Annotated in this window: 69 protein-coding genes and 1 pseudogene (1 of these 70 running past the window's edge); 64 read left to right on the forward strand and 6 right to left on the reverse strand. The window is 35.9% G+C overall.

All coding sequences use genetic code 11. The features are described 5' to 3' along the window. Positions 1-34: 34 nt before the first annotated feature. Together glyA and I4N53_RS03690 are read right to left on the reverse strand one after the other, a co-directional pair. Positions 35-1,276: a serine hydroxymethyltransferase gene (gene glyA, locus I4N53_RS03685; protein WP_003866547.1), complete on the reverse strand. Its 1,242-nt coding sequence runs from the start codon at positions 1,274-1,276 to the stop codon at positions 35-37. 329 nt (positions 1,277-1,605) lie between these two features. Next, positions 1,606-2,541, reverse strand: coding sequence for a dipeptidase (locus I4N53_RS03690; protein ID WP_214495607.1), 936 nt, complete (start codon positions 2,539-2,541; stop codon positions 1,606-1,608). Positions 2,542-2,678: 137 nt separating this feature from the next. On the opposite strand from I4N53_RS03690, the gene I4N53_RS03695 reads away from it, so the two are divergent. Then, on the forward strand, positions 2,679-4,088 hold the full coding sequence (locus tag I4N53_RS03695) for a PIG-L deacetylase family protein (RefSeq protein WP_214495608.1): 1,410 nt from the start codon (positions 2,679-2,681) through the stop codon (positions 4,086-4,088). 140 nt (positions 4,089-4,228) lie between these two features. Here the strand turns inward: I4N53_RS03695 and I4N53_RS03700 are convergent, their stop codons facing one another. From I4N53_RS03700 to I4N53_RS03710, 3 genes are read right to left on the reverse strand one after another with little or no spacing between them, the layout of a single operon-like run. Then, positions 4,229-5,404 (reverse strand): site-specific integrase, encoded by a 1,176-nt coding sequence (locus tag I4N53_RS03700; protein ID WP_011026230.1) that lies wholly within the window; start codon positions 5,402-5,404, stop codon positions 4,229-4,231. Positions 5,405-5,430: 26 nt separating this feature from the next. After that, on the reverse strand, positions 5,431-5,886 hold the full coding sequence (locus I4N53_RS03705; protein WP_132039313.1) for an ImmA/IrrE family metallo-endopeptidase: 456 nt from the start codon (positions 5,884-5,886) through the stop codon (positions 5,431-5,433). A 13-nt stretch (positions 5,887-5,899) separates the two neighbouring features. Further along, positions 5,900-6,322, reverse strand: coding sequence for a helix-turn-helix domain-containing protein (locus I4N53_RS03710; RefSeq protein ID WP_132039311.1), 423 nt, complete (start codon positions 6,320-6,322; stop codon positions 5,900-5,902). Positions 6,323-6,501: 179 nt separating this feature from the next. On the opposite strand from I4N53_RS03710, the gene I4N53_RS03715 reads away from it, so the two are divergent. From I4N53_RS03715 to I4N53_RS03735, 5 genes are all read left to right on the forward strand, one after another. After that, a complete protein-coding gene (locus tag I4N53_RS03715; protein WP_132039309.1) occupies positions 6,502-6,726 on the forward strand; it encodes a helix-turn-helix domain-containing protein in 225 nt (74 codons plus the stop codon). A gap of 48 nt (positions 6,727-6,774) precedes the next feature. Then, positions 6,775-7,047: an excisionase gene (locus tag I4N53_RS03720; protein ID WP_132039308.1), complete on the forward strand. Its 273-nt coding sequence runs from the start codon at positions 6,775-6,777 to the stop codon at positions 7,045-7,047. 125 nt (positions 7,048-7,172) lie between these two features. Further along, positions 7,173-7,721 (forward strand): helix-turn-helix domain-containing protein, encoded by a 549-nt coding sequence (locus I4N53_RS03725; protein ID WP_214495609.1) that lies wholly within the window; start codon positions 7,173-7,175, stop codon positions 7,719-7,721. Between the two features lie 289 nt (positions 7,722-8,010). Continuing rightward, the gene (locus tag I4N53_RS03730) at positions 8,011-8,304 is read left to right on the forward strand and encodes a hypothetical protein (protein ID WP_011026224.1); all 294 of its coding nucleotides are present in this window, start codon (positions 8,011-8,013) and stop codon (positions 8,302-8,304) included. Between the two features lie 971 nt (positions 8,305-9,275). After that, the gene (locus I4N53_RS03735; protein ID WP_214495610.1) at positions 9,276-9,689 is read left to right on the forward strand and encodes a hypothetical protein; all 414 of its coding nucleotides are present in this window, start codon (positions 9,276-9,278) and stop codon (positions 9,687-9,689) included. Positions 9,690-9,718: 29 nt separating this feature from the next. Here the strand turns inward: I4N53_RS03735 and I4N53_RS03740 are convergent, their stop codons facing one another. Then, on the reverse strand, positions 9,719-10,297 hold the full coding sequence (locus I4N53_RS03740) for a hypothetical protein (protein WP_011026221.1): 579 nt from the start codon (positions 10,295-10,297) through the stop codon (positions 9,719-9,721). 70 nt (positions 10,298-10,367) lie between these two features. Between I4N53_RS03740 and I4N53_RS03745 the strand changes: the two genes are divergently transcribed. From I4N53_RS03745 to I4N53_RS04025, 58 genes and pseudogenes are all read left to right on the forward strand, one after another. Beyond that, positions 10,368-10,922: a metal-dependent hydrolase gene (locus tag I4N53_RS03745; protein ID WP_011026220.1), complete on the forward strand. Its 555-nt coding sequence runs from the start codon at positions 10,368-10,370 to the stop codon at positions 10,920-10,922. A gap of 382 nt (positions 10,923-11,304) precedes the next feature. Next, positions 11,305-12,504 (forward strand): hypothetical protein, encoded by a 1,200-nt coding sequence (locus tag I4N53_RS03750; RefSeq protein ID WP_214495669.1) that lies wholly within the window; start codon positions 11,305-11,307, stop codon positions 12,502-12,504. An 80-nt stretch (positions 12,505-12,584) separates the two neighbouring features. Then, a complete protein-coding gene (locus I4N53_RS03755) occupies positions 12,585-12,803 on the forward strand; it encodes a hypothetical protein (RefSeq protein ID WP_214495611.1) in 219 nt (72 codons plus the stop codon). Positions 12,804-12,877: 74 nt separating this feature from the next. Continuing rightward, positions 12,878-13,417, forward strand: a complete 540-nt coding sequence (locus I4N53_RS03760; RefSeq protein WP_214495612.1) for a transcription termination/antitermination protein NusG — start codon at positions 12,878-12,880, stop codon at positions 13,415-13,417. 17 nt (positions 13,418-13,434) lie between these two features. Continuing rightward, positions 13,435-15,606 (forward strand): ATP-dependent RecD-like DNA helicase, encoded by a 2,172-nt coding sequence (locus I4N53_RS03765; RefSeq protein WP_214495613.1) that lies wholly within the window; start codon positions 13,435-13,437, stop codon positions 15,604-15,606. Then, the gene (locus I4N53_RS03770; RefSeq protein ID WP_214495614.1) at positions 15,590-17,065 is read left to right on the forward strand and encodes a DHH family phosphoesterase; all 1,476 of its coding nucleotides are present in this window, start codon (positions 15,590-15,592) and stop codon (positions 17,063-17,065) included. Before I4N53_RS03765 ends, I4N53_RS03770 begins: the two co-directional genes overlap by 17 nt. A 50-nt stretch (positions 17,066-17,115) precedes the next feature. Next, a complete protein-coding gene (locus I4N53_RS03775) occupies positions 17,116-17,550 on the forward strand; it encodes a Holliday junction resolvase RecU (RefSeq protein WP_214495615.1) in 435 nt (144 codons plus the stop codon). A gap of 77 nt (positions 17,551-17,627) precedes the next feature. Then, positions 17,628-18,149, forward strand: coding sequence for a hypothetical protein (locus I4N53_RS03780; protein ID WP_214495616.1), 522 nt, complete (start codon positions 17,628-17,630; stop codon positions 18,147-18,149). Positions 18,150-18,205: 56 nt separating this feature from the next. Continuing rightward, positions 18,206-18,424 carry a hypothetical protein gene (locus tag I4N53_RS03785; RefSeq protein WP_132040662.1) on the forward strand — a complete coding sequence of 73 codons (219 nt, stop codon included), beginning with the start codon at positions 18,206-18,208 and terminating at the stop codon, positions 18,422-18,424. 328 nt (positions 18,425-18,752) lie between these two features. Then, entirely contained in the window at positions 18,753-19,547 is a 795-nt protein-coding gene (locus I4N53_RS03790; protein WP_214495617.1) for a sigma-70 family RNA polymerase sigma factor, read from the forward strand. Positions 19,548-19,572: 25 nt separating this feature from the next. After that, complete coding sequence (locus I4N53_RS12300) at positions 19,573-19,695, forward strand: hypothetical protein (RefSeq protein ID WP_255549682.1); 123 nt, start codon at positions 19,573-19,575, stop codon at positions 19,693-19,695. 51 nt (positions 19,696-19,746) lie between these two features. Beyond that, a complete protein-coding gene (locus tag I4N53_RS03795; RefSeq protein ID WP_214495618.1) occupies positions 19,747-20,031 on the forward strand; it encodes a hypothetical protein in 285 nt (94 codons plus the stop codon). Between the two features lie 29 nt (positions 20,032-20,060). Further along, a complete protein-coding gene (locus I4N53_RS03800; RefSeq protein WP_255549683.1) occupies positions 20,061-20,393 on the forward strand; it encodes a pilin in 333 nt (110 codons plus the stop codon). A gap of 195 nt (positions 20,394-20,588) precedes the next feature. Beyond that, entirely contained in the window at positions 20,589-20,846 is a 258-nt protein-coding gene (locus I4N53_RS03805) for a type II toxin-antitoxin system HicA family toxin (RefSeq protein WP_214495619.1), read from the forward strand. Next, the gene (locus tag I4N53_RS03810) at positions 20,846-21,358 is read left to right on the forward strand and encodes a type II toxin-antitoxin system HicB family antitoxin (protein ID WP_214495620.1); all 513 of its coding nucleotides are present in this window, start codon (positions 20,846-20,848) and stop codon (positions 21,356-21,358) included. Before I4N53_RS03805 ends, I4N53_RS03810 begins: the two co-directional genes overlap by 1 nt. Positions 21,359-21,408: 50 nt before the next feature. Continuing rightward, the gene (locus I4N53_RS03815; RefSeq protein ID WP_214495621.1) at positions 21,409-21,822 is read left to right on the forward strand and encodes a hypothetical protein; all 414 of its coding nucleotides are present in this window, start codon (positions 21,409-21,411) and stop codon (positions 21,820-21,822) included. Positions 21,823-21,897: 75 nt separating this feature from the next. Next, complete coding sequence (locus I4N53_RS03820; RefSeq protein WP_214495622.1) at positions 21,898-22,269, forward strand: PrgI family protein; 372 nt, start codon at positions 21,898-21,900, stop codon at positions 22,267-22,269. Continuing rightward, the gene (locus tag I4N53_RS03825) at positions 22,199-22,801 is read left to right on the forward strand and encodes a hypothetical protein (protein ID WP_214495623.1); all 603 of its coding nucleotides are present in this window, start codon (positions 22,199-22,201) and stop codon (positions 22,799-22,801) included. Before I4N53_RS03820 ends, I4N53_RS03825 begins: the two co-directional genes overlap by 71 nt. Next, positions 22,779-24,668, forward strand: a complete 1,890-nt coding sequence (locus I4N53_RS03830; RefSeq protein WP_255549684.1) for a VirB4 family type IV secretion system protein — start codon at positions 22,779-22,781, stop codon at positions 24,666-24,668. The genes I4N53_RS03825 and I4N53_RS03830 overlap by 23 nt, the downstream gene beginning before the upstream one ends. Continuing rightward, a complete protein-coding gene (locus I4N53_RS03835) occupies positions 24,625-26,595 on the forward strand; it encodes a hypothetical protein (RefSeq protein WP_214495624.1) in 1,971 nt (656 codons plus the stop codon). The genes I4N53_RS03830 and I4N53_RS03835 overlap by 44 nt, the downstream gene beginning before the upstream one ends. Before the next feature lie 50 nt (positions 26,596-26,645). Then, on the forward strand, positions 26,646-28,334 hold the full coding sequence (locus I4N53_RS03840; RefSeq protein WP_214495625.1) for a M23 family metallopeptidase: 1,689 nt from the start codon (positions 26,646-26,648) through the stop codon (positions 28,332-28,334). Between the two features lie 98 nt (positions 28,335-28,432). Then, positions 28,433-29,023, forward strand: a complete 591-nt coding sequence (locus I4N53_RS03845) for a hypothetical protein (RefSeq protein WP_214495626.1) — start codon at positions 28,433-28,435, stop codon at positions 29,021-29,023. 146 nt (positions 29,024-29,169) lie between these two features. After that, positions 29,170-29,388, forward strand: a pseudogene (locus I4N53_RS12630) (HNH endonuclease); the annotation flags it as partial. Positions 29,389-29,605: 217 nt separating this feature from the next. Then, positions 29,606-30,217 carry a hypothetical protein gene (locus I4N53_RS03855; protein WP_214495628.1) on the forward strand — a complete coding sequence of 204 codons (612 nt, stop codon included), beginning with the start codon at positions 29,606-29,608 and terminating at the stop codon, positions 30,215-30,217. 39 nt (positions 30,218-30,256) lie between these two features. Continuing rightward, complete coding sequence (locus I4N53_RS03860) at positions 30,257-31,672, forward strand: S-layer homology domain-containing protein (protein ID WP_214495629.1); 1,416 nt, start codon at positions 30,257-30,259, stop codon at positions 31,670-31,672. A 50-nt stretch (positions 31,673-31,722) separates the two neighbouring features. Further along, on the forward strand, positions 31,723-32,565 hold the full coding sequence (locus tag I4N53_RS03865) for an Rpn family recombination-promoting nuclease/putative transposase (protein WP_218623507.1): 843 nt from the start codon (positions 31,723-31,725) through the stop codon (positions 32,563-32,565). Positions 32,566-32,645: 80 nt separating this feature from the next. Further along, positions 32,646-34,448, forward strand: a complete 1,803-nt coding sequence (locus I4N53_RS03870; protein WP_214495630.1) for a hypothetical protein — start codon at positions 32,646-32,648, stop codon at positions 34,446-34,448. A 214-nt stretch (positions 34,449-34,662) separates the two neighbouring features. Then, positions 34,663-35,601 (forward strand): hypothetical protein, encoded by a 939-nt coding sequence (locus I4N53_RS03875; protein WP_214495631.1) that lies wholly within the window; start codon positions 34,663-34,665, stop codon positions 35,599-35,601. A 138-nt stretch (positions 35,602-35,739) separates the two neighbouring features. Beyond that, the gene (locus tag I4N53_RS03880; protein WP_214495632.1) at positions 35,740-36,141 is read left to right on the forward strand and encodes a hypothetical protein; all 402 of its coding nucleotides are present in this window, start codon (positions 35,740-35,742) and stop codon (positions 36,139-36,141) included. Between the two features lie 99 nt (positions 36,142-36,240). Next, positions 36,241-37,035, forward strand: a complete 795-nt coding sequence (locus tag I4N53_RS03885; protein WP_214495633.1) for a peptidyl-prolyl cis-trans isomerase — start codon at positions 36,241-36,243, stop codon at positions 37,033-37,035. Beyond that, entirely contained in the window at positions 37,032-37,595 is a 564-nt protein-coding gene (locus tag I4N53_RS03890; protein WP_214495634.1) for an SAF domain-containing protein, read from the forward strand. Before I4N53_RS03885 ends, I4N53_RS03890 begins: the two co-directional genes overlap by 4 nt. 7 nt (positions 37,596-37,602) lie before the next feature. Next, on the forward strand, positions 37,603-39,156 hold the full coding sequence (locus tag I4N53_RS03895; protein ID WP_214495635.1) for an AAA family ATPase: 1,554 nt from the start codon (positions 37,603-37,605) through the stop codon (positions 39,154-39,156). A 14-nt stretch (positions 39,157-39,170) separates the two neighbouring features. Next, positions 39,171-40,400 carry a CpaF family protein gene (locus I4N53_RS03900; RefSeq protein WP_214495636.1) on the forward strand — a complete coding sequence of 410 codons (1,230 nt, stop codon included), beginning with the start codon at positions 39,171-39,173 and terminating at the stop codon, positions 40,398-40,400. A 65-nt stretch (positions 40,401-40,465) separates the two neighbouring features. Then, positions 40,466-40,699, forward strand: coding sequence for a hypothetical protein (locus I4N53_RS03905; protein WP_011026185.1), 234 nt, complete (start codon positions 40,466-40,468; stop codon positions 40,697-40,699). 1,215 nt (positions 40,700-41,914) lie between these two features. Further along, positions 41,915-42,088: a hypothetical protein gene (locus I4N53_RS03910; protein WP_167353624.1), complete on the forward strand. Its 174-nt coding sequence runs from the start codon at positions 41,915-41,917 to the stop codon at positions 42,086-42,088. 29 nt (positions 42,089-42,117) lie between these two features. Continuing rightward, a complete protein-coding gene (locus I4N53_RS03915; RefSeq protein ID WP_214495637.1) occupies positions 42,118-43,413 on the forward strand; it encodes a ParB N-terminal domain-containing protein in 1,296 nt (431 codons plus the stop codon). Continuing rightward, complete coding sequence (locus I4N53_RS03920; RefSeq protein ID WP_214495638.1) at positions 43,379-44,230, forward strand: hypothetical protein; 852 nt, start codon at positions 43,379-43,381, stop codon at positions 44,228-44,230. Before I4N53_RS03915 ends, I4N53_RS03920 begins: the two co-directional genes overlap by 35 nt. Further along, positions 44,218-45,147, forward strand: coding sequence for a type II secretion system F family protein (locus tag I4N53_RS03925; protein ID WP_214495639.1), 930 nt, complete (start codon positions 44,218-44,220; stop codon positions 45,145-45,147). Before I4N53_RS03920 ends, I4N53_RS03925 begins: the two co-directional genes overlap by 13 nt. Before the next feature lie 15 nt (positions 45,148-45,162). Further along, positions 45,163-45,909, forward strand: a complete 747-nt coding sequence (locus I4N53_RS03930; RefSeq protein WP_214495640.1) for a type II secretion system F family protein — start codon at positions 45,163-45,165, stop codon at positions 45,907-45,909. Positions 45,910-45,973: 64 nt separating this feature from the next. Continuing rightward, on the forward strand, positions 45,974-46,573 hold the full coding sequence (locus I4N53_RS03935) for a hypothetical protein (RefSeq protein ID WP_214495641.1): 600 nt from the start codon (positions 45,974-45,976) through the stop codon (positions 46,571-46,573). Positions 46,574-46,944: 371 nt separating this feature from the next. Further along, positions 46,945-47,172, forward strand: coding sequence for a hypothetical protein (locus tag I4N53_RS03940; RefSeq protein ID WP_214495642.1), 228 nt, complete (start codon positions 46,945-46,947; stop codon positions 47,170-47,172). 60 nt (positions 47,173-47,232) lie between these two features. Then, positions 47,233-47,640 (forward strand): hypothetical protein, encoded by a 408-nt coding sequence (locus I4N53_RS03945; RefSeq protein ID WP_011026176.1) that lies wholly within the window; start codon positions 47,233-47,235, stop codon positions 47,638-47,640. Beyond that, entirely contained in the window at positions 47,637-48,683 is a 1,047-nt protein-coding gene (locus tag I4N53_RS03950) for a hypothetical protein (protein WP_214495643.1), read from the forward strand. The genes I4N53_RS03945 and I4N53_RS03950 overlap by 4 nt, the downstream gene beginning before the upstream one ends. A 20-nt stretch (positions 48,684-48,703) precedes the next feature. Continuing rightward, positions 48,704-49,198: a hypothetical protein gene (locus I4N53_RS03955; protein ID WP_214495644.1), complete on the forward strand. Its 495-nt coding sequence runs from the start codon at positions 48,704-48,706 to the stop codon at positions 49,196-49,198. Positions 49,199-49,240: 42 nt separating this feature from the next. Then, complete coding sequence (locus I4N53_RS03960; protein WP_214495645.1) at positions 49,241-50,293, forward strand: hypothetical protein; 1,053 nt, start codon at positions 49,241-49,243, stop codon at positions 50,291-50,293. 116 nt (positions 50,294-50,409) lie between these two features. Continuing rightward, positions 50,410-50,784 carry a hypothetical protein gene (locus I4N53_RS03965; RefSeq protein ID WP_214495646.1) on the forward strand — a complete coding sequence of 125 codons (375 nt, stop codon included), beginning with the start codon at positions 50,410-50,412 and terminating at the stop codon, positions 50,782-50,784. A 126-nt stretch (positions 50,785-50,910) separates the two neighbouring features. After that, positions 50,911-51,714: a CpaE family protein gene (locus tag I4N53_RS03970; RefSeq protein ID WP_370623299.1), complete on the forward strand. Its 804-nt coding sequence runs from the start codon at positions 50,911-50,913 to the stop codon at positions 51,712-51,714. A gap of 10 nt (positions 51,715-51,724) precedes the next feature. After that, entirely contained in the window at positions 51,725-52,156 is a 432-nt protein-coding gene (locus I4N53_RS03975; protein WP_214495647.1) for a prepilin peptidase, read from the forward strand. A gap of 26 nt (positions 52,157-52,182) precedes the next feature. After that, positions 52,183-52,431 (forward strand): SpoVG family protein, encoded by a 249-nt coding sequence (locus I4N53_RS03980; RefSeq protein WP_214495648.1) that lies wholly within the window; start codon positions 52,183-52,185, stop codon positions 52,429-52,431. Between the two features lie 42 nt (positions 52,432-52,473). Then, positions 52,474-52,656: a hypothetical protein gene (locus I4N53_RS03985; protein ID WP_214495649.1), complete on the forward strand. Its 183-nt coding sequence runs from the start codon at positions 52,474-52,476 to the stop codon at positions 52,654-52,656. Between the two features lie 71 nt (positions 52,657-52,727). Further along, entirely contained in the window at positions 52,728-53,189 is a 462-nt protein-coding gene (locus I4N53_RS03990; RefSeq protein WP_214495650.1) for a hypothetical protein, read from the forward strand. 65 nt (positions 53,190-53,254) lie between these two features. Beyond that, positions 53,255-53,806 carry an HD-GYP domain-containing protein gene (locus I4N53_RS03995; RefSeq protein WP_214495651.1) on the forward strand — a complete coding sequence of 184 codons (552 nt, stop codon included), beginning with the start codon at positions 53,255-53,257 and terminating at the stop codon, positions 53,804-53,806. Between the two features lie 41 nt (positions 53,807-53,847). Further along, entirely contained in the window at positions 53,848-54,618 is a 771-nt protein-coding gene (locus I4N53_RS04000; protein WP_214495652.1) for a helix-turn-helix domain-containing protein, read from the forward strand. An 81-nt stretch (positions 54,619-54,699) separates the two neighbouring features. Next, complete coding sequence (locus tag I4N53_RS04005; RefSeq protein ID WP_214495653.1) at positions 54,700-55,167, forward strand: single-stranded DNA-binding protein; 468 nt, start codon at positions 54,700-54,702, stop codon at positions 55,165-55,167. A 20-nt stretch (positions 55,168-55,187) separates the two neighbouring features. Then, entirely contained in the window at positions 55,188-56,192 is a 1,005-nt protein-coding gene (locus tag I4N53_RS04010; protein WP_214495654.1) for a ParM/StbA family protein, read from the forward strand. Positions 56,193-56,491: 299 nt separating this feature from the next. Continuing rightward, the gene (locus I4N53_RS04015; protein WP_214495655.1) at positions 56,492-56,839 is read left to right on the forward strand and encodes a hypothetical protein; all 348 of its coding nucleotides are present in this window, start codon (positions 56,492-56,494) and stop codon (positions 56,837-56,839) included. An 89-nt stretch (positions 56,840-56,928) separates the two neighbouring features. Next, a complete protein-coding gene (locus I4N53_RS04020) occupies positions 56,929-57,153 on the forward strand; it encodes a hypothetical protein (protein WP_214495656.1) in 225 nt (74 codons plus the stop codon). After that, positions 57,131-57,671 carry the 5' portion of a hypothetical protein gene (locus tag I4N53_RS04025; RefSeq protein ID WP_214495657.1) on the forward strand. The gene runs 8 nt beyond the window's last position, so the window shows 541 of its 549 coding nt (coding positions 1-541); it begins with the start codon at positions 57,131-57,133; the stop codon falls past the right edge of the window. Before I4N53_RS04020 ends, I4N53_RS04025 begins: the two co-directional genes overlap by 23 nt.

A 57,671-nucleotide genomic window follows, 5' to 3' on the forward strand; every position in this document is an offset into this window, starting at 1 on the left:
AGGGAAAGTCAGTAAAAGACTTTCCCTATCTTCTTTATATGAGGTCCTCATAAAGAGGGTATTTTTTGAGAAGATTTGCTACTCTTTCTTTTGCTTTTTCTTTATAGTTTTCATCCCTTATTACATTGACTATAATGTCCGCTATTTCTACCATATCTTCAGGTTTCATACCTCTTGTTGTAACAGCTGGAGTTCCCAGTCTCACACCAGAAGTTACATTTGGCCCTAATGGGTCAAAAGGTATAGCATTTTTGTTGCAAGTTATGTTTACTTCATCTAATCTTGTTTCTAACTCTTTGCCTGTTATTCCTGTGTTTCTTAAATCCAACAACATCAAGTGGTTATCAGTTCCACCTGACACTAAATTTATTCCTCTTTCCATTAATGCATTTGCTAAAGCTTTTGCATTTTCGACAATTCTTTTTTGATATTCTTTGAATTCATCGGTGAGAGCTTCTTTAAAACAAACGGCTTTTGCTGCTATTATATGCATTAAAGGGCCACCTTGTGTGCCCGGGAAGAGTGCTTTGTCTATTGCTTTTGCGTATTCTTCTTTGCAAAGAATAGCTCCTCCTCTTGGGCCTCTTAAAGTCTTATGGGTGGTAGTCGTAACGACATCTGCATAAGGAACAGGATTAGGATGAAGACCTGCTGCTACAAGACCAGCTATATGAGCCATATCTACCATTAGGTAAGCTCCAACCTTGTCTGCAATTTCTCTAAATCTCTTAAAATCGATTATCCTTGGGTAAGCGCTAGCACCTGCGACAATCAATTTGGGTTTGTGCTTTTTTGCGACTCTTTCTACTTCATCGTAATCTATATATCCTGTATCTTCTCTTACTCCGTAAGATACGAAATTATAGATTTGGCCTGAAAAATTGACTTTGCTTCCATGAGTGAGGTGCCCTCCATGGGCTAAATCCATTCCCAGCACAGTATCTCCTGGCTTTATAAGAGCAAAATAAGCAGCCATGTTTGCCTGTGCTCCTGAATGAGGTTGTACATTTGCGTGTTCAGCACCAAAAAGTTTTTTGAGCCTTTCTCTTGCTAATTCTTCAGCTATATCCACATATTCGCAACCGCCGTAATACCTTTTATTTGGATACCCTTCTGCGTATTTATTAGTAAGAGGGGACCCCATTGCTTCCATTACGGCTCTACTTACAAAATTTTCAGAAGCTATGAGCTCTATTTTATTTCTCTGCCTTATAAGCTCCTTTTCAATTGCGTCTGCGATTTCTGGATCAGTTTTTCTTATTATTTCAATATCCATGACTTTACCCCCTATGTTTCATTATCTACCTCTATTATAAATCTTTTGTATACTATATTCAACAGCACTTCTTTTTGAAGAAAATAACGCCAATTAACAAAAATTTAACATAAACTTAACAAAATTAACGAGATTTTAATTTTAAAACTCACAAATTTGGTTATAATATAAGATGAGCTCCCTTAAAAATACCCCCTATCCCTCAAAAAAATTTTTTATGAGGTCTTGATTTTTTTGAAAAAGGACTGTATAATGTATACTTGGTCAAAACAATGACTCCCCCTTTAACATATGCAAGCCCTTGGAGTATTCCAGGGCTCTTTTTGTTTTTATATTAGAATTTTTTTGATAAGATTTTCAAAATTTCTGTGAGAAATCTTATCAATCTGTTCTTGGGTGTATCCTCTTTTTCTTAGTCCTTCTAAAATTGCGGGGAAATAAGATATGTCCTTTAATCCTTCAGGAGTACTGCTAATCCCGTCAAAGTCAGAACCAAAACCTATATAATCTTCTCCTACTAATTCGCATATATAATCTATATGATTTAAAACATCTTCTAATGTAGCTTGACCTTCATCTCTTAAAAATTGTGGAGCAAAATTTATTCCAATTACACCGCCTTTTTGAGCTATCGCTTTTATTTGCTTATCTGTTAAATTTCTTCTGTGGGAGCATAGGGTTTTAGCATTAGAATGAGAAGCTATAATTGGTTTCTCACTAAGTTCTACTACATCCCAAATTCCTTTTTCATTAAGATGAGATACATCTACAATCATTCCTAAGCGATTCATTTCTTTTACAACTTCTCTGCCAAAGGAAGTAAGCCCCGCTTCTTTAACACTGTCTACTCCGTCCCCTAAATCGTTTCTCAAACTCCAAGTTAAAGTGAGAGCTCTTACCCCTAATTTATAAAACATCCTAAGAAGAGAAATTTCACCTTCTAAAGCTTCGCCACCCTCTATAGAAAGCAATGCTCCAATTTTTTCTTCTTCTTTTGCTTTGTCTATATCTTCTCCTTTTAATATTAATCTAAATTCTTTTGTTTCTTCGATTACTTCATGCATTTTGTCAATCATTTTTAAAGCCATTGTGGCAGCATTTTTTCTCATTTGTTTTGGGTCTACAAATACAGCAAAAACCTGCAGATGGACTTTGCCTTCTTTCATCCTTTGTAAATCCACATGACCTTCTTTTGACCTTTCAGCGAAATCTATTTTTTTGTCCACTAAACGATAAAGAGTATCACAATGAAAATCTACAAACATATCAATCCTTCCCCCTTTTTATTTTTTCTTCATAGTATGATTGTAGCACAACAAAATATTTTTCAAAATTTGATATCATGTAATAATTTGTTCATAAATGTATAGTAAAATAATAGCATGAATGGAGGCAGAGTAACATGATAAATAAACGGACTATTTACTTTTCTTTGTTTATTGCTTTATTAATAGGAATATCATATATAATGAATTGGGGAGTGGCTATTGCAAACTTCACAGAAAAAGGTACACTGCCAACTTTTGATGATCCTGGGCAAAGAATTCTCATTGTAGTTCCTCATCCTGATGATGAGACTTTAGGAATGGCAGGAATTATTCAAAGGGCTGTAGCACTTAAAAGGCCTATTAAAGTAGTAATTGTCACCAGTGGAGAAAGTTACAAAAAAGCTGCAACGGCGTTTTGTGGTAAAACAAACCCTACTCCTCAAGATTTTTATCGCCTTGGACTGGCAAGGCAGCAAGAGAGTATTACAGCTATGAGAGTTTTGGGATTACCGCGAAAAGATTTAGTTTTTTTAGGGTTTGCTGATGGGAGCACCAGATTTTTGTGGAGCCAATATTGGGATAATGATCGTCCAAGAGTGAGTGGCGGAACTCGTGTGGCATATGCTCCTTATGATACGGTATATAAACCGGGAATCCCTTATACAGGTCAAAACTTAGTAGATGAGTTGACAGAAATAATTAAGAACTTTAAACCGACAGATATATACTATCCTTTGGCAGACGACATACATCCCGACCATTGGGCAGTAAGCAATTTTGTTAGATATACCATAACAGCCATGAATATAAATGTGCGAGAGCATATGTTTTTAGTTCACCATCCTCAGTGGCCAGTGCCATGGATGGCAGAGGAAAATAGACCCATGTTACCTCCTGTAGATATGAAAGATAGTAACACAGAATGGCAATCTTTTGATTTAACTCCAAAGGAAGTAGATTTAAAGAGGACTGCTATAAAACAATATAGAACTCAAACAGAAGTTATAAAACCCTTTTTGATGGCTTTTGTAAGAAAAACCGAATTATTTGCTACAAAACCTGTCATAAGTATTCCTGTAGTTGATTCAAAGCCAGATTTACAAACCAGAACTTTGCCCCATACTCTTTTAAAAGTGTACACTGGGGGCATATTAAATGGAAAAATATACAGAAGTGCAGTTTTAACGCGACTAGGAGCTTTTTACTACGATAATAAATTGTATATTGGATTAGAATCGGCAAGACCAATATCTAAAAAAGTAATTTACCATATTGAAATGAGGCTATTTTATAAAGATCAAAATGATATAAAACGTATTGATTTAGGAGTTGTAGATGAAAAATTGTATCAGTATAAAAGGGCGGAAAATTCTTTGACAGATGTCATAGCAGCAAAACCTATAATCCATGGAAATAAAATTTGGGTTGAAGTAAAAATACCACAGGTGAATAATTTAAGATATATATTTATGGGAGCAGATTCTATTTATAAGAATCGTCTTATAGATAAATTACCTTGGAATATGTATGTCATTTCCAAGTAATTTATAATTCCCTATATTGCCCCGTAACTCGCATAAATACTGCTTTTTTGTACTTTAACGTACTAAAACATTCTATAACTTTCTAAAACTTTTGTGGGAAAAGTGTGGGAATAAAACAAAGCCTTTAAAAAGCTGTTTTTCTAAATAAAAAGGTCATTTAGTGTTTCTACTGCGTTAGTTTTTTGTTTAGGTATTACATGAGTATAAATATTTGCTGTGATAGAGATGTTGGAGTGCCCTAATAATTCTGATACTGTTTTGAGTGGTACGCCCCTTTCAAATAGTTTTGTTGCATACGTGTGTCGTATGGCATGAAATTTTCTATAAGGTACTCCTGCTCTATTTAAAATTTTTTTATATGTCTTTAAAAGGTTACTTGCATCTATAGTATTGCCCAATTCTGTTGTAAACACATATCCTTTTTCAACATCATTGAGGTAGACTGAGCCTGCCTTTAATTTTTCTTCCCTTTGCCTATTTCTGTGCTCCTTTAGCATTGGTATAAGTGATGATGGAATTGGAACTGTCCTTATGCTGTTTTTTGTTTTTGGTATTTGTTCAATAGTTTTATATTTTCTATTTCCTTTTTCATCAATAATAGTAACTTGTTTAATCATACGCTGAACCCTTAATTCCTTTTTTTCAAAGTCAATATCTGTCCATTTCAATCCCAACAATTCTCCCTGCCTTAGACCTGTTCCAAAAGCCAGCAAAAACAGTGCCTTCAGACGATGCCCTTTTAATGCTTCTTTAATTTTCTTTATTTCCTCATCAGAAAAAGTTTCAATTTCTGTTTCAATTTTTTCTTCTGGAGTACCGGGTATAACTATTTTCTTCCCTGTGCATGGATTTTTAGCTAAATATCCTTCATCTACTGCATAATTAAAAAACGTCTTCAAAAAATTGTTCAAAGCTTTTATTGTTTTACTGCTTTTCCCTTGCTGATATAGCTTGTTGTAATACCTCTGTATTTGTATCGACTTTATGATACTGATTTTCATTCCATATAGTTCACTATTTTTTATGTAATTTCTATAATGTCCTTCATATTTCACAAACGTAGCAGGCTTTCTTGACATTCTCACTACTTCAAAAAGCCATGTATGCATTAAATCTCCCAAAGTAACATCTTGAAAATCAACATTCAATCCGTTTCTTATTCCGTTTAAATATTCTTCTTTCTTTGCTTCAGCTTCCTTTTTTGTTTTTCCATAAAATTCTTTACGTATTAGCTTTCCATTTTCATCTCTCCCAATAGTAACTGTTACACGGTAATACTCTTTTCCGTTTTTAACATAATTCGTCTTCTTAGCCATAACATCTCCTCCTGCGTAAAATTTTTTTATAAAAACTTTAAAAGTTTATATTTTACAAGTCCTTCACTAACACCCAGAACAGCAGCAATGTGGGATACTGAAAGATACTTTAACTCTTCTATATCACTATCATCAATCAATAATTCCGCAGCAAATATATTTGCTTCTTCTTCATACGTTCCAACTGGGAAAAGTGTATACTCTCTGATGAAAGAAATAGGCTTAGCAGAATGAAGCACGGCATGTCCCAGCTCATGTGCCAGGACGATTTTCTTTTCGTTTTCATCCAGCTCATCATTAACAATAATAAATTTATTCCGCAGGGTTTTTATAAAATAACCTTTTGTATATAGAGAATAGCTTTTGTATACTACATGAATTCCTAAATACTCCGCAAGTTTTTTAGGGTCTCTTGTTTCATGTTCTCGTACAAGGTGCTTCACTTTTTTATAAATTTTTTTAATACACCTATTCTCATACATGTGAAGCACCTCTCTAATCAGCTTTTTTCTTTTTCCTTCCATATTTTTGTTTGTTTATTTCTTTGGCCTTCCAGAAAAGTTCGGATATGTCTTTAAAAAGTTTTTCTTTATCTTCATCTGCAACTTTATCATCCATAAAAAAAGCATTAACATGCTTTACGAAGTCCTCATATTGTGCTAAATCTCGTTTAGTAACTTCATGCTTTTGAGAATAACTTTCGGGTATATGAATATTAGGAATATCTGTTTTGCCAAGAAGATAATCAATAGATACATTTAAAACATCCGCTATTGCTTTAAGCATTTCAGGATCTGGTTTCCTTATACCTTTTTCATATCTATTAACAGTTGCGTCTGTTATATTTAACATTTCCGCTAATTGTTTTTGTGTCAAACCTTTTGCTAACCTTGCTTTCCTAATTCTCTCTCCTAACAACTTTTTATCCCCCTTTTTGTTTTTACCATTTTGGTAATATAATTATACCGCAACGGAAATTTTTTTTAAAGTGAAACTACCAAATCGGAAAATTAAGTATTGACATTTCCAATTCGGTAGTTTATAATATATTTAGGCTACCAGTACGGTAACAAACTACCAATTTGGAGGGTTTACTTATGCAAGTAAATTTAGAAAAAATCAGAGCTTTACGCAAAGCAAAAAGAATGTCACAAAAAGAACTTGCACAAAAAATAGGATATAAAAGCGGAACAGGTTACCATTACATAGAAAGTGGGAAAAGAAATATAAAAGCGGAAACTTTAGCAGAAATAGCAAAAATCTTGGAAGTGCCTATAGAAGAATTATACAACGATAAAGCAAATAAACCGGAAATTGCATAAAGAAAATAGAATATTCAAAATTTACTACCTAAAAGGGGGTATCACAATATGCCTTCAAAGGTAGCAGTAGAAGAGAATATCCTTGAACAGCTACAAGAAACCATAAAAGAAGCAGTTAAGGAAGCCATGAATCCTAAATTAACACTAACAATAGAGGAAGCAGCAAGATACACCGGAATCGGCAGAGATAAATTGCTAGAACTGGCCCACAACCCAGAATCGGGCTTCCCAGCCTTTCGGGTTGGTACAAAGTTTTTAATAAACCGAGAACTGCTCAAAGAATGGCTAAAAAGGGTTGCAGAAGAAAGAAAAGTCCTATAACAAAGCTTTTTGCAAAAGGGCACATAGCCTTATATAGTCTTTTTGTACCCAAAAACAGGAGACAAAAAAGGTTGAAAACACCAGTATTTCCCAAGAAACTAGTATATTTTAAGGGGGAAAACAAGGTGAGTTACCCAGCAATTTTTATAAAAGAAATACAGAAACTACATAGAGAGGGAATGACACAGAAAGAAATTGCCAAAATACTCAACTGCAGCCTTTTTACAGTAAAAAAAGCCATTAAAGAAGATCCGGAATATGAAAAAATAAAACAAAGAAAAAAAGAAAAAAGTCTAGAAAACCATAAATTAGCAAAATTTAAATTCAAAAAAATAGAAAAAGAAAAACAGGAAGAGGAAGAAAGGCTTTGGTGGGGTATGATGGAACAGCAGGAAATCCATGCCCGTATAAGTTCAAAAAAGAGAAAAATAACTAATGCACAGCTAGTAGAATTTTCATTAAGTCAATACATAGAAATAAAAGGAAAACTCAGGTACATAAACCCCTCACAAAAACCTGCTGACCTCCCCAAAACATACGATCCTCATAAAATTATACTGTCACAATTTAAAGAGTACAAAGACAAAATAGAATCAGAAAAATGGACATCAAATACAGAAAAAGAAACACTGTCCAGGGTAGAAAAAGAAAATAAAAAAGAAACGGAGCACTGAAATAAACAGTGCAATTTTTTCTGTCGGGCAGCGGTGTGGTGGGAACACACCGGATACTGCGTGTCGGATAGAGGCGTTACCTCGTGGCTGCCGAGGGTGAACCCAGCCGGCAGGCACGCAGTTGCGCAGCAAAGCAGGTTCAAATCCTGCCTGCCCGTGTAAAGAATTAAGCTCACCTACCGTAGGTAGAAGGAGCAGAGGGGCGGTGACTTCGCCTCTCTAGGCATTGATAGGCGTTAGGGCGCCTTTTGTTTTTTTTTAAAATAAATTGAAATTGGAGTGAGTAAATATGAATAACGGGAAGAAGATGAGTGGGGTATTTTTTGTAGTGACATTTGCTATTTATTGGCTTAACACTATTTCAATTTTATCTTTGGCAAATGTAAAAAATGAACTAATAAATTATCACATATATATTGCACCAGAAAATAATTTGCAAAGCTATATAGGATGGTCAGCGTTTCTTCTTTTTACAAATATTTTATTAACAGCCTATGCAATAAGCAAAGAAAGCGAAAATGTGTTAACTAAAATTTTTTGGTATATATTACCTACTATTGTCATACTAAGTATTGCTATTTGAACAATTTAAAAACTTTTAATATAACGCCGAAAATAGATGCCAAATTAATTATAACAATAGATAACCAAAAAACAACTTTATGTATGGAAATTTCTTTATTGGTTAAGTATGTAAAGGTTATGCAGATATTAATAAACCAGGATATGATTAGTAAAATAACGGAAAATATATAATTTATACTCTGAGGTAGATTAGTTAGAAAGGTACTGTTATATTTTTCAGTTGTGAAAAAATAGAAGCTTTGCGGTAGATATATTTGGTTATAATGTTTAAGTAATATAATAAATAAAACAAACCATATAAAAGATACAAAAAAAATCACTAAATCCAACTATCTGCTTTAAGAAGAATTTTTTAGTAGTATTTAACAGTACCACCATTATAACCACTAAAGACGATATTGCTATTAAATTAAAAATATAAAAATATGCTTTTAGTAAAGAAAAATATACTGCGTAAATAATAGCAATCATTATTATAATAAAAGCAATGGGATTGTTAGATAGGTCTACAAAAAACGAATCTATTGCTTTTAAAACTTCTTCAGCTATACTTGTGAATATATTATTTTTAGATAATTTGCTAGTTTGTGTAATATTGTGAACGACATTAGTTGATGTGTGTTTTTTACTTTTTTGAGATAAAAAACTTATGATTGTAATTAGCGAAGAAATTATCGATAATAAATTGCCTAAAAGAGTAACAATATACATTGTATATTCACCTGCACTTGAATAAGATTTTCTAACATAATAATCGTTAATTTTTAATATTTATTTTAGTTAACATAGACGCTACTACTAACCTGGTCCCTGCAATTCTATTTTTTCAATAATTTCACTTAGGTAGAGATAACTTATCTACAGTATTACCTGCCTGCATCAAAGCAGACACTGATAGGCGTTAGGACGCTTTTTATTTTTCTTAGCAAACCTGTTGTAAAGTCTAAGAATAGAAAGGATGTGAGTATAATGACAAGTAACATTTCTATAACAACAGCAAGCATATTTAACAATCTGATACATGCCATAACATATTTTTCAATTCTTTTTGCTGAGTTTATTATAATAGCAGGGAGTTTTGTTATAGTTATAATTATTATCTTAGGTCTTCCGTCCATAACAGACAAAGAAAAAGAACTTGAAAATTTATCTGAAAAAGAAAAAGAAGTTGTAATTGAAAAAGTTAAGACTAGATGGGCTTTTTCAGTTTTTTTTGGAGCAATACTATCTAATGCCTTATTCTTATACACAAAAAACCTATTATGCTGCACGCTGACTAGCATAGCAATAAGCGCCTTGACTTTTTTGTGCTGGTTATACATGAACTTTAAGGATTATAAAAAAATACATTTTTTATTAAGTAGAGTTTTTATTAAGGAATAATTGTAAATAAAAATATTTTGTTACTCATGTTAAGGCAAGAAAAAAGATTTTATAAAGTAAGGTATATACCCTACCAAAAACATAACAACAGAAATAGGTATAAAAACCCATGTAAAAAGAAAAGACATTTTAAATGTAATTATGTTGAAAAATTCTTTTATCAAGTCAACATAATTATTGTTTAATAACAAAATATATCCAAAACCAATCCAAGCACAACTGTATGCAAAAGTAAGCTTATCTACTGCAATTGTGATATATGAATCTTTTATAAGGTCATCCCAACATTCTTTGTATGTATTATAATGGTTAAATCTGTTAACATAATAAAATAGGGCTTTTAAAGATACTACCAAAACATAAAAAAGCAGAAAAACAGTTTCAATATTACCATATGTAAAAAACGCTAATGTAAGAAATTTTATGAACAATACTATCGTTTTTTTGTACTCCTTAAATTGATTTAAAAATAGAAAAAATATATTAGGATAAAAATACTTAAAAGTAAATGATATTATCAGAATTGTGAAAAACCTATATGTTGTTTTGTAAGAATTTCTTGAAATATTTTTGAATAAGGAAAAAATGGCAGATAATAACGTATCCATAATTCACTCTCCTTTACAAAAAAGTTACAAAATATTTCTCTATAAATACTATCGGATGGAGTTGATTAAAATGTTAGGGCGCACACACATGGCAGTAGCACTTGCAGCAACAGCTCTCCTCACAAAAGATCCTTCACAGCTGCCGATTAATTTAGCTGTTGCTGCTGCAAGCTCACTTTTACCTGACATAGATACACCGGGTAGCATGTTGAGACACAAGTTAAACAAATATACAGGAGCATTAACTTTCCCTGCACTGATAGCTGCAGGGTATTTTTTATTTAAATACAAATACTTTTTACTGCTAAGTCTAATATTGTACTTAACCTATATAGGGCTTGCTTTTATAGGCCCTCACAGAGGTTTTACACACTCTCTTGCAGGCTTTTTATTTTTTACATTTATTTTATTTATGTCAGATAGGACTATTCTACCGCCTGCACTAATAGGTTATACTACACACCTTGCAACAGATCTGTTCACTCCATCAGGTATTCCTGTGCTTTATCCCTATAACAAAAGTTTTAAAATACCTCTGGTACGTACAGGTTCAATACTAGACATTTTAATTGGACTTGCGTTCGGCCTTATGTTTATAGCTGTACTTTTTCAAAAGTTCATATAAGACTTTTCAGGGGCGTAACAAAACGTCCCTTTTTTATTGAGGGAGGGCGCACTGCACGGGCTGTTCGTCCCCCTTGGGCCTGTGTATTCGTCCTTCTGCGGGTCAAAAAATTCCCCCTAGCCTTTATTTGTTTTTGCAGCCAGCTGGCTGCCTTTTTTGTTTTTTAAGGGCCTTCTTACGCACTACATAACTTTTCTCCCTTAAGAAGGAACTATGACTTTATGAGGCATCAAATTAACCCTCCGAAACGTCATTTTGTCCCTTCGAAGGGACAAAATGTTAACTCTCCGAAACGTCAAATTGTCTTTTCATGTTAGACGTTGTTTTTTTTAGTCAATTTTAAGTTTTTGCTGAAAAATTTTTAAGTTTAGGAGGTTATTTTATGGAAAATATAAGAAATAATAACTATATTAACCCGGAAGTAAAGAAAATGATGGAATTAAATTTTGAAGGGAATATTATTCCTGCACAGTGGTATAAAAAAATAACCTATCCGTCCGGAAAACCAAATCTCAATGCAATTATTATTTTATCAGAAATTGTTTATTGGTACAGACCCAAAATTGAGAGAAACCCTTATACAGGAGAAGTTATTGGATACAAACAAAAATTTAATGGCGACAAACTTCAGCGTTCGTATCAAAGTTTTGCAGATCAATTTGGCTTAACCAAAAGACAAGTTCAAGAAGCAATAAAATATCTTCAAAAACTAGGTCTTATTAAAGTAGAATTTCGCAATTTGAAGACGGACAAGGGATTAACTTTAACAAATATAATGTTTATTGAACCGGTAACTGAGAAAATAAAAGAAATCACATATAGCGACTTGAATCCGGTTACAGAAACTACGGAAACTACGAAAAAAGAAGACAATGAATTATATTTTTCTCAACCAAAAAATATTCAGCAAGGTCATACTCAAACCTCCCACATTAGAATGGGGGACCTCCCACATTCTAATGTAATACCTCCTACATCTGTGATACCTCCTACATTTGAATGTAGGACCTCCCACATTAAAACGGGGGACCTCCCACATTCTAATGTAGGAGGTCCTACATCTGAACGGGGGACGTATACAGAGATTACTACAGAGAATACTACAAAGATTACAACAGAGATTATTACAAACAATACCCCACCTGACGGTGGGGTAAATTCCCAGCCTTCGGCTGGTGCTGCTGCTGAAATAAATAAACAATATCAAAAAATCACTGGAAGAGATAAACTGTCCTTTTTTGCTACTCTTTTAAAGAAATATCCTGAAGAGAGAATAACAAATGCTGTAGCTTATTTAGAAAAAGCAGCACTGCAGGAAGAAATTATCAATCCTGAAGGTTTTCTTGTTTCTACACTGAAAAATAACTGGGACATGCAGTCTTTTAACTGCAAGACGCAAAAAGAATTTACTCCGCCCAGAAACTACTTTAACAGCTATACTCAGAGAAGTTACAACGTGGAAGAACTGGAAAAGAAGCTGCTTGAGTACAGCTACAGGAAAGGCAGAGAAGAAAGAAATTTACCTGGTGTTGTAGATAAAAGCATAGAAGAACTGGAAAGAAGACTGCTCGGATACCCTTGATATGCTGCAATAGTAAGTGATAAACATTTTCCCTTCAGAGATGGCCTGGTGAATTTAAGTGAGAAAGGAGTGCTGCTGAAATGCAGGAAGTGCATAAAATTGCTCTTTCGAGGTCTCCAAAGGAGTGGGACAGGCTTGCAAAAAGCACATCTGACCTGGACAGAGCTTTTTATTACAATGCTTTGAAAAGGCTTGCAGAAGCTCTGCAGAAGGGGAATAAAAGCGAAATAGAGACATGGACTTTTAATGCAGAGGAGTTAAAAAAACACCTCGAAACAAAGGGCTTATTTACGCTTTAAGCACAGCGAAAAGTATATTTAAATATTGACACAGTTAATTAATAGGTGTATAATTAAGCTGAGGAGTGATAAAAATGAGTGAAGTGCAGGAATTAACAAAAACAAAAGAAAAACCAATGTGGTATGTGATTTTCACGTACCACAATGCTGAGAAAAGAGTAAAAGAGCATATTAACAGTCTAGCTAAAACAGAAAAATATAACGGATTAATTATAAAGGCGGAAGTCCCAACGCAGAAAAAGACTGTCTCCAGAAAAGGCAAAATAAAGCAAATCGAAGAAAAAATATTTCCCGGATATGTATTTGTCAAGGCAGTTATGACTGATGAGGTTATGGCAGCGTTAAGGAGAGTGAACGGCGTAGCACACTTTGTCGGTGGAGGGAATATGCCAGAGCCTATAACTCCGGCGGAAACAAAAAGGGCAGGGCTGACAGACAGTGCAAATGACGAATTCAAAGCGGGTGATACTGTAACAATCATAGACGGGCCTTTTGAAAACTTTATTGGAGAAATCATAGAAGTTAACAGTAGTAATATAAAAGTTTGCCTAAAAATGTTCGGCAGGGACTTAGGAATAGATTTTTCACCTGAGCAGATCATGAAGATACAATAACTGCGGGAAGTGGTTGCATGAATACAAACCTGGAAGAAATAAAAAACTGCACAATTGAAAAAATTATTTTTTCCTCTGAGGATGGCTATACGGTTGCAGCCGTCCGAACAGAGGACAACAACTTTGTTGCAACCTTCCAGGGCAGTTACAAACAGGGCCAGAAGCTGGATTTGATAGGAGAATGGTACGTCCACTCAAAATACGGCAGGCAGTTTAAAGTTGTGTTCGCAGAAATGTCCAGAGAAGTTGAAGAAAGCGACATAGAAATTTTCCTGCAGAACATAAAAGGGATAGGCCCGGTAAGGGCAAGAAAAATAGTTGCAGCATTTGGAAGGGACGCTTTGCAGGTTATTGAAGAAAACCCCGAAAGGCTCAGAGAAATTGGAATACCACAGAGTGTAGTTGATTCAGTAAGTGCAGAAATTACACAGAATAAAGAATTCAACGAAATAAAGCTTGAGCTTCTGCCTCTGGGTTTTTCACTTAACATGATAAAAAAACTTTATGACCGTTACGGCAGTAATACACTGGTTCAGGTAAAAGCAAACCCTTACAAAATCGCAGAAGAAGTCGATGGGATAGGCTTTATCAAAGCCGATGAAATAGCAGTAAAATTTGGAATAGAGAAAGATAACACGTACAGGATTCAGTCAGGCTTAAAATATACGCTGTACCTTGCAGAAACAGAAGGACACTTATACCTGCCGATTACAACACTATGCAAAGCAGCTTCGGAGAAGATTTTAAAAGTAGGGTACACAAAAGTTTTAGATCAAGCTCTATATCTAACAGCTGTACAGGAACTTTATGACGATAAAGGGAAAGTGTACCTGCCCAAAAACTTTTACAGTGAAAAGTACATTGCTGAGAAAATTGTTAAGATGCTCAATGAAGAGCCCTGGAGAATAAGCAGTATTGATGAGCTTATCAAAGAAGCAGGGGCTGCAAAAAATATCAGGTACAGTCCAAAACAGAAAGAAGCCATAAAAAAGGCGGTAGAAAACAACATATCCATCATAACAGGAGGCCCCGGTACGGGAAAGACGACGATTGTCAGCGCTCTTCTGTATATTTTTCAAAAACAAGATAAGCTTGTGGCTTTAGCATCTCCTACAGGCAAGGCAGCAAAAAGGCTGGAAGAAGTAACAGGCTACCCAGCTAAAACAATTCATAGATTGCTAGAAGCAAGATTTGATAAAGAATTTAGAAGCGTGAGATTTTTCAGAAATGAGCTTAATCCTCTTGATGAAGATGTTGTCATAGTAGACGAATTCTCAATGGTTGACAATGAACTTGCTGCAAGCCTGTTAAAAGCCTTGAGAGAAGATGCCAAGCTCATCATAATAGGAGACATGGATCAGCTTCCATCAGTAGGCGCAGGAAACGTCTTAAGAGACTTAATTGAGTCAGGTGTAATACCTGTAACAAAACTTGATGTTATTTTCAGGCAGGAAGAAACGTCAGGAATAATCATCAATTCAAAACTCATAAAAGAAGGCAAAATGGTGCGCTTCAATAACAAAGATTTTATCTTCCATGAACTTGTAAGTCCGGAACAGGTTGTAGAAGAGTTTGTAAAAGAACTTGAAAAAGGCAAAACACTTGATGACGTTCAGATTTTAACACCAATGAAAAAGACGGATATAGGCACTCTGGAATTGAACAGGCTGATACAGGAACGAATAAATCCGCCGCATCCTCAAAAAGAAGAAATAACATATGGCAGCAAAATATTTAGAGTCGGGGACAAAGTCATGCAGACTCAAAACAACTACGAAAAAGAAATTTTTAATGGAGACACGGGCTATGTAAAAAGGGCTTATAGAGACGAAGAGGGTCTAAGGCATGTTGTAATAGATTTTGACGGGCGAATAGTCGATCTGGTAGAAGAGGAGCTAAAAGAAATTATTCCTGCTTATGCGATTACGATACATAAATCTCAGGGCAGTGAGTATGATACGGTAATCGTAGTAATTGCAATGAATCACTACATCATGCTGAAGAGAAACCTTCTGTACACTGCTGTTACAAGAGCAAGAAACATAGTAAAAATCTTTGGAGACATGCAGGCCCTTAAAATAGCAATAAATACAATTGACAGCTCAAAAAGGTACACGGCCTTGAAGGAGAGGCTTAAAGAACAAAAAGAACAAATGGAAAGGGGGATTTTATATGCTCTGGAGATATAATCCAAATACAAAAATTGAACTTCAAAGGAAATATCCTGTAACATCCAGCGACTTCCCCCTTTCTGACATTGTCAAAGCTATCTTAACCAGCAAAAGAGTTGCTATATTTGGAGATTATGATGTTGATGGAATTGCCTCTTCACTTATACTCAAAAATGCTTTGGATGTTTTAGGAATCCAGAACAAGATATTTTTGCCGGAAAGAAAAGAAGGATACGGCATAAAACCTCTTCATTTAAAGCGTATAAAGGAAGAGGGTTTTGAAACAGTTGTTACTGTAGATAATGGCATAACTGCTGTTGATGCAGCAAAAGCAGCTAAAGAGCTGGGCATTAAACTAATCATAACAGACCATCACGAACCACAGTACCCTCTTCCCGATGCGTACAAAATTTTTAATCCCAAGCTTTACAAGGACAAATATCAGGACTATGCAGGAGCAGGAGTGGCATATCTAGTGGCAAGAGAACTTTTAAGGCAGAGAAATCTTTCAGTAACTCCTGCAATGATACAGCTTGCAGGCCTTGCAACTGTCGCCGACGTCGTTCCTCTGGACGGAAACAACTGGTATCTTGCAAGAAAAGGCCTTGAGCTTATGAGAAAGCAGCCCATAAAAGGCATAAAAGAAATCCTGAGAGTTGCAGGAAGAAACCATGAAAATCTTACAGGTTTCGACATAGGATGGATTATAGCTCCCAGAATCAATGCTACAGGACGTTTGAAAAGCCCGCAGATGGGCTTAGAACTTCTTCTCAATGGCACAAATGCTGAGGAAGTTGAAGAGCTGAACAGAAAGCGTTTAGAGCTTGTAAATCAGTATTTAAGCCGTATAGAAGACAGTGAAAACAAATTTTTAATATATGCCTTTAAAAACTGCCCCAGAGGTATAATGGGACTTATTGCAGGACGGGCTGCCGAGAAGTTTCAGAAACCTGTAATGGTAAGCAGTATAGACGAAAACGGAAAAGCAGTATCTTCAGTAAGAACTTACGGAGATTTTGATTTAATGGAAGCTTTTAAGTACGTATCTGAACATGTAGATATAACTTTTGGAGGACATAAATCAGCAGCAGGTGTTTCATACAGCATTAGAGATTTAAAAACAATCCGGAACTTATTAAATAAATACACGGAAGAAAATCCTCCCAAAGAAGAAATAAGGGACCTGGACGGTGTTTTAACAAAAGTCCCGGATTTGGAAGAAGTTAAAGCTTTTGACAGCTTTGAACCCTTCGGCTACAAAAATCCGGAACCTGCTTTTCTGTTAAAAGGAACGGTTACAGACGTAAGAATAGATCAGGACTGGCAGCTAGTAATTGTCAACGAAGAATTTGGATTCTTTTTAGATGGTACTTACAGAAAAGGCGATGAAGTAAAATTCGTTGTAAGCCCGTATATAAAAAACGGTTATGTGAAGCTGTGGGTACTTGATGCAAAGCCCACTATTTTGAAAGAATAAACAAAAAAAGGTTTAAGAAAGGATGTAAATACATGCAGAAAGGCGGTGCATTGGAAGAATTCATAGAAAACCTTGCTGTGCAGTTAAGGCTGTCCGGTCAGGGAGTCCTTTTGAAGCAGAACGTTTTATGGATTAATTATGGAGGCAAAGTTTTCCCCAAAAAAGGTGCTCCGGTAGATTTTCTGGGCGTTGTAAAAGGCATTCCTGTTGCACTGGAGTGTAAGGAAACCACTTCAGATAGAATACAGCTTACCGAATCCCATTTCTCTGAAAAAGAAAAGACCTTTCTTAAAGACTTTGAAAAAGCCGGTGGGAAGGCTTTTTTAATTTTTGCTTTCTGGAAATACAATGCTGTTTATCTTGTTAGATATAAAAAATTTTTATTATTTAATAAAAAAAGCATAACAAACGAGGAGGCCGGAAAGTTTGGTGAAAAAATTGATTTAAACTCTAAAAATTTTTATTCTAAGATTTTAAGAGTGTGAAAAATACGAGCATTGAAATTTTTCCAACCAAAGAATCTTTTGAAACTTAAAAAATAAAACAAAGGAGTTGAATAAAAGTGATTCTGGGGGCCATCCTTTTAATATTTTCCCTAATTATAGCATTTAGTGACAAGGACTGGGATGGTACTTTTTCAATGGCTTTGGCAACAGTAGGTCTCCTTGTAATGTTTTTCATGCCTCTTGCTGGTATAAACGAATCAGATGCGTACGTTTATCAAGAAAAAGTAATTTCACAAGAACCTATTTATAGTTTAGAAACAACCACTGCAGTAAATGGAGGTTTTATATTAGGAATCGGAGAAATTGGGTCATCTGCAAAATATTACTTTTATGTAAAAGATGAATACGGCGGATTGAGGCTGAGAAGCATTTACAGTGATAACTGCACAATCATAGAAACATCAGAAGTGCAACCTTCTATAAAAACAGTACAAAAGATACCATCATTCAAAAGTACGCTGGATACAATTATGTTTTGGCCGAATTTGAGAGTCCAGTTTTTTCCTGAGCAGTACTACATTTTATATGTTCCACCTGATACTGTTAAAAAAGTCTACTCAGGAAATTTTAATCATTAATAAAAAATGTTTAAAATTTTGTCTTAAAAATTTCAAAAAATAAAAGGAGAATTTTTATGGAAGACATAGTAAGAGAATTAAGTATAAGTAAGCTGGAAAATTGTTTGTTTTACCTTAATGAGGCTCTAATACAGCTGGAAATTGGAATCAAATTGTTAAAAGATGATATAGATGATGAGAATTTGTGTTATTTATCGCACATCGGTGATGATTTAAGAGAGAAAGATAAGACAATCAAGGAAATACTTCATTTTCTTAAAGGAAGGAGATATTAAAACATAGATAAAAGTAAACCCTTTTTTAATAGAGCCTGGGACAGGACTTTTTATAGGTCTAATATTTTTTTTTAATTATGCTCCTTAATTTTCTTTTGAAGGGAGAAGAAAAATGAGAAAAAGTGCATTATATATAGCTCTGTTGCTAACATATTTTGCTATACAGTTTGGTACCAAAACTTACTATTCAGAACACATACCCCACAGACTGGTTCTTGTTTTAATTTATGTCTGGGTAGTTATTGCTGCTTGGGCATTTTATTTTTTTATAATCAACCAGAAAGGACAATGACAGTTATTGCAAAACGTTTTGTGGAGGTGCTAGGATGTGAGTGTTCCTGTGATGGAAAAAAGTAAAGAAATTGAACTTTTTGAGAGATTAAAAAGGGGAGAGAAAAAGGCAAAAGATGAAATAGTTGAAAGAAATAGGGGCCTTGTTATAAGCATTGCTGTTAATTTTTCAAAAACTTACGGAGTAGAATTAGATGACTTAATACAGGAAGGATTTATAGGATTGCTTACAGCAATAGAAAAATTTGATTACACAAAAGGTTATAAATTTTCCACTTATGCAGTTCCTTACATAAGACAGAAAATCCAGCGCTATATATGGGAACGTTCAAAGATAATACATTTTCCTATAAAAACTTATCAAAAGCTTAATCAAATATTATCTGCTCAATTAAGACTTGAACAGATTAGGGGCGAAGTGCCTTTGGAGGAAATTGTTAAAGAAACAGGAATAAAAATAGAAGAAGTCGTAAGTCTTTTAAACTTAAAAAATTCTGGAGTGAGTTTAAATCAGCAGTTAAATGAAGATTATAACACGGAGCTGTTGGACATTATTTCAGATGAACAAATCGAAAATGAAATTGATAGAAGTTACTCATTAAAAGAATTAAGAAAAATCTTAAAAGAATGTTTAAAAGCTTTGCCCGATAGAGAGCGTAGTGTTCTAGAAATGCGGTACGGATTGAATGGAGAGCCTATGACACTAAAAGAAGCAGCAAAAAAATTAAATATTTCCAAACAACGTGTAGGACAAATTGAAAAAAGAGCGCTACAAAGATTGAGAGATAACAAAAAAGTTAAAAATGCCTTGCTGGACTTTTTACATAAATAAAATTCAAAAAAAGGAGATGATAAAGATGATAAATACATACCAGTTTGCAGCAGGACTTGGAACGGGCCTTTTTATTGGTTTAATATTTGGAATAGGTTTTATGTGGTATTTCAACTATTGCAGTAATTTTAAAGAAAAACAAAACTGAGTTTTAAACAGGCTAAATGCCTGTATTTTTTTTGTTTTAGGGGGTGGTTTTATGCCACATAATGTACAGCCTGTAACTCCAGAACAATTTGCGCAGAAAACTGCACAAGCGCTTACAACACTCACTCAGGTCATTGGCAGCATCATCATGCCTCTTGCGGGATTTATTTTCACTGTATCCATCATAATGTTTATTCTCGGCAGTCTTTTTCACACATCAACCTTGAGGCGTACAGGTGCAGGTGGAATGATAGGTGTTGCGATTGGGGTAATTCTCTACTATGCAATTCCAACAATACTGGGAGTATTACAGGTAGTAAGTCAGGCTTTTAAGTAAAAATTTAATTTTTGAGGAAGGGGTTGTATATGAAAGATAAAATCAAAAAAATGCTTCTTTATACTGTGTCTCTTTTGTATGTTTTTACTGGCAGAGTTTATGCAGGCCCTGATGTAACTCCGGTAGACACAAGCGGGGTAAAAAGCTTTATCTGGAACATTGTCAATGCTCTTATGGACGTTGCAGTAGTTGTCGCAGTAGGCTTTATCGCATGGAACGGCTACAAAATCATGGCAAGTTCCACAAACCCTGCGAAACGTTCAGATGCCATGACAGGGTTATTGTGGTCTATCCTTGGAGCTATTGTTGCTCTTGGGGCGAAGTGGTTTGTGGGGATTGCACTTGGATTTAAACCGCAATAAACTGTATGTTTTTAATACAAAGGGCTGTTTTTTATGGCAGCCCTGTTTTTTTATAAAAGAAAAATGAAAATATTACAATTCTTATGAAAAGAGAGCAGGATAGTTGAAATAAATTTTAAAAAATGATATCATATATAGTATCAAAACGAATAAAACACTGCTTTATTGATAATACTTATATGTAGGAGGCTTTTGATGTCACAGACCAGGAAGCTATTTCAAAAAATAAAGGAAAACCCAAAAAACGTTAGGTTTGAAGATATTAATAAGCTTTTGGGATATTATGGATTTGTGATAAGAGAACCACGAAGTGGTTCCAGTCATGTAACTTATTATCATCCTAAATTAGCAGAAATATTAACTATTCCAAAACACAGGCCCCACATTAAGCCTGTTTATATAAAGCGAGCTTTAAGGTTAATTGAAATGCTTGAAAAAAGGGGGGAAGAATAGTGACGAACAAATTAGATTATAAAGTAGAAATTATAAAGATTTCAGAAGAAGATGGAGGAGGATATTTGGCTTTTGTTCCCAAATTGCCAGGATGTATGAGTGATGGAGAAACTCCTGAGGAGGCTTTAAAGAATGTACAGGATGCTATTAAGTGCTGGATTGAGACAGCGAAAGAAAAAGGAAGACCAATTCCATTGCCTGAAGAATATAGAGAGGAAAATGAATACAGTGGGAAAATCCTTTTAAGAATTCCCAAAAGCATGCATAAGATGCTTCATGAAATGGCTCAAGAAGAAGGAGTTAGTTTAAATAATTTAATTCAAAACTTGCTCTCTTTTGCTGTTGGATATAAAAAGAGTAGTAGAGAATCTTTCAGAAGTTTTACATCCCTCTTGGTGGGTAAAACTGCAGAAGTGAATATGAATAAACTAAATAGAAGCATATGGAATCCAGTTCCACTGAAAAGATTAGGTTTTATTGAAAAAGGACAACAATACACATTAAAAATGTAGTTAAAAATATATTTTTATCTTTAAACATATTATAGTTATGAGGTGATTGTATGGCAAAAAAGAAAGAAAAAGATATTATTGAAAATATTGTAAATACAAATATTAGGCTTAATAAAGTTAACGCTGAAAAATTCCCAGATGTTTCAGCAGATACTGATATAAATGTTAGAACAAAAGAAATTTTTAAATATGAAATTGTTTCTGTTGAAAATAATATTGCTGTAATAAAATTGATAAGTCAAATAGGATTTGATCCGCAGATTTTTTTTAATATTGAACTTGAGTTGATTGGTGAGTTCTATTTTAAAGAAGCAATTACTAAAGAAAAAGTTGAAAAAAATATAAAAAGTATCTTAAACTTTATGGCAAATAGAGTAAGTTTTATTGTAAGTTTTATTACCAGAGAAATATTAGATCAGCCGTATATTATTCCTCCAATAGTTGAAAAAGTTTCTAATGAATGACTTTTAAAAACCGTAAAATTACTCAGGTGAGGGCTATCGTTTATGATAGTCCTTATTTTTTTAGGGGTGATTCAAATGAGAGTATATCCTATACCACTAGACTTAATGAAAGAAGATAAAATATTTGGCGGAAAGTTTTCTCTTAGGCAGTTTATCATTCTTCTTATTGGGATAGGACTGGGAATTGCAGCTTTTATATGGGCTTATAAATACTTCAATATCAGAATTGCAGCAATCCCAGGGGTTTTATTTCTGTTATTGGGACTCTGGGGTGCAAACTTTGATAGAGATGGAATGGCACTGGACAGGTATATTGCCTATGCTGTCCAGTTCTATCTGCAGGAAAAAGAATACGCATGGAAAGGGAGTGTTGAAATTGAGGAAAACAACAGAATTTCTAGATATAGAAGATATAAGAGAAGGAGTAATAATTCTGAAAGGAAGTAGATACAGGGCTCTTATTACCGCTGACCCTATAAACTTTGCACTTCTTACGCCTGCTGAACAGAATGCTTTGGAAGATGCATTCGCTTCTTTGCTTTTAGGAATAACTTTCCCTATACAGATACTTTCTTTAACACAGAGGGTTAACTTAAGAGATTCTATTGAGGCTTTCAGGGCAAACAGGAACAGAATTCCAAGAACAATGCTGGAATATGAACAGCATCTGGAAAAGTTTTTATCATATCATGCAGAAAACACAATGATAAACAGAAATTACATCGTGATAACCTATGATGACACAGAAAATAACTACGCAAAAGCAAGAGGAGAAATGTCCAGAAGAATTCAGTTGGTTATGGAGGGTTTAATAAAATGTGGTTTGAATCCACGCCTTCTTGATACCAATGAGCTAATTGACCTAATACATGAAATGCTGAATCCATCTACCAGAATTTACGCATCTACTCTGATTGAAAACGGCGCATTAAGCTTCATGAAGGAGGGGATAGAACTTGAAGTTCAGCCTGTTCAATAGAAACGGTAAGCTTAAAGAGAACAAAAAACAAAAACTAGCAAAGAAAGTAAAAGAAAATGACTTTCACGATCCTTTTAATCATGTATCTGACATAAAGCAGATAATATCTCCCGACGGGATATATATAGATAGAAATTATATGCAAATTAATGATAAATACGTTAGAGTGTATTATTTTACTGACTATCCTGCTTCCGTGGGGATTGGCTGGCTTGACAGCCTGAAACTTTTCTCAAATGCAAACATATCCGTTCATATTTATCCTGAAAACAGCGGGGCAGCGATAAAAAAATTGACACACAAAATTGTACAGCTCCAGTCCCAGCTTATGCTTGATGAAGAAGAAGGGAACATTGCAGAGCTGGGAATACTTCAAAGGGCATCTGAAAGCCTTGAAACACTGCGTGAAAATATACAGATGAACAGAGATAAGCTTTTTTATGTAACAATTGTAATAGCAATATACGCAGACAGCCTGCAGGAGCTTGAAAGGAATTCAAGGACTCTCGAAGAAGTTTTAGCGGGCAAATCGATAAAAGCAAGAAACGCAATGTTCAGGCAGGAACAGGGTTTTAAAACACTGCTCCCTCTAGCCGAAAACTATTTGGCCGATGCATCTCGAAATTTCAATGTAGGAGCAGCTATTTCTCTTTTCCCGTTTGCATCACCGGAGTACTCCCACAAGCAGGGTATTCCTATCGGGATAAACCTTTTTACAGGCTCTCCAGTTGTGTTTGATCCGTTTATAGGGCCTCCGATACTGCCCAATGCAAATATAGCTGTATTTGCACAGTCAGGCGCAGGAAAATCTTTTATGATGAAGTTAATCGCTCTGAGAAGCGCCCTTTTAGGAGTCAGAACGGTCTTTATAGATCCTGATGGAGAATACAAAAACGTTGTTAACAGAGTAGGAGGCGTTCATATAAAACTGGAGCCCAACTGCAAGTACGTTATAAATCCCTTCGATATAGAAGCCGATGTTGATGATGAAGGTATAGAGTTTATAGATCTTCTGCAGAAAGCAAATGAGATAAAGGGACTTGTGAGCATGATAATAGAAAAAATCAGCAAAACTCCTATTACTGCCTATGAACTTTCACTAATAGAAGAATCAGTACTGGAAGAGTACAGATCCTGTGGAATAACAAGAAACCCGGAAAGCCTGTACGAACAGAGCTCGCAGGAAGTGGACGGGAAATATTATATAGGACTTCGTCCAAAACAGATGCCGACACTTTCATCTTTTACGGAAAGGCTCAGCAAAAAGCCTGGAGGAGAAAAACTTGCACAAATTTTAAAGCCCTATTTAAGAGGCGGTACAATGGGACTGTTCGACGGGCAGTCCAATGTTGATTTAAAAGATGCTTTATTAATTTCTTTTGACGTTTCGGGAATTGTGGATGAATTTCTAAAAACATATGCTCTTTATGTGGTAACAAACTGGGTATGGGAGAAGTTTGTAAAGAAAAATATAAAGCAGAAAAAGTTTGTCATAGTTGATGAGGCATGGATGTTCATGAAATATGAGCATACTGCAAATTTTTTAGAAAACCTCGCAAGAAGGGCAAGAAAGAGAAATACGTCTCTTACAATTGCTTCACAGAGCTTTATAGAATTTGCAAATTCCCCTCAGGGAAAAGCCGTTTTAACAAACGCAGCAACAGTTTTTCTTTTAAGGCAGTCCCCAACAGACATAGATGCAGTACAGGAAGTATTTCATCTCTCAAAAGGAGAGAGGGAATTCCTTTTGTCTTCAGGCATAGGTGAGGCTTTGCTGAAAGCAGGCAGAAATTCTACAGTTGTAAGGGTGGTGGCATCCGAATATGAAAGAGAATTTATTACAACAAATCCTAACGAACAGACGTAAAATTTTTGTTTTGATTTTCCTGTTTGTACTGCTGTTTCCTACTTTTGTATATGCAGATACATTTATAGAAAGAGTGCTTGCCTGGCCTATAGATGGCCTTGTAAATGGAATAAGGACACTTGGCTTTAAAACAATAGATGAGCTTGTTTTTAACCTGCCAAATACAGAAACTGCTCCATTTACAAAAGATGAGTGGGATATAGCAATGAAATGGTATAACACTATAGAAATTGCAACAGGTGGCCTTGCAGTAATAGCAATGATAATCAATGGGTTCAGGCTCATGTCAGCAGGTTCAAACCCTTCAAAGAGAGCGGATGCAATGCAGAAGATGTGGCTTGTTGTTTTAGCCTATGCCATAATATGGTTTCTACCAACATATTCAAAACTTATATTCATGGCCAATGCCTACCTGACGGAAGTTTTCAAAAACCTTATGCAGGTATACGCAGGAGGAAAATTCATTCAGGGCGGATGGAACTTTATTGATGCCATACAGACAAATAATATTCTTACGACAGCTTTAGTAAAACTAGCCTTTGTAGGATTGATGGTGTATTTTAATTTTCTTTACACAATACGAAAATTTGTACTTATTGCTATGCTGGTAGTTGTGCCAATTGTGGTGTGGAGCTGGAGCATCACGGGCTACAGCAGGGGAATAGGACTTGTGGCCGGTGAAATAGTATCAAATGCTTTTATGCAGTCTTCACACGCACTTGTCCTATCTCTGTACGCCGTGCTTGTTTCCCCCGGTGTTTCTTCAGATTTTTCTGACTGGTGGGCGCAGCTCTTTGGGCTGATTGCCCTTATCCCAACATCAAAGGTTTTAAGAGAAGTGTTCATGGGGTTTCTGAAATTCCTGGGAGTAAACGAAGAATTTTATGCTGGTCTTGCTATGGCAGGTTTTTCCGGCTTGGCAGCCATTGCCGGACTTGCAGGACGTGGCTGGAATAGATCAAGAGGTACTGTTACACAAAGAGTACTAGACTGGAAGAAAGATAGAAAGCAGGATACTGGTGGGAGTACCGGAGACAGCAGCGGAGGCGGTGGAAATGGTGGAAGTGGTCCTTACGGTGGCGAAGAAGTAGAAAGTGAGCCTCTATTTACAAAGGAGAAGTATGATTCATATACACCATCTTCTGAGGGAGTACCTGGGCTTTATGCCTCAACAGCGCCCTATCCTTCTGAGCCGGTTCTTGCAGGGAATGAAACAGGTTTTAACAGCATACGGCGCCAGACTCCTCCCCTTCCTCCCGGAAGAGATAAGCCCGGTGAAAGGTATCAAAAGGCTCTAGGCACCGCTGAAAAAGCAAGAAATGTATTAGGAGGAGCTTTAGGAACTGTCGGTGCAGTTGCAGGCGGTGCTATGGGACTTGCACTTGGAGAATCAGCAATGAAAGATTTGGGAACAATTGGTGCAGGAATAGGCAGGGCTGTAGGTGCAGCAGGTGGCAGTTTTCTTGGCACAGTAGGAGGGCTGGGATACCAGACAGCGAGTTACAAATACGCAACAGATGATCCAACCAGGCTGTATGTTGATGAAAAAGGAAACGGCCTAATAAAGGGAGTAAAACTTGAAGATGGAAGTATGAAATACTACATGCCTGATGATGAAGGTTATGCAGATATTCAGCCTACTGCAACATTCAGGACAGAGATAGAAGCTCAGGAGCACGGCTACACTCCATATAAAAAAGCAGATCTTGGAGACAAGATAAAAAACATAACAGGTACCGAACACGCTTTTGACGGTACAGGCAAAATAATAGGTACAACTATACTTTCTCCTTTTGGCACAAAAGCATCAGAAATAGGAGAAAAAGCAGGGGAAATAGTAGCAAGAGGCATGAGGACAGGAATTCAAAAAGGCTATGAATGGATAAAAAACGTATCAGAAGACCCTGATAAGTTTAGATGGAAGTAGCAGAGAAAGGTATTTCTTCTCTGCTGCTTCTTTTTTAGAGGGTGGTTGAATTGGGTGATTATTTAAAAGATTACATAAAAAATGCTGTGAAAAGATATATACTCCGTTCCCTTGTTACAAACCCTTATTTCTGGATAATACTGATTTTTTTGAGTCTTATTTTTTTTGGTATATTTACTGTTTTAGGAATTTTTGATGCTGCTTATCAGGATAATACTGTAGCTGCGAACGGCAGAATGGTCCAGCAGATGATGCCCGCTCTTAACCCTCCTGTACTCTCAAGCGACAAAATGGAAGAGCAGTTTTTTCTTCCGTGGGCAGTACCTTACGCCCTTCAGCTTTATGCAAGAGATTGGGATGACACTCTTGATAAGGACATGATAACAAATATAACTAAAGATCTTAACCCTGTTTTTACGTACTTTGATTATGATGAAGTAACTCAGGTGTGGGAAAGTATTAAGGATAAAGATGGGAACTGGCAGACAAAGTATTACGAAATAAGAACATCAAGAAAGTATATCTCTCAAGTGAACACCTATGCAGGAATATATGAACTTCACTATACTCTTCAGTTTACAGAAAATCATACAGAGACAGCAGATTACAAAAAATACACAAAAACATTTTATTTAGCAAAAACAGGGATAGATTTTTATCCTGACTGGACAAGACTGGATGCTGCTATTGCAAAATATGCCGGTACCGGTACCAAAACAAGTAGTTTCACCGTACAGGAACACACTGCTAAAGGCGGGCAGATAATAAAGCCGTTTGACGGAGATTATCCTGTCACGTCTCCTTTTGGCATGAGAGAAGATCCTAAAAATCCGGGCAGCAAAGAATTTCATACCGGAGTAGACTTCGGAATACCTTCCGGAACACCAATAAAAGCTGTGGCTGATGGTGTTGTTGCCCTTGCAGAAGAATACGGCGGATACGGAAAAGCAGTTATCATAAGACATGCAGACGGTCTGTCAACAATTTACGGACATCTTTCTGAGATAAAAGTAAGTGAAGGAAAAGAAGTAAAGCAGGGAGATGTTATAGGCCTGTCCGGAAATACAGGACGCTCAACAGGCCCGCACCTTCATTTTGAAATTAGGGAAAACGGCCAGCCTGTAGATCCGTCGCTGTATATTGCAGGTATTAAAACTTTTTCCGGTGGAGAAGTTTACTATGTTGCAGAGCTTAACAGAATAATGCTTCTGGAAACAGCAGCTTCATTCATGAAAAATGAAGAAAATATCGGATGGCTGCTGGACAGTTCAGACTCTTCAATGGAGGTACCTCCCTGGCAGAAATATGATATAAGGCCGGGTGAAATACCAAATGAATTGATTCCTGTATTCAAAGTAGCTGGAGAAAAGTATGGAATACCGTGGACTGTGCTTGCAGCAATAGCTTACAGAGAATCAAGCTTTAATCCAAATGCTGTAGGACCTTATCTGCCGGACTACAACACGTCTGCTGTGGGGATGATGCAGTTTTTACCCGAAACATTCAGAGAGTACGGTGTTGACGGCGATGGAGACAGCATAATAAGTCCTTTTGATCCTTCTGATGCAGTTTATACTGCTGCCCATTATTTAAGTGCAAATTACAATTTGTACAAGAAACAAGGCTACAGTGATACAGATGCATTGAGAAAGGCATTGTGGAATTACAACCACGCATGGTGGTACGTGGATCAGGTCATGTCAATTGCAGAAAAATACAGTGAAAAGTACGGAAAGTAGTTTTTGCAGCACAAGAAATTTTAAATATTGACAATATTAATATTTAAGTGTATAATAAAGGCAGAAGGGATAATGTTTATAAAAGGCTGGTGTTTAATATGAAAAAAAACAGATTGTCTGATGTTTTGCTGTGGATAATATTTCTCATAACTCTTCCTTTTATGCTTGTATATCATGCAGGAGTTGAGCTTGGTAAAAAAGCTGTTATCATTGTTTTGGGCTTTTTTGCCTTTTTTGTCGGCCTGTTTTTTATAACCGACGCATTTCTAGCAGTGGTTGGAGACTGGCAGACTGCGATAAAAAATGCAGCAGGATATGTTTCGGATATATGGCACTATACGTTCATTGAGTGGCAGGATCTTCCCAATAAAATGAATGTGGTAATAAGTTATATCAAAACCCATCCATTTGTTAGAAACCTGTTAATAATGTGGCTAATAGGTTTTTTAATTCAGCAGTTTTTTGGCCTGCTGGGACGCTACAGCTATTCTGCTTATGCATATAGAGTCAGAAAGATGTCTTCAAATCAGCAGAATGAACCTCCACAGGAAGTTGATCCGACGGACGGCTTTACAAAAGCCCGCTTTGATGCATATTTTCCTGAAGGCTGGCAGGAAAGGCGCCAAAACTTTTTTAACCAGGTAAGAGAAGCCAAAGAAGAAATACAAAAAAGGTTGAAGAAAAAATAAGGAAGGTGGTAGCAATGGATGACATGGAAGCTGCTTTTTTCTATAAGCTCCTTGAGAAAATAAAACGGCTTGAACCTTCCGGCAAGAAAGAAAAACTCTTAATAAAAGCTCTTGTCATCTCGGAGATGGCAGGGCTGGGATACTCTAGGGAGAAGACTTACATGGGTTTTGCTACAGGCGACATTGTGAAGGCTGTTGTGCCGAGGGGCAAGTATGCTGGAGTCCACGTCGGCAGAATAGCAATAAGGCAAAGACCGTCGTTTCGGCTGAACGGTTTCGACGTTCACCCCAAGTATCTTACGATTCTTCAGAGAAGTGATGGTTATGAATACGGGTATAGAGCGGCGCATTCCTCCTCCCAATGAATTGGGAGGCACCCTGCACCGAGACTCTGTGGATAAGCTTGTAGAAAACAGAAAAGAAATGGAAGAAAGATTTTCATACAATAAGGCTGTATAAAATTGTGTAAGGCTTTTAAAAGCCTTACAATAAAAGTTATTTTCTTAAGACACATTTTTATATGTCAGCACATTCAAAAAAGGCTTAAAAACCTTTTAAAGCCGTCTACGGGAGTGCTGTAAAATGGTATTTATATGCACAGGTATAGAAAAACTGGATGAACTGTTAAAACATAAATTAAAGGAAAACAAAATAGAATCAGAAATAATCTTTTATGCAGATTACCTTTTAGAAGAAAAGAGCAGAGATTTGTACGATACGGTTATTCTGGCACCACGTGAAGACATAAAACTCCCCTTTAAGGATTTCTTGTTTGCCCTGAGGCAGAGGGACAAAAGAGTAATACTTTTGCCGGGGAATGAAGAATCAAAGCATTTAGGATATGCACTGGCACTTGGCATATATGATATTGTATTTGATCCGGTAACTCCTGAGAAAGTTGTGAATGCCGTAAAAAATCCTGCAAAATTTTCTGATGTGCAGCAGTACTTTCTTGGTTTAAAAGGGAAGGTAAGCTTTTCGGGTGAGGCAGCAAAGGAGGTGGAAAGACAGAACATCTCTCCTGAAGAAACTGTCAAAGTAAGTACAGCTGCAGAACCAGATAAAACAAAAGAGGAAGCTGCTCTAAATCAAATAAAAGGTATTATGAAACTTCTGGGGCAGAAAGTAACAAAAGATGACATAAATGAAGCTCTGGTTGAGCTTGAGGATGCTGTAATAAGGTTACTTTTTTAAGAAAAATGTGATAAAATTTCTAATGGAGGTGTTTTTTAAATGAAAAAATTTTTATCTTTTGTGTTAGTTTTAGCTCTTGTATTAGGAGTTTCAGTACCCAGCTTTGCAGCAGACTTTTATGCTGTGCAGGACTTTTACAAATACACAGAACCTGATGGACAGTTTTACTGGGCAATGCCTGATTTAGAGTTAGCAGTAGCAGCAGAAATAGTAAGAGGCTATCCGGCAAATCCGCCAACTGCAATAAGAGATTATCAAATGACAGGTAAAGTTGTTTGTAAAGTGTTAGGCCCGTTAATGCCTGAGAATACATTAACAAGAGCAGAATTTGCAGCAATGCTTTCAAGGGCATTGGGACTTGATCAAACAGCGCCTCAGAATCCTTTTAAAGATGTAAAAAGTGATGCATGGTACTATCAACCCATTATGCAGCTTGTAAATAAGAATATTATACCACTTGATTATTACAAAGGAACCTTTAATCCGAACGGAAACATAACCAGAAAAGAAATAGCGATATGGCTTTCAAATGCTGCAGTATCCTATCAAATACCTTTAGCAAACGTACCTCTGCACTTTAAAGACTATTCAGACAGCGACCCGTATTCAGCAGCGATTTCCAATGCAGTAGGATTAAAAATATTAAGCGGATATCCTGACGGTACTTTCAGACCAAACGCATATGCAAACAGAGCAGAAGCGGTTGTAATGCTTATGAGGCTTATGAGGCTTTTACCAAGCGACTTGACTGAGCAGGAAGCGATAAATGTAATATCACATGCAGAGCAAGCTATTGCAAAGCTTTCACAGGCTTGGATACCAACAAATTTTTATAAACTGCCTGATGGAACATATGCCGATGTAGGACCTAACCCAAATCCAATTTTTGCACAAGCCTTAAAAGAATATCAGCAGGAAGCCAAAGATTACGTAACAGAATACAATTTATATCCGTGGACAGAGCCAACGGTTATAGATGATAGAGCAAATATACTTAATGACAAATGTAAAAACGGCTTTTTACCGAACATGGATAAGTACTTCTACAAGGGAACCAAAATGGGCGTATGGGACACAGACGGACATAAAGGACCTGGAACTGGTGGTTCATTTGGCAATAGAGCTGAGTATGGTGTAGTGGACAGTATTTTATTAAGAGGTGGCAATCTTTCAGATGGAACTTATGTATATCCGTTAGGTGCGTATTGGTTTAAGTCTGATTCGTACAATATTATTAAAATATCAACAATGGGCAATATTGCTAGTGTATATTATTCACGAACAGGAAAAGTGGACAGACCTAACGATCCTGGAACTTGGCAAACGGCTTATGCTCATGCTCTTCTCGTAAAGCAGGATGGCAAATGGAAGTTTGCAGCATATGATGGAGCTTACAATCCTGCAACACAGAAATGGGATCTTGAATGGATAGACACAATAAGGGACAGGCTGTAAAATGTCTGTCCCTTTCTTTTTAAATGTGGTATAATTGTGATAAGGGAACGATGGAGGGAGAAATCTTGGGAAAGTATGATATCACACTTAAAAACATGTTTTCTGATTTAACGGATGATATACTAAGTTATTTTTTGGGGATACAGCACACTAAAATAGAGGAGCTTAATATAGAATTTCCTAGAGTTGAAACCAGAGAAAGCGATATGGTTTTTAAATGTAGTACAAAGGAAGAAAATACTATTGCTATACATATAGAATTCCAGTCTGATAATGACGATAAAATGCCTTACAGAATGTTAAGGTACGCTGTTGAGATAATGGAGAAATACGGTTTAATGCCTTATCAGGTTGTTGTGTACATAGGTGAAAACAACTTAAATATGGCCAATGGAGTAGAATTTGACTTTGGAAAAGAAAATTTTTTGAAGTACAGATATAAAATAATAGATGTAGGGGAAATAAAATTTTCTGAGATAACACAGACTAACTACTACGAATTGTTCACGCTGCTTCCTTTGATGGATAAAGAAAGAAGAAAAAAAGAAAAAGAACTTTATCTAAAAGAATGTGTAGAAATGATAAAGAAGATTCCTCTAGAACAAGAAAAAAAGAGAGAACTAGCTGCAAAAGCTAAAATACTTGCAGAACTGGTGTATGAAGAAGAAATTATTGAGAAAATGTTTGCGGAGGTGATGAAAATGTTAAATTTGGAAAAATCAGCAACATTTAGAAGATTAATAGAAGAAGGGAGAAAAGAAGGTAAAAAAGAAGGAGAAAAAGAAGGAAGATTAGCAGTAGCTAAAGAACTATTAAAAAGAGGAATGAATATTGATGAAATTGTAGAAATAACTAAACTCCCTAAAGAAGAAGTAAAGAAACTGTTAAATTGAACAAAAATTGTCAAAAGAGGATAGGTAACAAAAACCTATCCTCTTTTGTTTGATAAAGCTTTTAACGGGAGGTGAGCTTTTTGAAGAAAATTGCTGTAGCAGTTTTAATTCTTTTTCTGCTTTCCTGCACCATACCTGCATATGCCGATTATGTAATGTCTGACGGTACAACGGTAAAATGGCTTGGAGGGAATCAAATACAGGTAACTGATCCAACAACAGGACAGACATACACAACAACAGGGATAATGACTCCGGACGGACATCTTGTACCTCCGCAGAAAGTAGCTGCAAGCGGAGGTCAGCTGAACACCACAATCAAAACAAATTCTGGACAAACTGCAACACTATCGGTAAGCCCCGGTTACACAATAAACGGTACAAGCTACTACTATGCAGGTACAGACAATACCTTGATAGCAGTATCAAACGGACAGGTATCTGCGGTAAGTGCTAATAGAATGGGAGACAGGCTGGTACCCACTTCTGCTCTTTCAGACTCAAAACAAATGCAGGCAGTCGTAGCTGCAATAAACGCAACGGGCGGGTGGTTTAACTACAGCGGCAGCACCTACAGCGGATATAACAGCAGCGGAGGAAGTGGCGGAATGTCAACAGGAGTTTCTCCTACCAACACCACAATGTTAGGCAATGCCCATATAATAGGTGATCTGCGCACAGTAAGAGTAGTGAAACCGGACGGTTCGGAAATGCTTGTAAACGGAGTAGAGTTTCAGGGTGGATGGGCAAGCGACGGAGCATACGTAGTACCATATAAAGATCTTACTCAAGATCAAATTAACTACTTAAAGCAGTCCGGTTTTATGTACGATGATAAAGCAGGAGTATTCATCTTGCAGTTTACTAAGAAGACAGATAAATACGCAAATAACTGGGACTGGAAGCCCCGAAAAGGTAAGGTTATAACAGGAGATCCTTCAATTGATGAAGCTATAGCTGAAATTTTACAGGAACATGGTATAAAAGTACCGGACCAAATAGTAGGAACTTTAGACCAAAGTGCACCTGTAATGGTAAAACTACGAAATTATTATCAAGATTTAGCTAATTACTTTGGTTCAGATGCTTTTAGAGGCGCTGGAGATGCAGCTATTTTTTTGGATCAATTTACTAACTACCAGGACTTTATAAATACAGTTTTAAACTACGCTACAAGCTCAGGTATAGCAACGTTCAGAATACCGGACGACAATCCTGATGGAACATCTCCAACACTTCCATCACAGAGCAGCAGTTCTCCGCAGAATAATAATCCTCCTGCAGTAAGTACACCACCTTCCAGCGGCAATACGACAGTTTCCAATAATACACCCTCGATAAGACAGGTCACAGCTGATTCTGTACATGCAACTATAACAATAAACAAGACACCCAACTTTGTATTTACAAAGTGGCATACTGATGCAAACGGCTATCCTGCGTATATGGATATAACAATTAAATGGAAGAACGTAGAGATAGGTTCAATTATAGATACTCCAACGGGCCCAAGAGAAGTGCGAACACCGGCATACGTCACAAAGGTTGTAGCTTTTCACAACATACACAGATATACAAACTACCTTTTAGAAGATGACAACTGGGAGACAGAGTATCCTGTCATGCAGAACATAGACATAGCAAATCAGCAGGCAACGTTCAGGTTTATGTACAGGAAAGCAGGGCAGGAAGACTCAACATTGTATTTTAAGCTGTACCTCAATGGAACAGATAAGTACTTCTGTGTGTACGTTCATATACCTGTAAACGGCTTTAATACAACGTTTTTCCAAGATAATCAAGATCATAGTAATCCAGACTTTAAGACGTCCAATCCAAACTGGCAGCAAACGAACATACAGACAGAGACAATTACGTTTTAAGAAAAGGGCAGGGATGCTTGCATGAGTGTTCCTGCCTTTATTGGAAAAATGAATTACTTAAAACTAAAAAATACTAATAAAGTGTTTGGTTAAAAAATAAAAAATTTTATTTTTTTTCTAAAGGAATTTGATAGAAAATGTCGAATTACTATTAATATGATTGAGGTAAGACCTAAACATCGTTAAAAGTATCTTATAAACAGGAGGGGGTATTATGGGAAATTTTACAACTCCCAAGAATCAGCTAGACATTAAGCAAGAAATGTCTTTGGCAAATATGATGTTAAGTCTAAAAGACCCTGCAGTCTTTTTAGGAATTATGTACTTTATAAGCTTTATAATTACTTTGCCAATAGCTTTAAAGTATAGAGGAGGGGTTTTAAATTATGCTGAATTTTTATTAGTATCGATTGTTGCTATAGGATTAGTACATATATTCATAAATTGGTTATATTACTTAACAGTAACTATTCCGTTAATAATGTCAGTAATATTTTTTGTAGTTGGTTGGATAATGTGGTTATTTACTCCTTTCATAGGAGGTATTATTGATATTTTCTTTTCCGCATTAAATTTTGCGTTGACCTCCGTTTTTAATTTTAGTTATTCTGGGGGAGGAACATTAAATTATTTTAGTGAATTTATGACAAGATTTTCACAAACGCTTATGGCTATTGGTGGGGCGTTGTGGTGGCTAGTAAAAAAGGCCAAAGATATTGATTATAAAGCTTTAGCCGTATATTTAGTATCTCTTAGTTTGTTTGGAATAATTTCGGGTTTTTTATCAACACCGGGTTTAGTGATGTTTCTTGTTGTGTGGGCTGTTGTAGATCTTAAAATAAGGGGAGATAAAAACATTCCGGAGATGCAAACTATTTTCAAAGTGATTGCAACCATAGCTATATTATTTAATGCTTATTCTGCTAGACTGATTAATAATGCTATTATATTCCAACCTTTGGGAGGAGGAACCTTTGATTCTATTGCTTATGAGAACTTTTTAAAGTTATACAATATTGGACTTGCAATATTAATGCTTTTATGTACTTGGTTTCCTAATAAAATTATTGACATGCTTCCAGATAAAGCAAGGATATATATTGATTTGATATACAAACGTGTAAGTTTTATTAAAATAAAAGCTAATTTATGATAATTAAACACAAAAAATAGTAAGTGTGTAAAGTTATAATTTTCTGTAATTCGGAGATAAAAAAACTCTTATACAAAAAAGAAACTGTCGAAAGGCAGTTTCTTTTTTTATGCAACGAACAGGAGGTGGTATTATTAAATGAAACTAAGCCTATACCAAAAAAACATTATGCTTAGAGCAATAAAAAACAAAAAAATTGACGGTCAGGTAAAAATTCTTTTCCTGATTGAACTACTCTATTATAACGCAATCTCACTAAAGGTTGCAAATACACTTCTAGAACAGTACATTTCGGTCTCAGAAGATGCAGAAGAAAATTTAAAAGAACTTTTAAAGTTAATAGCAGAAGGAAACATAACGCTTGAAGAAATAAAAGGCAATCTTGCACAGAATGTTTTAACAGAAAAACTTAAAAACATAGAAGCAAAAGCAGACGTCGTATATATGTTGTACGACAAAAAAGGGACAGCTTTTTTGTTAGCACTTGCAGGAATGGTTTTAGCAATTTTAAGCGCTATAGGTATTTTAAGCATTTTTTAGAAAAGGAGGTAGGTGAAAAGCGGGCGGTAGGAAAAAGGACGTTAAGAAAATACACAGTAATACTCAACTTTATGATAAAAATTAGGAGGTGTGAAGGCTTTGAAAAAAACAATTCTATTACTTGTACTGCCTGTATTTGCGCTGTCAATTTTATCAGGATGTACCTCGAAACAAATAGCAAGTGTTCATGGAATACCAATAACACAAGCTGAGCTGGAAAAAGAAAAAACATTTCTAAAAGACAAGTTTACAAACATGAACAATGACGAACTAACCAAAATAGCTTTAGAAAATTTAAGAGCCAAAAAAGCAATTGAGTACGAAGCGCAAAAAGAAGGAATAACAGTAACCAAAGAAGAGCTAAGTAAAGCATGGCAGGATACTAAGAATAAAACACGGCTGACAAAAGAAGACTTAAAAGACATTCTTTTGTCAGATAAACTTTTTAACAAATATACGAAAGATATTACAGTAAAGCCCGAAGAAGTAAGAGAATTTTATGAAACACACAAAGACTACTACACAACAGTGAAGGTATATGAAATATCAGTCAAAGACAGAGATACAGCGGATATGGTATATCAAAAGCTTAAGGACGGAGAAGACTTCAGCAAACTTTTTGAGCAGTATTCAATAGACAGAATAAGCGGAAACGGCGGCTTTATGGGAGACATCCCTGTAAGTCAGAAATTTTTTGGAGTATCCTTAAAACCAGATACAATTTATGAACCAGTACCTGTTAACAATGAAGGGTATATAATTTTAAAAACCACAGAGCAGACAATCAAGCCTTTCGATGAAGTAAAAGACGGCATCGAACTTTACCTCTTAAATCAAAAAAAGCTTGATTTTTACCACAAAAAAATAAAAGAATGGGAAGGTGAAGGGAATTGAGCAGGATAATCAAAATAGGAATTATCACTGCGGTGTTTGTCTTCCTTGCAGCTTTTTTAGTGCTTAACAGCACGCAGGGAACAGTAAATGTTGTTGTGGCAGCAAAACCGATAAATGCAGGCACAGTAATAACTCAGGACATGCTTACCACAAAAAGCATTCCTGCAAGCCTTGCAGCAGATCTAGTGAAGAATCCTCAGGAGATTGTAGGCAAAAGCCTTAATACTTCACGTGTGAAAGGCGATTTCATACCGCACAGCATAGTTATGCAGAAGGGACTTGAAGTAGCTCCAGGCGATGTTTTAATAAGCATAAACGTTCCTTATGAAGACGCAAAGCTTATTTCCGTCGGAGACACAATAAGTCTTGTACTTTTATCAAATATTGCTGGAGGTGCAAATCAGACAATAAGCGGGCTGAAGGTTTACTCAATAGAGCAAACAACGTCAGCGGTTAACGGTACTGTAAGCACAATTGCGGTACTTGAAACAACTCCCGACAAAGCTTCACTGATAGCCCCTTATGTCAAGTCAAACAGTTTCAAAATTTTCAAGGAGTGATGTAAAAATGATAATTTCAATCTTCTCCCCAAAAGGGGGTGTCGGCAAAACAACAATAGCTCTTGCCATTTCAAAAACAGCAGCCAAAAAACTTAAAACCTGTGTTATTGAATTTGACTTTTCTCCCGGCGATTTTGTCTCAATACTGGACTTAGACCGCAAGAAAAATATTCTTGAAGCTGTCAATGGAAACATTGACTGGGCAGTACAGAGGCCATTAAAACAGAGCTTTGATGTGATAGTCGGAGGCTATCCTGACACATATGAGATGATAAAGCCTGATAAATTAAGAAAAATGATGGAGGAGCTGAACAACCGGTATGAGCTTGTCATAGTGGACATACAGCCTGCATTTGTGGAAGGCTGTATTGATATTTTTGACATGTCAAAGGACATACTGTTTATCGTAGAAGACAATGCCTCTGTCAGCAGCCGTGCCATAGGGAATATTGACTGGGCAAGAGCAAATGGATTTATAGACTTAAAGAAAGTGAGAATGATTGTAAACAAAGTGCAGAAAAAGGAGCTGGTATATGTAAATATAACAGAAATTAAGCTACCTGTTATTTACAAAGTTCCGTATATTAAAAACTTGGGCAGTTTTGAAAATCCCAAAATACTGAAACATGCTGAAAATATTTTAAATGTTTTGTATCCCAGCATCTTTTATGAAAAAAAAAGAGGATTTTTATTTTTCAAGAGAAAACAAACAAAACAAATTCCTGCTGAGCCTCCAAATACTGAGGAAACTCCAGAAGAAACTAAAGTATTACCTGCGGTTGAAAATATATCCGGAGCAGCTGCAACAGAGGAAACCCCTGAAGAAATCGGCTCTTTACCTGCAACTGAAAACATAACAGAATTAGAAAACGAAAAATACTTCCAATATAAAACTGTTGAAAAACCCGATGAGATTAAAAAAGAACAGAAAAGAATATCTGAAGAGAGGAGTGAATTTTATCCCATGAAGGTTTATGTTAATACCGGTTATAAAGAACTTGATGATATTTTCAGGTCAAAATTTGAAACAGCAGACAGCCTTGCAGACTGCGATGCAGCGATAATTTCATATATTTCAAATAAAGATTACATCAGAAGCTTAATCTCTGCGGGGAAAAAGATAATCCTCCTTGCAAGAGATTCAGACTACAGCCTTGTGGAAACTGCTAAAGAAATTGGGATTAGGGATATATATTACAGTCCTATAGATCCCGGAGAGATAATTGATAATTTAATCAATACTGAAGGAGGTAAAAATGATATGGAAGAAAAAACGGAATTAGAAAAAGAATCTGCAGCAGCAGAACAAAACCAGCCGGAAGTCTTTGAAATTTCACAGAAGCAGGAATCAGAAAGTGAAATTGATGCCATTCTCGGTGAAATTAAAAATATACTTGCCAGAAACAAAGAAATATATGAAAGAAGACTTTTAATGCAGGAAGAGATGATAAAACAGAAGGAGGAAGAAATAAAAGAGCTGCAAAAGGTGATTGAAGAATACAAGGAAAAAGAAGAAAAGAGGAAGAAGGTACTTATGGAACTTCAAAACCTTTTGCAGTGAAAGGGTGATGACTCATGAGCCTTTCAGAGCGCTCCAAGTTGATAAATACTGCCCGAAAAATAGATATAGATTTGATAGTGAATGCAGTAAGGCCTCAGATGTTAAACTATCAAGCACAAAGCGCAGGTGATTTAAAAGGACTTTTAAGGCTGGAAGTTAGGAAATATCTTGAACAGAACTTTCCACACTATCTTGACAATCTCTATACTGTTACTGAAGAAGTGTACAACAAAATGTACATGCTGGGGCCTTTTGAAAAGTACCTCAAAATGGACGGAGTAACGGATATAATAAGCTTTGGGACGAGGCTGATGTATGTAAAAGACGGAGTAAAATACGATGATGAAAGAGGATTTGCAAGCATGGAAGAAGTCAGAGTAATATACGAAAGAATAATAGCGAACTCCGGACAGAACATTTCCTATGCGGAGCCGTCGAAGGACGCTGAGCTTTATGACGGCTCCCGTGTAAAAGTAATAATTCCACCTGAAGCTCTGGAACCCTATATAATCATACGAAAACACACAAGCTTGAATAAAAATCTTGATGAGCTTATATATAGACTGCGGGGATTGAATGACAGCATAGGTACAATAGAAATGGTAAAAAAGCGCACAAAAGAAGAAGAAAACTTTAATGGCACTCTATCAGAGTATTTCAAGATGTGTGTCAGGAACAGAAGAAACATTGTGGTTATAGGCGAAACGGGAGCGGGCAAAACAACATTTGTAAATGCTCTTACGTATTACATCCAGCCCAAACACATAGTAGCAGTGCTTGAAGACACAAGAGAAATGGAACTGCCTCTTCCTTATGTCTTTTACCTTAAAACAAGAGAAGAAAAAGAAGGAGCGAAAGCAATAACATATGAAGACATACTTTATGACTGCTTAAGGGCAAATCCGGACAGAATCATACTGACAGAGATAAGAACACCAATATCAGCATATACCTTTATAAATGTCCTTAACTCAGGACACAAAGGCTCTTTTACAACCATACATGCTGACAATGTTGAAATGGCTCTGGATAAACTCGAAATGCTCATAAAGGAATTTAAAAACATAGATGACAGAACAATAAGAAGGCTTATTGCAAAAGCAATTGATGTGCTCGTGTTTATAGGTCTTGAAGAAGATGAAAAAGGTGATGTAATAGGACGTGCAGTAAAAGAGGTTGCAGAGCTCAGAGGTATTGATGAAAAAGGAAATTACATTCTCGATTATAAATACATTAAGTGGTGAAGGGGCATACTTCAAAGGTATGTCCCTTTTTTATTGAAGTCAAATTTTACAGGAGGTGTTTTTACATGTACAATGCACTCACATTTAACATTTACAAAAAAGTAATGGCAGCGCTGGCAGGATTAAAGAAAGACAAGAGGGGATTAAATGAGTACGTCGCAGTAGCATCACTCTTAGCACTTGTAGCAGGGATAGCAGTGCTTGCAATACCTAATGCAAGAACCACAATATCCAACTTGTGGAATAACACGCTCAGCGCTATGTCATCCATGTTTTCAAACATTGCAGCAGGTAAATAAAGACTTTCTTTTTTCTTTTGAGGCAGGCAACTGCCTCTTTTTTTTATGCAAACTATGAATAAACATCAAAATTTTAATAAGGCAAAAATATTCTTCTTACTGTTTAATCCATGTAAGACAGTACCATTTATGACAAACAATTTTTCTAATAGAACTTTTTATACGTATTTTATAATAATTACTTCGGACTAAGTTACTTATGAAAGCTGCAAAAATAACTGTACACAAAATAATAAAAGATGGGTTATAAGAATCTATTTTATCCGGCCTGGGAATATGTTCTGGCCACCTCTTCAGCATATTCTCAGTAAAAAGATGAGTTTTTACAATTATTTTGTCATCTGGGTTTACCTTTTTTAATGCATTTGTCAAAGCTATAAAAAAGTCGTCAGAAAGTATTTTAAGGGCATCAGTAGGAGTATTTTAGGAAAACAATATCATAGATTTGGTTGTTTTTTGGAGGTGGTATGTATGGTTTCCTTTATTAACAAGGATAAAATAAGAGCTTTTTTTGTTAATTTTAATAAAAACGTAAGTGGGAATAGTAGCAATCAAAGAAAACAGAATAATATTAGCAATTACATTTTGCGAGAAAATTACAAGAAGAAAGATGCAAAGAATAATACCAATTGCGTAAAAAGTTATAAAATTTTTAAAAGGCATTTTAAAAATCCCCTTTCTTTATTAGAAAATTGTAGAGCTGATATATTTTTGACGCTTTATGGCTTGGGATTTTTGATTCCTGTATTCATTATTTGTCATTTTATTTTTTCTATGAAAATTGCCGAAATCCTTCTTTTGTTTTTGTATCCCTTAAAAGTCAGTTACATAAGTCTGAGTGTTAAATATCTTGCGATATTATCTTTATGCTTTTGGGTCGGTTTCCCCTCATTTATATCAGGAATCGGTTATTTTTTACTTTTTAACAGAAATATTCCGTTTTTTAATGTTGTTATCAATACAGTACAGATATTTATCACTGTGCTTGTACTGTATATGCCTGTAGTATGGACTATAAAATTTTGGAATTATTCCGGATATAATAAAATGTATTTGATAATACAAAGCATATTCTATATTTTTTGGTATTTTATTTTCTTTTTGCAGCTTGTTATATAACAGAAATCTTTCTTTTTCTTTGAGGCAGGTTAACTGCCTCTTTTTTTATGCAAATTAACATTTTCACCAGTTTGCAGGAAAGGGGAATGCAAAGATATGTCTGAGATTACTTTTCAAAAAGTACTGGATGCCCTTGACAGAGAAATTAAGTGGGCATTTGAAACAAGAGCGCAGGCGGAATCGCAGTCAGCAGTCAACTACTGGTCCGGCTACTATTCGGGTCTTAAAAGGGCTTTAGAGCTTTTATTAAAACTTCAGCATTTAAAATAAAAGAAAATTTTTAAAGGAGCGTGCATTTTATGGGAATGATAAAAGTTGAACTGTTAAAAGAACACCCCCGCAACAAAGAATTTTTTGACGACATAGAAGGAGATCGCTGGCAGGAATTTGTTGAAAGCATAAGGACTAGTGGTATAATAGTGCCTCTCATAGTGACACAGGACTATGTTGTTATATCAGGGAATCAGAGATTGAAAGCAGCAAAAGAGCTGGGCTTACAAGAAGTACCCTGTGAAATTAAAACTTATGAGGATAAAAATGGATTAACAAAAGAGGACTGGATGTTAAAGGATTTAATTGAAACAAACCTAAGACAGAGAGGCATAGGTAATCTCAATCCTATGAAGCTGGCAAGATGTGTAGTGGAATTGGAGCGAATATACGGTATCAGGAAAGGCAATAACCAATATTTAGGAGGTGGAAGTGCGCTCAGCGCACAAGCATTACCTAATATTTCCCAAAAACTCCAAGAAGAAATTATTGAAAATACTGGTTTGAGCAGGCGGAGATATTTTGAACTTAAAAAGCTGAATGAACTTATACCCGAACTCCAGAAACTTGTTGAAGAAGGCAAACTAACCACAAAAGCAGGAGAGCAGCTTGCATATCTTGAACCTGAACAGCAGAAAGAACTTTTTGACGTGTTGGGTGAATCAATAGCAGAACTCAAAAGAAATGAAGTGCAGGAGATAAAAAAGCAGCTTGAGGAGTATAAAAGAACATCTTACAGCCTGCAGGAAACTGTAGAATGGCTTAAAAAAGAAAAAGAGAAATTAGAACGCTCCAAAAAAGAACTTGAAGAAAAACTTAAAAACATAAAACCCAAAATTATAGAGAAAGAACCGGATGACTACAGACAGTTAAAAGAAGCTTTAAAAGCGATAACAGAGCAGTCAAATCACATTACTGAAAAACTTAATCAGGTGTTAAAAGAAAAAGAAGAACTAGAAAAGAAAAATCAGGAGTATTTGGAAAGCCTGAAAAAGCTTGAAGAGATGAATAAAACGCTGAAAAAAGAAAGAGACAAATTTATAGAGCTCTCACGTGAATATGAAAGATCATTTGAAGAAGAAAAATGGGGCTTTGAGCTCACACATGCTCTTTCAGATCTTTCTCAGGAAGTAGCAGGTAGGATTGCAGCCGTAGAAGTGCTTTTAGAAAAGAGAAATCCCGTTAATGAGAAGAATACACAAATGCTTTTAGAAAGAGCAATAAGAACTCTAGAAGAAGGTATAAGAAAGCTTTCAAAATGGAGAATAAGGGAAGATGAGGTGATAGAAGTTGAGTACACAGCCTACTCCGACAGCGATTTATAAAGAACCGGAGTTATTTTATGAGGCAAAAATAAGGGAAGAAATTTTAAAAAGATACAACATTGCATTTGAAGTTTTCATGGCAGAGCAGTATTCACGAATACATTATTCGGAACTCATGGACAGCAGCACGGACGAAGCTCTCACTTCCAAACAGAGGCTGATAAGCTGGATAAATGACAGTACTAAGGGAAAAGAAGTAAGAGCAGGCGTACTTACAAGGTACAAGCTTGAACATCCTGAACATTTTGAGAACGGCATCTGGCAGGCAAGATACTTCAGCTATTTTGTTCACTACGCAAAAGAACTGCTGACAGATGAAACATTTGTGAAGAAAAAAGAAATAGCTGATGAATTTGCTAAATCCTTCAAAAATGAGCAGTGGTACTGGCAGGCAGTTGCAGTATTAGGTACAAAACTGCTGGAATACCTTTATGATATGAACGCACTTCAAACAGACATAGCAAAGGCTTATGTAAGGCAGATAAAGCTTTCAAGGCAGCTTCTTAAAAGCATTGGAAAAATAACAGGGAAAATCGCCAAAAACTATAGAGAAAACTATGGGTACGATAACATAGAAGAAGTAAAAGAGGCAGTTTTTGCAATAAAGCAGAGCATAGAAGAAACTTTCAAGCAGCAGATGAAAATGTCCTATGAAATTTTTAAATCTCAAAAAGAGTACCAGATCTATCTTGCGTACAGAAAAATAATAAAAAATGACATTCTGGAAATTTACAGAGAAAATTTAAAACTACCTAAACCTTCTTTTTCTGTTCAGGAAAATAAATTAAATCAGCTGGAAGCGGGGTGCTTAAGTTGATACTGCTGCTTTCACTGATAACTGCTTTAAGCGCTTTTTCCATCATAATGTTTTTGTACCTGCTGAAAGAGTATAAAAAACAGGAAATAATAAGAAGAATGGAGAGGCAGCTCATAGCACCAAAGGAAAGAAAATTTAACACTTTAGAAGTCTTAGGTTTTGGGAAAGTGCTGAAAAACTTTGACATTCTTCTTAAAAGAACAGGAATAAAAAAAGTTGATGCTGAAAATCTCATTTTGTTTTTGTCTGTTCTAAACACATTTATATTTGCTCTCTTCATTATCAAAAATGAAGTTTTCTGGGCATTTTTAGCTCCTGCCTTAATTTTTATATCCGTACCGCTTGTCCTTGAAAAAATTGCCCAGAAAAGATACGTTAAATTTAATCTGCAATTTGCTGAAGCAGTTCAGGACATAGCAGACTACCTAAAAATATCCGGAAACATCGTAAACGCTCTGGAAAAGGTGATAGACACTACAGAAAATCCCCTGAAAGACGAGATCAAAAAGATTGTAGCTAAGGTTGATGCAGGGATAAGCCTTTATGAAGCACTGAAAGATTTTGCAAAAGAATCTGGAAGCCCTCTTGTGGAGGCATGGGTGGACTCAATGGTATTTGCAGGGCAGATGAAGGCAAATACGGCAGATATATGTCAGAAAATGTCTGCCAAGATAAAAGAAAGAATAAGGCAGAATAATAAAATAAGCTCATTTATGAAAAGCACAAAAAGCACTGTAGTAATGATAATTGCAATTACAATTCTTTTAATGCTTTCAACCTATACATCAGGGCAAATGTACGCAGAAGCATTCACCACTACAGCAGGAAAACTGGTACTGCTTTATATAATCATAAGCTATGTAGTAACTACAGTTTTTGTGTTTAGAGCAATTGATAAACAAATAAGTTCCATTTAAAGGAAGGTGCGGAAAATGAAAATTTTTAAGGAAAACACAATCAAAAAAATAACCGGAGAAGACGTGTTTACAAGAATAGACAGAGAAATAAAAGCCGTAGGACAGATTAATGTGCTTTTTATGAAAGTTACTTCTGCTGCTGAGCTGCTTTCTACTTTTTCGCTTGTTCTCGGCTTTTCATTAATTCTTCTTTTGTTCTCTTTTATTTTTGTTCCTGTTTTGATGAAGCCTTTTTTAGTTCTTGCGCTTGGCATTCCTGTTATAATGTACTTAAGCTATAAAGATACTGTAAGTAAGTACAAAAAAAGGCTTATGGCAGACAATGAACTTCCTGCCATTCTTGAAACATTTGTATCAGGCCTTTCTGTAGGAATGCCTGTAGAAAACATAATGAGGTACATTGTAGAGAACAAAAAGGGGTACATGAAAGAAATAATACAGGAAGCACTGCAGAAAGCCGATGCCGGCATACCTCTTTCTTTAAGCCTTGAAGAAGCTGCAGAAAAAAGTCTAAACAAATACTTTCAGCGTGCCGTAAAAATACTCATAAAGACTTCAGAAACGTCTCAGGGGCTTGCAGAGCAGCTTGATGAACTTTTGAGAGACATTGAAGAAGACAGAATAAACGAAAAGACAGCAAAAGCATCCGTGCTTGACAATGTAATAGCAATTCCGGTGCTTATAGGTTTTTTCATTCCTCTTATTGTATTTGTAATTTTCCCGTTTATAGTAAGCTTTTCAAATATATTTGGAACTCATTAAAGGTATACCTTTCAAAAAGGTATGCCTTTTTTATTGAACGCCATTTTTAAGGAGGTGTTTTTATATGTACAATGAACCCACATTCAACATTTATAGGAAAGTGATGACAGTATTAACAAATTTAAAGAAAGACAGAAAGGGATTAAACGAGTACGTCGCAGTTGCATCACTCTTAGCACTCGTAGCAGGGATAGCAGTACTCGCAATACCTAATGCAAGAACTACAGTATCCGACTTGTGGAATGACGCACTTGGTAACATATCTATGCTAAACCCATTTACAGGCTCAACTAATAATCAAACTCCTGTAAGTGGCAGCAATTCTACAGCTGAACCAATAACAAATCCTGTGCAACCGCCTGTAAGTGATACTACAACACCATCTCCATCAACCGGCACGCAGCCCTTGCAGGATACATCGATAATTGACCCTGCACAGGGTAAACAGCCGATTACAGGAGTAGAAACTGGATCAGGGACAACAATTGGGAACCCGGTAACAAACCCTGTCCAGCCACCTGTAAGTGATGGAACCAGCTCCACAACTTCTCCTTCCACTACACCATTTGTTCCTACACCAATCGGTTCTGGAACTCCTGTTAGGGGAATCGGGTCTACAACTGAACCAATAACAAAACCTGTTCAACCGCCAGTTGCTCAGTAAAAGCACAAAAGATTTTTAAGGCTGTATGACCGGCAGGGATTACTCTCTGCCGGTTTTAAAACAAAAAAATTTTTAAAAACAAAAAAATTAAAGCAGTTCAGGACGTAGCAGACTACCTAAAAATATCCGGAAACATCGTAAACGCTCTGGAAGAGGACAGGATAAACGAAAAGACAGCAAAGGCATCCGCACTTGATAACGTAATGGCAGTTCCGGTACTTATAGGTTTTTTGTTCCGCTTTTTGTGTTTGTGATTTTCCCGTTTATAGTAAGCTTTTCAAAAGTCTTTGGAACTCATTAAAGGTATACCTTTTTGAAAAGGTATGCCTTTTTTATTGAACGACATTTTTAAGGAGGTTTTTTTATGTACAATGAACTTACATTTAACATTTACAAAAAAAGTAATGACAGCATTAACAAATTTAAAGAAAGACAAGAAGGGATTAAATGAGTACGTAGCAGTAGCATCACTTTTAGCACTTGTAGCAGGAATAGCAGTGCTTGTAATACCTAATGCAAGAACCACAATATCCAACCTCTGGAACAACACATTAAGCAGCATGTCGTCCTTGTTCCAGAGCGTTGCATCCGGGAAGTAAAACAAAGGATAGGGTGGGGGTATTCTTTCCCACTCTATTTTTATCAGGAGGTGATAAATTTTGCTTGTGCAGGCTAAAAGGCTTTTAAAAGACAGAAGAGGAATTTCTGAATACGTTGCAGCTGCCTCTTTAATACCAGTTCTTATGCTTTTATTTGCAATGGCCATCCAGCTCGTTGTCCTTGGAGTTTTGCAGCTTGCTGTAAATGAGGCAGCATTTGAAGCAGCCAGGTCAGCAGCAAGAAGTCCTACTCCCTATGCAACAGCAGTGCAGGCTGCCCAAAACTTTGCAAACGGGTTTATTCTGGGATGGAAAAGCAAGGTTCAGGTTACCATGGTGCAGACACCTAACAATCCCGGAGATCCGGTAACAGTTCAGGTTTCATTCCCTGTACCGCAGTTTTTCTCTGCACTTCAGGCCAAAACAGTTTATGGTTCAAGCACTCAAATATGGGAGGAAAGACCATGAAGAGTTTTTTAAAAGATAAAAGAGGCAATGGAATGCTTGTATTTTTCTTCCTTGTTTTCGTAATAGCATTGATGCTTTATATGTACCAGACCAATACTACCCGCCTTATTTTAGAACGAAGCTATTTGTACACAATTGCAGACGAGGCAGCAAATAAAGCAGCCTGGGAAATATATCAGTACCAGTCTCAAAATTTAAATACAACAGGACAAATAGATGTTAACCTGCTTCAGGCAGCAGCAAACAAAGCTGTAGAATTTTTTAAATCAAAAGGCTACACACTTCAGAATGCCTCTGCACATCTTGAAGGTAAATATTTAGTAATTACAGGAGACGTGGTAACAAAGTACAAAGAGCCTGTTTTGCCGGGAAAAAGGCAGGTTTTAGTAAGGTCAGGGTACTACACAAACAACTATTTACCTCAAACAGGCTACAATCAGTCGGTTAATGTATACGGAACGGGTCCCTGGGGAGTAATACAAAACTGGAAAGACAGTAACGCAAAATGGATCTGGGGTGTTGAAAATGTTGGTGCTTACTGGTTTAAGCAGAGCTTTACCCTTTCTAAACCTCAAACAGTAACTATAACTGCCACTGCGGATGACGTTTTTACCTTGTACGTTGATGGTAAACAGGTTCTAAGTGGTAACAACTGGCGAACAGGTTATTCTACAAGTATTTTTCTGCCAGCAGGTACTCATGAAGTGAAAGCATACGTGCAAAATCTATATCAGGGACAACCTGCTGCCAGTTTTTCTTTTACAACAAGCAGTAGAAAAGACAATCCCAGTGCATTTATAGCTTCAATAGCAGATTCAAACGGGAACGTGATTCTTCACACTGATGAAACGTGGCAGCTTTCTCAAGATGGGCAGGACTGGCAGGATGTCGGGATGATTGCTCCAAAGAATATGCCTCTTAACTATTCTTCTCTTCAGTGGGTTGACACGTCGCATTATGAACTGCGGGATGCCCAGCGGGGAAATAACTATGTAGTGTTTTCTATAGAAGGAAGAGCAGCGCTTAGAAAAATAAATAAATAGAAAGGAAGGGTGATGATAAAATGAAAAAATACGTAATTTATGCTTTAATAACAGTTCTGGCTTTGAGTCTAATAGGCTGCGGACAGACAAAAAAGATTGAGACACAAAAGTTGCAGGAAATAAAAGAGGTAAAAGGCAGTGAAGTAACAGTAGGCGGACAAAAAGTAAATCTTAACGATACAATTATTGCAGTAGGTGATGTTTCAGACGTTAAAAAAGGGAATAAAGCGTATGTTATTTCAGCAGGTGATAAAAAATATCTTGTAGTTTATACAGGGCACAAAGAAACAAAAGAAAAAGACGGAACTGAAATAATAGATGTTGTAAAAGAAGCAAGCAATGACGGAATTACGTTAAACAATGGCAAATTTTATTCCGTAACACCAAAAACAACAGAACAAACTATTGATAATCTTAAAAATATCAAAAAATATAACCCGGATGATTTTAAAGCGGGTGACGTTGTAAGAATGCTTGTAAAAGGCGACAAAATAATTGCTGTTGTAAGATATTAACACCCTGCAGGGTGTTATTTTTTTATAAGGAGGTGAGGTTTCTTGAAAAGAATAGCTGTAATAGCAATGGCTGTTTTCCTGCTTTTATTTCCAGTATCAGCTTTTGCAGACGCAAATCTCCCATCTGTACCTGATTCAACCATACAAAGTTCCGGCTGGTCTAATTATATGCCTGCCCAAGGCAGTGGGGTATCCGGTGCTGCAATAATGCAGGACAACAGTACAAATACGTCTTTGACAAGACAATGGGTACATGAGGGCGGATACACTTCTGTATCACAGCAAGTCCCGGTTGCTCAAGCAGTGTGGGTTCAGTCTCAGGAATGGGTACCACCTGTAACACATCAGGAGTGGGTACCGCCCGTAACTCATCAGGTATGGGTACAGCCACCGGGGCAATATGAACTGCAAAATTTTACTCTTTATCATGTTATAGAACAGTATAGAAGAGATTATACTACATGGGGGCTCCAATATGTAACCGGAAGCTCTTTTGAACTTGGTACTTTTGATTTAAACGGAAATTGGCATCAAACATTTAATAATCCTCGATATACAAATTTCCCAGTACCTTCATTAAATATTAGTATTTCTTCGATAATAAATAATACTCCAAAAACAGTTCCTTCTACTCCTCCGGATCCTTATTGGTATTATAAATATGGAAGTGCAGAGAGTTATTATGAAAACCAATATAGTAGTAAAGTTGCTATAAGTAATTGGAGAACTATAAGTATTATATGGGGTGGTTTTGGAGGAGATGCAAATGTAATTTTACTTAGAGGTGATTATAATGGAAGCGATTATTTGGATTATGGAGTAAGCCTTGGTTGGTATTGGGTGGGATATACAGTTTATCAGTATTATGAATTACGTCCTAATTATGAATGGATACAACCTCCGGGACATTGGGAAACAGTTGTAGACCAGCCGGGCTACTGGAAAACAGTAGTGGATCAACCGGGATACTGGAAGGATACTTCACACTGGGAGACAACAGTAACATATCAAACGGTGCAAGATGTACAGTATACGGATTCACCACACTGGACAGAGTATGAAAAGATTATACCACAGTATGAACTTAAAAATTGATTTTTTATAAAAAGTGTAAAATTACGTATTTGCCTTAATAGAATGATAATAAACATTTTACAGATTCGATACATTTTTTGTTATAATCAACTTAAACATATCTGGAGGTGTAGTGAATGTTCAAAAAAGCAGTTGCAGCAGCTTTGATTTCAGCTTTGCTTGTTTCTCCGTTTCCGGTTTTAGCAAGTAATACCAGAAGTACAACAAACAGTTTTTCACATGTTGTATCAACAGTTAAACACACAAAAGCAGTTAAGCATACAAAGGCATCTCAGAAGACGAGACAGGTTAAAAATGCGAAAACAGCTAGGAAGTCAAAAACAGCAAATAAGAAAAACAAAACGGTTAAAAATACAAAAACAAGTAAGAAAGTAACAAAAGCTAATAATATAAGGACTGCAAAAACAGTTAAACATACAAAAGGCAGCAAAGAGAAAAATGCAAAAGTGACTAAACATACTAAAACTAGTGTTTTAAATAAAAATTCATAATATTAGCCTCCCCTGTGGGGAGATTTCTCAACTCTCCTCATTTTAAAGACACCGAGGACAGGAAATATCTGTTTTCGGTGTCTTTATTTTTATATGAAAAATTTTTTATGTAAGGAGATGATGCCTTTGAACCTTCTTATATCAAACAATCTAAAAACAATTGAAACAGTAAAAAATAAGGAGCCTTGCGATGTTGCTCTATCTCTTGAATCAGCTTTGATAAAGGCAAAACACAAAAAATATGACGTTATAATAAATGACGGATTTGATGACTCAGGAATTTTTGATAACGCAATCAGTGTTAAAGACTATTTAAAAAACATCACGATAGACGACAAAAAGATAAAAGTATTCAGGCAGGAAATAATTTCTGTCTGGAGCGTAAAAGGTGGAGTAGGAAAGACTACTACTGTTAAAAGGCTGATGGAAATGTTTGATAAAAACATAAAAATTCTTGTAATAGATTTCAATTTTCAGGATGGAGGCTCTGATTTAAGCTTTCTATTGGATTTGCCTGTTATTCCTCACATAGGAGTGTATTTAAAAGAAAGGACAAAAGAAAGTTTCTTTAAAAACCTCATTGAGTACAGCCCAAATATTTCAATAATTCAGGCTCCTCCTAAATTGAGTTTTATAAAAGATATAAAACCTGAGGATGTAGAAAACATTATAAGATTTGCAAGAACTGCTTTTGACGTTATAATTTTTGACTTACCTAATAAGATTGATGAAATTATTAATACTGTTTTAGAAAACTCGACCAGAAAGATTATAGTATCATCCGGGCTTGTAAGTGAAGCAAGGCGAATAAAAGAACTGGATGAAGACTTCCTTGTCGTAATAAACTCTCCAAATAGACAGTGGAAGCTTTACTACAAAGACTTTAACTGCATTACCATAAAAGAGCTTGAAAAAATTTTGGAAAGGTAGGCGAAGCAGAATGCATTCAACTATTCTAAGCCTTCCGGTAATTGTACTGACAGCCTGTGCAGTATGGACAGATTACAAAAGAAAAGAAATAGATAACTGGATACCGGCTGCAATATTGACTTATGGAATAATTCTAAATGCCTTTCTAAATCCGGGAAGGTTTACGGAAAGTTTTGTCTACATGTTTATTGTGTTTACAATACTTTTTACAATATATATCATCACAAATGGGCAACTGGGGGGAGGTGATGTGAAGCTACTCACTGCACTAGCTTTCTTTTTTGGAAGCAGTATTATGATTTTACTTCTTATTGCCGGGATGACAGCAACTATATACGGAGTATTTAAAGGAATCAAAGACAGAACTTATTTTAGGACAGAAACAATTTTTGCACCTTCAATTTTTGTTGCTGCTGTTTTAACCTTAATTTTGACATTTTAAAAAAGCGAAAGGAGATGTTTTTTTTTATGAAAATAACCAAAACTGTATTTCAAAAATATGAAAACGGAAGATTAAAAGGCTTTGCAAGAGTGGTATTTGATGATTCCTTTGCAGTAATTGCCCGTGTGATACAGGGGAGAAACGGGTTAATTGTGGCATTTCCAGATCATGTTAATAAAGAAGGCAAGCGCTCTTTGGTGGCGTTTCCTTTGACTAGAGAGCTGAGGCAGGAAATAGTAGAGAGCGTAATAAAAGCATACAAAGAGGCGGAATAACCGCCTCTTTATTATTGGAACAGATTTAAAGAGGGTGAGAAAATGTTAAAGAAATACAAAGACAGGGATAAAATGTACGTTCAGGGTATTTGTACATGGAAAGAGCTTGCTGCTGTTGTTATGAAAGCTAAGGAACAGGGGTACAGTTATATGGGCTATGACAATGTCAAAAGAATTGGATTTGCAGCAGTGTTTAAAAAACAGACAAAAAGACAAAACAGTTAATGTACATGTGTGAGGGTTAAAATCAAGAAATCACCATAATACGGGTTATTTTTTTAAGGAAGGGGTTTTACATGGCAGATATGTATATTTGGATATACTTTTTGACATTAGCAGGATACATTATTGCAGGTTTTATAAAAGGATGGGATACAGCTTATCTTACTGCAGGAATTGTGTTTTTTGGACTGCCACTGCTACTGCTGGCAGTTTTAATCATTTTTTTCTATCTTGGAAAGGCTATTGCAAAGAAAAGAGCAAAAAAGCTTTTAAAAAATCTTCAAATCAATATTGAGAAAATATACATACCAGAAAAAAGCTGGTACAGAGTTTATCACTGCAGGGTAATAAGTGAAAAAATTAATACAGGATGTTCAATAACATACTGTACAGACTCAAATGAAGTTCATTCTGTTCGGTTATCACCCGAATGGAAAAAGAAAAATGAAGACATTTACCAAAAATACGGTTTTGCAATAGAAGAAATAATTGCTGATGCATTTGAAAAGCTGAGCAAAAGCACAGTAAGCAGCTGAAAGGCAGGACAATTCCTGTCTCTCTTTTTTTTTATAAAAATTCTTTAAAAGAAAGGATGATCTATTTGAAGCTGTATACTGCAGCAATAAATACAACAGCTATCGAAGAACCTCTAAAGCAACATCAAATGCGTGTATCAAAGCTATGTGAAGAAATTGCAAAGGCTCTGAACATGCCGTACAGCAATCTGCTGGAACTGTTGCTTGCAGCTCAACTGCATGATGTGGGAAAGCTCTGGATTCCACAACAAATTCTTAATAAACCTGAAAGTTTAAATAAAGAAGAAATGGAGATTATGAAGAAACATGTTTTTTTTGGCTTTGAATACGTCAAAAGCAAAAAAATGAATAGCAGTATTGCTGAAGCAGTTTTATACCATCATGAACGTTTTGACGGACAGGGTTATATGGGTTTAAAGAACGAAGAAATCCCTTTGTTTTCTCGTATTATTTCAGTAGCAGACGCTTTTGATGTAATGACAAATGACAGGCCTTATAGAAAGGCTTTGGGTTTTGAAGAAGCTTTGGAAGAAATAAAGAAAAATTCCGGAAAACAATTTGATCCAGAAATTGCGGACATTTTTATAAAATTAAGGGTATACAAAATCAACAAATGAGTATATAATCTTTATTGGAGAACAGAAAGAAGGTGCAAAAGATGATTCGTCCAATAAGATGTCCAAAATGTGGAGGAGAACTTGTAACTGTATATAAAACTTTTGAAGTGGACGGGCATAGGGCTGAAAACGTGCCTGTGCTTACCTGTCCGAGATGCAACATTTTTCTTTTTGATACGCAGCTTTTTATAGACATAACAGAAAGAGCAGAAGATTTTGAAGGTAAAGATCTGCTTTTAGAAGAATTAAGAGAAATAAAAAAGGACGAAGAAATAAGGGACATACTGAAGCAGTACACATTCCGGAACCATATAAAAGAGGTTTTAAATGAAAAAGGTATATCTTTGAGGCGCCTTGCAAACATGCTTGACGTGTCTCCAAACTACATTCACATACTCACTAAAAATCAGTCAACAAGTATAAGGACGGCTTTAAAAATGGCTTATGCTTTAGAAGTAGATGTAAACAGACTTTATACTTTAAGAAAAATCGATGAGGAGTATAAAGAGCCCGGCAAAACTCTTTATACCAGAGTTTCCAAAGAGGAAAAGGAACAAGATGAAAAAATAAAAGAAGAGCTTAAAAAAATGGATGTGAAAGTATATGTAGATAATGTACTCAAGAAAAAAGGTTTAAAAAGGGTCCAGCTTGCAACAAGATTGGATATGAGTCCTCAGGAAGTGTACAACATAGTAAAAATAAGGAAAGGTAGTACGGGTATAGAAACTGCGCTGAAAATGGCTTATGCCCTTGGCACTGACGTAAACGAGCTGTTTAAGCTGGAAAAAGCAGAAAAAGAGGCAGGAGAATAAATTCTGCCTCTTTTAATTTTATTTATTGACAGTAAAAATAAATAAATGTATAATCTTAAGTGAAGAAAGGAGATGTATAAAATGAGCCTTAACAAAGTCATGCTGGTAGGAAGAACAACAAAAGATTTGAAAAAACTTATAACTCCTTCCGGGCATCCTGTTGTCCATTTTTCACTTGCAGTAGACAGAAACTATACCAATAAGGAAGGTAATCGTGAAACAGACTTTATACCAATTGTCGCATGGAACAGACTTGCAGAAATACTGGAGCAGTATGCAGTAAAAGGCACACTAATTGCAGTTGTAGGGAGATTACAGGCAAGAAGGTATACAGATAGCAAAGGAAAAAATGTGCGTATACTGGAAGTTGTTGCAGAACAAATTTCTTTACTCGCAAGGCCTAGAAATGAAAAACAAGAAGAACCTGTATCAGAACCAGAAGTTATAGAAGAATCTGAAACTGCAAAAGAAGAACCCGATTTTGCAGATGAAGACTTTGTGGAAATTACAGAAGAAGACCTGGAAAATCTTTTTAGTAACATAGAATAACTCAAAGGAGGGTTTTATACATGAATATAGGGCTTGATTTGGGCTTCGGTTACGTAAAAGGAGTAAACAGCCAGAACAAAAGAATTATTTTTCCATCAATAGTGTCCATAGGCTTTGACAGACCACTTGCAGGCATTTTTAACACAAATGACATAATAGAAAACCTGCATGTAAAAATAATTGATAAAGACGGTGAAAATTCCTATTACATTGGCAACCTTGCCAGAAGAGAAGGTTTTTCCAACTCATTTGCACTGGACATAGATAAATACACTGAACCTGAGGCAAGGGCACTTTTATCAGCAGCAGTACTTCTTTTAACACTTAACGAAAATGAGTCAGTAAACCTTGTTACCGGCCTCCCTTTAAAGCAGTTTCAGGCATATAAAAAAGCTTTTGAAGAAGAGCTAAAAAACTACAAAGCGCTTGTATCACTGCCGGAGTATAAACTGATGAAAACAGTAGAATTTGAAAAGGTTACTGTATTCCCACAGGCAGCAGGTGCAGTATATTACGCTTTGCTGGAGGATTTAGACAAATACCTTTTAAGCGATTCGTATATAGTGCTGATTGACATAGGCTTTAAAACTACAGATTACGTCGTATTTTTTATAGAAGACAGGCCTTACTTCCTTGCAGACCTGTCAGGAACTATTGATGTAGGAATTTCAAAGATATTCACTGCAATGGAGCAGATTTACAGCAGTAAGACTGGATCTAATCTTGACACAGCAGATTTTATAACAATTTTAAACAGAGGGAGCATTTACTTCAAGGGTAAATATGTAGATTTTACTGAAGAAATAACCGCTTTAAATAGAGAACTTGCAAAATTAATAGAAAAGAGAATATACACAAGCTTAAAAGGAATACTCGATAAGGTGCTGGTTATATTTGTTGCAGGTGGAGGGGGCGCCGACTTGTATCCCCACTTGAAAGACATTCATACAAACGTAGAACTAGTAAAAGATGCTCAGTTTGCAAATGCACTAGGATTTCTAAAGGTTGCAGAAATACAAAAATAATTCACAAAAAGAAACTGAGTAAGGTGGTAAGGTGGTACCAGCTTTAAAGCCTTTATTAGAAAGGGTTATACGGCTTTTAAAAAGAAAAATGGAACCACCATTAAATAAAAGTGTCTCCGCTATTAAGGACTTAAAAATCAAGCGTTTGAGGCGCTTTTTCTGAAAAAGTGGGGACACTTTTATTTGCTTTAACTTTGCTGTTTTAAAACTGGAACCATTTTTTAATAAAACAGCTTTTAAACTATTGAAAATCAGGGCTTATGGGCGGTTCCATTTAAACCCTTGAGGAGTTGGTGTATATGAATAAATATAGTTTTCGTATCAACAGCAGCGAGGATCCACAAATTATAGAAATTCTTTCGACTCTACAGGGAAAAGAAAGAACAAATTTTATAAGAGAAGCACTCCGATTTTATGTAAAAAATGGAGAAATAATAAATAAAATGTCGGATAATATACAGAAAATGCAGAAAGAAATGGAAAAACTCTCAGCAGACATCGCAGAAATAAAAGAAATGATTAAAACCCAGCCGGCAGTTGCAGATTTTAATAAAAATACCGTACTGTTAGAGCATGATAAAAACAATAAAAAGAAAACCAATGAAGAAATCTTAAAAGGACTGGTGAATGACTTTCTCAATATGTGAGCATTCATCAGTCTTTTTTTATTGAGTATTGCAAGTTTTAATAGAACGAAGTCAGTACATTGTGCGAAATAAAGGAGAGGTGTAATACGATGGTAAAAAGGAAGGAGCAGAAGAAAAGGCTGAACGTTCGTGTAGACGTTGATTCACCTATCTGGAACGAAAGGAACATGAGCGAAACTACAAGAAAAGCACTGAATTTTTATTACACGTTTTGGGACAGGACTGTTTTTGCTTTAAACAAAATAGAACTTTTGTTAGATAAAATTGAAAAGATGGAAAGGAGTGGTTTCTATGGAGAAAGAAATGATAGGTAAAGTAGAAGTCGAAGCAAAACATCTTTTAAATGCGTACAGTGCTGTTGAAAAAGCAAGAATGGAACTTTACTGGGCATTGAATTATCAAATTAAAGCAGGAGAAGAACCTATCAACATTCTTCCTTCAGATAATGTAAAAGTTGAAATTCTGGACAGCGGAGAAATCGTAAAATTAACTGTGATGGATTACCCTGCAAGATTTAAAACAATCAAAGATAAAGAGAAAGAAAGATGGGTTAATAATGTAATGTTTGCCTTAAAAAGAATAAGAGATAAGGTTTCTTTTGAACGTGTTTTTGTTTTTATCAAATTTTATTTTCCTGATCAGCACATAGATGTAGATAATCGTGATATAAAACCTATAATAGATGGGATAAGATATGCTGGGGTAATTACAGATGACAGCTACAAATACGTTTCTTATGGATTTAATGCTCAGTTTAGCAGTGAACCTAAAACAGAAATTTTCATTATTAAGTATGAAAATTTTCCAGAAAAATTATACGAAATTTTGAACG

Source organism: Thermoanaerobacter sp. CM-CNRG TB177 (assembly GCF_018588165.1).
Lineage (GTDB): Bacteria > Bacillota > Thermoanaerobacteria > Thermoanaerobacterales > Thermoanaerobacteraceae > Thermoanaerobacter > Thermoanaerobacter thermocopriae.

Excerpts from the sequence above, each read along its gene's own strand:
- glyA (WP_003866547.1), bottom strand. The coding sequence starts at position 1,276 with ATGGATATTGAAATAATAAGAAAAACTGATCCAGAAATCGCAGACGCA.
- I4N53_RS03690 (WP_214495607.1), bottom strand. The coding sequence starts at position 2,541 with ATGTTTGTAGATTTTCATTGTGATACTCTTTATCGTTTAGTGGACAAA.
- I4N53_RS03695 (WP_214495608.1), top strand. The coding sequence starts at position 2,679 with ATGATAAATAAACGGACTATTTACTTTTCTTTGTTTATTGCTTTATTA.
- I4N53_RS03700 (WP_011026230.1), bottom strand. The coding sequence starts at position 5,404 with ATGGCTAAGAAGACGAATTATGTTAAAAACGGAAAAGAGTATTACCGT.
- I4N53_RS03705 (WP_132039313.1), bottom strand. The coding sequence starts at position 5,886 with ATGTATGAGAATAGGTGTATTAAAAAAATTTATAAAAAAGTGAAGCAC.
- I4N53_RS03715 (WP_132039309.1), top strand. The coding sequence starts at position 6,502 with ATGCAAGTAAATTTAGAAAAAATCAGAGCTTTACGCAAAGCAAAAAGA.
- I4N53_RS03720 (WP_132039308.1), top strand. The coding sequence starts at position 6,775 with ATGCCTTCAAAGGTAGCAGTAGAAGAGAATATCCTTGAACAGCTACAA.
- I4N53_RS03730 (WP_011026224.1), top strand. The coding sequence starts at position 8,011 with ATGAATAACGGGAAGAAGATGAGTGGGGTATTTTTTGTAGTGACATTT.
- I4N53_RS03735 (WP_214495610.1), top strand. The coding sequence starts at position 9,276 with ATGACAAGTAACATTTCTATAACAACAGCAAGCATATTTAACAATCTG.
- I4N53_RS03740 (WP_011026221.1), bottom strand. The coding sequence starts at position 10,297 with ATGGATACGTTATTATCTGCCATTTTTTCCTTATTCAAAAATATTTCA.
- I4N53_RS03745 (WP_011026220.1), top strand. The coding sequence starts at position 10,368 with ATGTTAGGGCGCACACACATGGCAGTAGCACTTGCAGCAACAGCTCTC.
- I4N53_RS03750 (WP_214495669.1), top strand. The coding sequence starts at position 11,305 with ATGGAAAATATAAGAAATAATAACTATATTAACCCGGAAGTAAAGAAA.
- I4N53_RS03755 (WP_214495611.1), top strand. The coding sequence starts at position 12,585 with ATGCAGGAAGTGCATAAAATTGCTCTTTCGAGGTCTCCAAAGGAGTGG.
- I4N53_RS03760 (WP_214495612.1), top strand. The coding sequence starts at position 12,878 with ATGAGTGAAGTGCAGGAATTAACAAAAACAAAAGAAAAACCAATGTGG.
- I4N53_RS03765 (WP_214495613.1), top strand. The coding sequence starts at position 13,435 with ATGAATACAAACCTGGAAGAAATAAAAAACTGCACAATTGAAAAAATT.
- I4N53_RS03770 (WP_214495614.1), top strand. The coding sequence starts at position 15,590 with ATGCTCTGGAGATATAATCCAAATACAAAAATTGAACTTCAAAGGAAA.
- I4N53_RS03785 (WP_132040662.1), top strand. The coding sequence starts at position 18,206 with ATGGAAGACATAGTAAGAGAATTAAGTATAAGTAAGCTGGAAAATTGT.
- I4N53_RS12300 (WP_255549682.1), top strand. The coding sequence starts at position 19,573 with ATGATAAATACATACCAGTTTGCAGCAGGACTTGGAACGGGCCTTTTT.
- I4N53_RS03795 (WP_214495618.1), top strand. The coding sequence starts at position 19,747 with ATGCCACATAATGTACAGCCTGTAACTCCAGAACAATTTGCGCAGAAA.
- I4N53_RS03800 (WP_255549683.1), top strand. The coding sequence starts at position 20,061 with ATGAAAGATAAAATCAAAAAAATGCTTCTTTATACTGTGTCTCTTTTG.
- I4N53_RS03805 (WP_214495619.1), top strand. The coding sequence starts at position 20,589 with ATGTCACAGACCAGGAAGCTATTTCAAAAAATAAAGGAAAACCCAAAA.
- I4N53_RS03815 (WP_214495621.1), top strand. The coding sequence starts at position 21,409 with ATGGCAAAAAAGAAAGAAAAAGATATTATTGAAAATATTGTAAATACA.
- I4N53_RS03820 (WP_214495622.1), top strand. The coding sequence starts at position 21,898 with ATGAGAGTATATCCTATACCACTAGACTTAATGAAAGAAGATAAAATA.
- I4N53_RS03835 (WP_214495624.1), top strand. The coding sequence starts at position 24,625 with ATGAAAGAGAATTTATTACAACAAATCCTAACGAACAGACGTAAAATT.
- I4N53_RS03845 (WP_214495626.1), top strand. The coding sequence starts at position 28,433 with ATGAAAAAAAACAGATTGTCTGATGTTTTGCTGTGGATAATATTTCTC.
- I4N53_RS03855 (WP_214495628.1), top strand. The coding sequence starts at position 29,606 with ATGGTATTTATATGCACAGGTATAGAAAAACTGGATGAACTGTTAAAA.
- I4N53_RS03860 (WP_214495629.1), top strand. The coding sequence starts at position 30,257 with ATGAAAAAATTTTTATCTTTTGTGTTAGTTTTAGCTCTTGTATTAGGA.
- I4N53_RS03865 (WP_218623507.1), top strand. The coding sequence starts at position 31,723 with ATGGAGGGAGAAATCTTGGGAAAGTATGATATCACACTTAAAAACATG.
- I4N53_RS03875 (WP_214495631.1), top strand. The coding sequence starts at position 34,663 with ATGGGAAATTTTACAACTCCCAAGAATCAGCTAGACATTAAGCAAGAA.
- I4N53_RS03880 (WP_214495632.1), top strand. The coding sequence starts at position 35,740 with ATGAAACTAAGCCTATACCAAAAAAACATTATGCTTAGAGCAATAAAA.
- I4N53_RS03895 (WP_214495635.1), top strand. The coding sequence starts at position 37,603 with ATGATAATTTCAATCTTCTCCCCAAAAGGGGGTGTCGGCAAAACAACA.
- I4N53_RS03900 (WP_214495636.1), top strand. The coding sequence starts at position 39,171 with ATGAGCCTTTCAGAGCGCTCCAAGTTGATAAATACTGCCCGAAAAATA.
- I4N53_RS03905 (WP_011026185.1), top strand. The coding sequence starts at position 40,466 with ATGTACAATGCACTCACATTTAACATTTACAAAAAAGTAATGGCAGCG.
- I4N53_RS03910 (WP_167353624.1), top strand. The coding sequence starts at position 41,915 with ATGTCTGAGATTACTTTTCAAAAAGTACTGGATGCCCTTGACAGAGAA.
- I4N53_RS03915 (WP_214495637.1), top strand. The coding sequence starts at position 42,118 with ATGGGAATGATAAAAGTTGAACTGTTAAAAGAACACCCCCGCAACAAA.
- I4N53_RS03930 (WP_214495640.1), top strand. The coding sequence starts at position 45,163 with ATGAAAATTTTTAAGGAAAACACAATCAAAAAAATAACCGGAGAAGAC.
- I4N53_RS03935 (WP_214495641.1), top strand. The coding sequence starts at position 45,974 with ATGTACAATGAACCCACATTCAACATTTATAGGAAAGTGATGACAGTA.
- I4N53_RS03940 (WP_214495642.1), top strand. The coding sequence starts at position 46,945 with ATGAACTTACATTTAACATTTACAAAAAAAGTAATGACAGCATTAACA.
- I4N53_RS03950 (WP_214495643.1), top strand. The coding sequence starts at position 47,637 with ATGAAGAGTTTTTTAAAAGATAAAAGAGGCAATGGAATGCTTGTATTT.
- I4N53_RS03955 (WP_214495644.1), top strand. The coding sequence starts at position 48,704 with ATGAAAAAATACGTAATTTATGCTTTAATAACAGTTCTGGCTTTGAGT.
- I4N53_RS03965 (WP_214495646.1), top strand. The coding sequence starts at position 50,410 with ATGTTCAAAAAAGCAGTTGCAGCAGCTTTGATTTCAGCTTTGCTTGTT.
- I4N53_RS03975 (WP_214495647.1), top strand. The coding sequence starts at position 51,725 with ATGCATTCAACTATTCTAAGCCTTCCGGTAATTGTACTGACAGCCTGT.
- I4N53_RS03980 (WP_214495648.1), top strand. The coding sequence starts at position 52,183 with ATGAAAATAACCAAAACTGTATTTCAAAAATATGAAAACGGAAGATTA.
- I4N53_RS03985 (WP_214495649.1), top strand. The coding sequence starts at position 52,474 with ATGTTAAAGAAATACAAAGACAGGGATAAAATGTACGTTCAGGGTATT.
- I4N53_RS03990 (WP_214495650.1), top strand. The coding sequence starts at position 52,728 with ATGGCAGATATGTATATTTGGATATACTTTTTGACATTAGCAGGATAC.
- I4N53_RS04000 (WP_214495652.1), top strand. The coding sequence starts at position 53,848 with ATGATTCGTCCAATAAGATGTCCAAAATGTGGAGGAGAACTTGTAACT.
- I4N53_RS04005 (WP_214495653.1), top strand. The coding sequence starts at position 54,700 with ATGAGCCTTAACAAAGTCATGCTGGTAGGAAGAACAACAAAAGATTTG.
- I4N53_RS04010 (WP_214495654.1), top strand. The coding sequence starts at position 55,188 with ATGAATATAGGGCTTGATTTGGGCTTCGGTTACGTAAAAGGAGTAAAC.
- I4N53_RS04015 (WP_214495655.1), top strand. The coding sequence starts at position 56,492 with ATGAATAAATATAGTTTTCGTATCAACAGCAGCGAGGATCCACAAATT.
- I4N53_RS04020 (WP_214495656.1), top strand. The coding sequence starts at position 56,929 with ATGGTAAAAAGGAAGGAGCAGAAGAAAAGGCTGAACGTTCGTGTAGAC.